Source organism: Mycobacterium paraffinicum (assembly GCF_001907675.1).
Classification (GTDB): domain Bacteria; phylum Actinomycetota; class Actinomycetes; order Mycobacteriales; family Mycobacteriaceae; genus Mycobacterium; species Mycobacterium paraffinicum_A.
Map to the genome: position 1 here is coordinate 1 of NZ_MPNT01000039.1, position 49870 is coordinate 49870.

Here is a 49870-nt window from a genome sequence, read left to right on the forward strand (position 1 = left end):
ACCCAGCTCTACACCCACGTCGCCGTCTCCCGGTTGCGGGCGGTGCACGATCAAGCGCACCCGCGGGCGTGAGCGTGCGCACCCGGCGCTCAGGGTGCGGCCCGGGCGGCGACACGCCGTGGCGGCCCGCCCTGGACGCACGCGGCGCGCACTCAGCCCCGCAACGGTTTGAGCCGGATCGGCGTCGATTTCACCAGGCCCAGCGGATCGACGTAGTGGGCGCCGGACGCCGGGCCCCACATCGCGCCCCAGTGCAGGCAGGCCGCCGCCCGGCAGCCGGCGTGCCCGGCCTCCAGCGAGCCGATCACGGTCCGCGCCGTCACCGGCTGACCCACCCGCACGGCCGCCCGGACCGGCTCGTAGCTGGTGCGCAGCCCGCCGGGATGGGCCAGTGACACCACCGGTCGCCCCGCCAACTGACCGGCGAACACCACGGTGGCGGTGCCCGCCGCGTACACCGGTTGACCAGGGGCGCCGGGCAGGTCCACCCCCCGATGCCCCGGCTTCCAGTCCGGTGACGGGGCATCGAACCCCCGGGCCACCAAGGGGGGCGGGCGCAGCGGCCATTCCAGCCGACCGTCGTCCGCGACCGCCGGCGTCGCGCTGAGTACCGCCAGCCACGACAAGAGCCACCAAACCCGCCGCACCGGCTCAGTTCAGTGCGCCGCCGGTGTCGTCGCCACTCAGCTGCGCACGGTGCTGTGCAAAACCACCAGCTGAGTCCGTGTAAACTGCTGGTCGCAGCTCGTTCGCGGGCTGACTTCGCGCGTCCGCCCCGCGTCTCTGAGCACCACTAGGAGTTCGCACCGCGTGCCGGGCGGTCCTTGCCAGGGTTTCCTGGCAAGGTCCGGCATCGCAGCAGGCGCCAGGGCCCGGCTTCACCCGATGCCGGGCGACAACCGACACACGTAAGGCACAACCATGGCCGTCGTAACCATGAAGCAGCTGCTGGACAGCGGCACTCACTTCGGGCATCAGACCCGGCGCTGGAACCCCAAGATGAAGCGGTTCATCTTCACCGACCGCAACGGCATCTACATCATCGACCTGCAGCAGACGCTGACCTTCATCGACAAGGCGTACGAGTTCGTCAAGGAGACGGTCGCCCACGGCGGCACCGTGCTGTTCGTCGGCACCAAGAAGCAGGCGCAGGAATCGGTCGCGGCCGAGGCGACCCGCGTCGGCATGCCCTATGTGAACCAGCGCTGGCTGGGCGGCATGCTCACCAACTTCTCCACCGTGCACAAGCGGCTGCAGCGCCTCAAGGAGCTCGAGGCGATGGAGCAGACCGGCGGCTTTGAGGGTCGCACCAAGAAGGAAATCCTGATGCTGACCCGGGAGAAGAACAAGCTGGAGCGCAGCCTCGGCGGTATCCGCGACATGGCCAAGGTGCCGTCGGCGATCTGGGTCGTCGACACCAACAAGGAGCACATCGCCGTCGGCGAGGCCCGCAAGCTCGGCATCCCCGTCATCGCGATCCTGGACACCAACTGCGACCCCGACGAGGTCGACTACCCCATCCCGGGCAACGACGACGCGATCCGCTCGGCCGCCCTGTTGACCAAGGTGATCGCCTCCGCGGTCGCCGAGGGCCTGCAGGCCCGGGCCGGGGTCGGCCGCGGCGACGGCAAGCCCGAGGTGGAGGCGGCCGAGCCGCTGCCCGAATGGGAGCAGGAACTGCTGGCCTCCGCCGCTGCCAGCGCCCCCACCGACGCCGCTGCGGGCGCACCCGAATCAACACCCACGGAAGGCTGACATGGCCAACTTCACCGCCGCCGACGTCAAGAAGCTTCGCGAGCTCACCGGCGCCGGCATGCTCGACTGCAAGAACGCGCTGGCCGAGAGCGACGGCGACTTCGACAAGGCCGTCGAGGCGTTGCGCATCAAGGGCGCCAAGGACGTCGGCAAGCGCGCCGAGCGCGCCACGGCCGAGGGCCTGGTCGCCGCGCAGGGCGGCGCGCTGATCGAGCTGAACTCGGAGACCGACTTCGTCGCCAAGAACGCCGAGTTCCAGAAGCTCGCCGACGACATCGTCGCGGCGGCGGCCCAGTCCAAGGCCTCCGACGTCGATGCGCTCAAAGCCGCCAAGGCCGGCGACACGACGGTCGAGCAGGCCATCGCCGACCTGTCGGCCAAGATCGGCGAGAAGCTCGAGCTGCGTCGCGTCGCGTATTTCGACGGCACCGTCGAGGCCTACCTGCACAAGCGCGCGGCCGACCTGCCGCCGGCCGTGGGTGTGCTGGTCGAGTACCAGGGCTCGGATTCCGGGGCCGCGCACTCGGTCGCGCTGCAGATCGCCGCTCTCAAGGCGCGCTTCCTGTCCCGCGAGGATGTTCCCGAGGACGTCGTGGCCAGCGAGCGCCGCATCGCCGAGGAAACGGCCAAGGCGGAGGGCAAGCCTGAGCAGGCCCTGCCCAAGATCGTCGAAGGCCGGCTGAACGGCTTCTTCAAGGACGCCGTGCTGCTTGAGCAGCCGTCGGTGTCCGACAGCAAGAAGACCGTCAAGGCCCTGCTCGACGAGGCCGGCGTCACGGTAACCCGGTTCGTGCGCTTCGAAGTGGGCCAGGCCTAAGCCCCGGCGCGGCGGCGGGCTAGCGTCGACCCATGCGACACGTGCACGCGTTCGGCGACGATGCCCTCGGTGATCTCGACGCGGTCGGCCTCGCCCACGCGATACGGGCGGGCTGGGTCGGCAGGGCGGAGGTCGTCGAGGCGGCCATCGCCCGCACCGAGGCCGTCGACCCGATCCTCAACGGGCTGGCCTACGCCGCCTTTCAGCAGGCACGAACCGCCGCCCCGGTGGCGAACGGTTTCTTTGACGGCGTTCCGACGTTCCTCAAGGACAACGTCGACATCGCGGGGCAGCCGACGATGCACGGCACCGACGCGTGGACGCCGTGGAATGCCACCTCCGACGGGGAGTTCACCCGGCTGTTCTTGGCGACCGGGCTGGCACCCGTGGGCAAGACGCAGCTGTCGGAGTTCGGTTTCAGCGCGTCGGCCGAGCACCCCCGGTTGGGGCCGGTCCGCAACCCGTGGAACACCGACTACAGCGCCGGCGCATCGTCGTCGGGTTCGGGGGCGTTCGTCGCCGCCGGCGTGGTGCCGATCGCCCACGCCAACGACGGCGGCGGATCCATCCGCATCCCTGCCGCCTGCAACGGCCTCGTCGGGCTGAAGCCCTCGCGTGGGCGGCTGCCGCTGGACCCGCACCTGCGCCGGATGCCGGTGGGCATCGTCGCCAACGGTGTGGTGACCCGTTCGGTGCGCGATACCGCGGCGTTCTACCGGGAGGCCGAACGCATATGGCGTAACCCGAAACTGGCGCCGATCGGGGACGTCACCGGACCCGGCAGGCAGCGGCTGCGAATCGCCGTGCTGACCCGGTCAGTGCAACGCGACGCCAGCCCGCAGGTGCGCGAGCTCACGCTGAAGTCGGCCGGTCTTCTCGAGGAGCTGGGGCACCGAGTCGAATACCTTGACGAACCTCCGGTGCCGGCCAGTTTCGTCGACGACTTCGTGCTGTATTGGGGCTTCCTGGCGCTGGCCCAGGTCCGCACGGGGCGCCGAATGTTCGGCGCGACGTTCGACCGCACCCGGCTGGACAGCCTGACGCTCGGTCTGGAGCGACACACCGCCCGCAACATGCACCGACTGCCTCTGGCGATCATGCGCCTGCGCCGAATCCGCAGGCGCACAGCCGAATTCTTTGGCACCTACGACGCGGTGCTGACCCCGACGCTCGCCGACGAGACGCCCCGGATCGGCTATCTGGCGCCCACCGACTACCACCAGGTCATCGAGCGACTGATCGACTGGGTCTCGTTCACCCCGCTGCAGAACGTCACCGGTGAGCCGGCGATCTCGTTGCCGTTGGCGCAGTCCGACGAAGGCATGCCGGTCGGCATGATGGTCTCGGCCGATGTCGGGCAGGAGGCGCTACTGCTCGAGCTGGCCCACGAACTCGAAGAGGCCCGGCCTTGGGCGCGGATCCAGACCGCTTAGGTGCCGGTCAGTCGGAGCCGAGTTTGTCGAGCATCCTTTTGAACTCGCGCTGCTGAGTTTCGGTCAGCTTGGCCAGGATGCGGGCATCGGCGGTCCGCACCGCGCCTTCCGCGCGTTTGAGTAGGGCGCGGCCCTGGCCGGTCAGCGTGGCGGGCAGCGCCCGGCCGCTGGACACCGACGTCGGGCGCGCCACGGCCCCAATCTCTTCCAGCTTGCGCAGCACGGTGTTCATCGCCTGCGGTGTGACGCCGGCCTGCCGGGACAGTTCGGCGCTCGACATCCCCGGCAGTATGGAAAGCATGCGCATGCAGACGAATTCGGGCAGCGTCAGACCCAGCGGGCCCAACACCGCGGAAACCTCCGGTCGCAGCAGGCTCGCCACCCGGTACAGCAGGTAACCAAGCGGGGCGTCTTCGGCCTGAACCATGTCAACCATCTTGACATATTTGGTCGGCCAGCAGGCGAGGTTCGCGACGAAAAAGGGGATTGCCGGCCGGTCAACGGGGTAACCGGCCAGCGGTGACACGTCACGCGCACCCGGAGGAGGTTTCGATGCCGAAGACCACGAAAGGCGGCAAGCCCAAGAAGGACGAATTGCCGAGCACGTTGCAACGTTCCGACGCCAAAGCGCAACGCACGTTCGCCAAGACGCATGACGCGGCCGCCGACGAATACGGAAGCGAAGAGCGCGCCCACCGGGTGGCCTATTCCGCCCTCAAGCACAGTTTCGAAAAGGTCGGCGACCATTGGGAGCCCAAAGAGGAGAAGGGCCCATCGGACGAGCGCGCCAAGAGTGGGGGACCGCGTGCCTCCGGTGAGTCCGCCGAGGGTGTGGACGCGAACGCGAGCAAAAAGCACTTGCTGGAGCTGGCCCGGCGACTCGACGTCCGGGGAAGGTCCACGATGAGCAAGGCGGAGCTGGTGGACGCGATCAAGAAGCACAATCGCCGGGTTCGCGGCCGCTGAGAACCGCGGCCGCGCCGATGTGACCGAGACCGCACCCGGGGGTGCCGTTTAGGTCCGCGGCTCGCGGGCATCCCGACAGCCATGGTTGCGTCCACTACCCCCAGTCAGTTGCGTCAATGCCTGAGCGATGTGGATTTTCCGGCGAACAAGCAGGATCTGCTTGACGCCGCCGATCGCAATGGCTGCGACCACGAGACGGTCCGCGCCCTGCGGTCCATTCCGCCCGAGACGTACAACAACGCCACCCAGGTCGCCGCCTCGGTCACCATCGCCGACGACCGCGACGTCCAGGACGGCGGTGCGGCCGCGGCGCGTCGCATCCACACCAAGCCCGGCCTCGCCCAGAGCGCCAAGGACAACCCGGTCCAGAGTCCGATCGTCGACGAGCTCGGCGAGAACCGGGGCTCCTGACGGGCAGCGCGCTTTGTAGCGCTAGAGAATTTGTCGCGCTAGAGAATTGGCCGGCCCCCGGTCACGGCCACCCGCGCGCCGGAGATGTAACTCGCGTCGTCGGAAGCCAACAGCACATAAACGGGGGCGAGCTCCGCGGGCTGCCCGGCGCGGCCCAGCGGCGTGTTCTCGCCGAATGATTCGACGCTGTCCGGCGGCATGGTGGAGGGAATCAGCGGGGTCCAGATCGGGCCCGGTGCCACGCTGTTGACCCGAATGCCGTTCTCGCCCAACAGTTGAGCAAGACTGGCCGAGAAGTTGGCGATGGCGGCCTTGGTCGCCGCGTAGGGCGCCAGGGTGGGGTTGGGCGTATCGGAGTTGACCGACGAACTGCCGATGATCGATGCGCCGGGCTTCATGTGCACAACGGCCGCCTTGGCCAGATGGAAGTATGCGCCGACGTTGAGCCGGAACGTGTAATCCCATTCCTCGTCGGTGATTTCGTCGAGGCTTTTGTGCATCATCTGGTAGGCGGCATTGTTGACCAGGATGTCGATTCCGCCGAATTCTTCGACGGCCCGATCCACGACGGCGCGGCAGTGGGCCGCGTCGGACAGGTCGCCGGGCACCAGTACGCATTTCCGGCCGGCGTCCTCCACGTAGCGGGCGACGTCGCGGGCGTCGTCGTCCTCGTTGAGGTAGGAGATCAGCACGTCGGCGCCCTCCCGGGCGAAAGCGATTGCGACCGCGCGGCCGATGCCGCTATCGCCGCCGGTGATGATCGCCTTTTTACCCGTGAGCTTTCCCGAACCCCGGTAACTGTGTTCGCCGCAGTCGGGAACCGGGTTCATCTCGGCCTGCACTCCGGGGGGTGATTGTTGTTGCGGCGCAAAGCTCATTTGTTTCCTCTATTCCTGAGAAATTGGTGCGAGCAAACGGCTCGCCGGTTTTAGGGGTCGCGCGTCACCGGGCCCGCCGTGCGGACGTCGGGGTCGTCGTCGGCCGGGGGTTCGGGATCGCGCCACTCCTCGGCGCGACTGGGCCGGTTGCCGCGCAGCGTGCCGTCCAATTCGTGCTTGAGTTCGTCGTCTTCGCGCGGGTTGTGCTTGGAGCTTCCGCGTTCCATGGACGGCCCCTTTCGTCCTCGTCGGTTTTATCCCGCTCCGACTACCCGCCCAAGCGCGGGCTAATCGCTGGCCGTTGCGTCAGTGAGCGGTCGTGAAAACCGATACGGATGTTAAAAACTGATGCGAAAGGTGCTGTCCAACAAACGAACCGCGTTTCGCCAGCTAACCTGCGCTAATTCCGCTTGAGCGGCTATACATGTTTAGAGCTGAAGGCGAATGGCTATTTGCGGTTCGTGTGCGTATTGCCCTTCCGGGGGGCGATTGTTCAACACGAAAGGAATGAGCAATGAAGGTCACCAAGAGGGCCATTAAGACAGCTGCCGCTGCCGGGGGTATAGCGGTGGCAAGCGTTTTCGCCGCGTCGACGGCTGCTGCCGCGCCGCCCAACATTCAGGGCTTCGGCACCAGCGAGAAGCTCGTCGACGGGCCGTTGATTACCGACTACACGGTGAGCAACCTGCAGCCGAGCAACGTCACGATCCCGGGCTACACGCCCAAGGGAACGCTCTACCAGGCGGACATCACCGCCCGGTCCGACGGTGGGCTCGTGACCCCGATGGTCAACGACTTCATCGCCCGCGGGCCCAACGGCCAGAACTACCGGGTGATCGACAAGGTTGGCGTCCCCAACGGCCTCAACCCCGCGCCGATCCCGCAGGGTAGCGAGTCGACCGGAACGCTGTACTTCGACGTGACCGGCGCGCCGCCCAACGGCGTCGTCTACAACGACGGGATGCAGGACATCTTGATGTGGACGTCGAACGTGCCGAGCAGCGCGGCGCCGGGCGCCCCGAGCGCCAGCCCGGCACCGGGTGCTCCGCCGGCTCCGGCCCACACCTAATCCGGCTTACAGATATCTCCCCGCGTCGCGTGCGACGCGGGGAGTTCCGCATTCGGGGGCGCGAGTTGAATCGTGTGCGCGTTAATCGGGTACACCGCACCCATGAGTAATCCGGATCACAGGCCAGCCGAAGTACGCCAACAGGCGAAACTGAACGCCGAAGAGGCGCGGGCGACCATGGAGAAGCGGCGCAACGGCCAGGACGGCGGAGTCAGCGGCTGGGTAGCCGAGCGCGCCGGCAGGTGGGATCTCAGCGGCCAGGACGAGACCACTTTGCAGCGGCAGAAATACCTGTGGAATGTGCTGGTGGACTACTGGTTTCGAATGGAAATCGACGGCTGGGAGAACATCCCGGCGCCACCCGCGCTGCTGGTGGGGATTCACTCCGGCGCTCCCTTCGTCTGGGACGCCTGGACCGTGGGTCTGCAGTGGTGGCGGCGCTTCGGGCAGGATCGCCCCCTGCACGGCACGGCGCATGACGCGTTGATGGCGATTCCGGTGATCGGCCGGTACTTCCGTTCGATGGGTGTGCTGCCGGCCGCTCCCGACGCGATCGCCACCGCGCTGGCCGAAGGTCGCGACGTCGCGCTGTGGCCGGGCGGGGAAGTGGACTCGCTGCGCCCCTGGACCGAGCGCGACCAGGCCAACCTTGCGGGCCGAAAAGGCTTCGTCAAGATGGCGATTCGGGCCGGGGTGCCCATCGTGCCGATCGCCACCGTCGGCGGCGCCGACGCGATGCCGGTGCTGATCCGCGGCGACAAGCTGTCGAAGGCCCTACAGCTGGACCGCCTGCTGCGCCTCAAGGTGTTCCCGTTGGCCGTCTCACTGCCATGGGGGATCGCGCCGGCGGCGCTGCCGCAGCTGCCGCTGCCGGCCAAGATCAGGACGCGGTTCATGCCGGCCGTGGAGCTCGACCACGACCCGGAGCGCGCCGACGACGACGCCTACGTCGACCGCAAGTATCGCGAGGTCCAGGACGCCATCCAGGAAGGGATGGACGCGCTCGCGCGCAAGCGCGCATTTCCACTCTTCGGCTGACCGGGAAAGGCTTCGCGCGCACGGGTATTCACTGCGCCGGCGTGGCCCCCATCATTCGCGTCGACTCGTCGCTGATGATCCATTCCGGATGCGGTGGGGTCGCCGCCATGTACCCCACGCCGCGGACCGTGTCGACCATCGACTGATACCGGGAACCGAGCTTGGCCCGCAGCCGCCGGACGTGAACATCGACCGAACGGACTCGGCCGTTGCAGTCGTAGCCCCACGCCTCGTGCATCAGCCGGGTGCGGGTAAACGGCCGACCGGCATGCTGCACAAGGAAACTCAGCAATCTGAACTCGGTCAGCGTTAGACCCAGGTCCTTGCCTTCCAGCGACCCGGTGAGGCTGGTCGGGTGCAGCAGCAGGGGGCCGAATTTCAGACTGCCGTTGATCGCGCTGCGCCGGTGCGCGATCGCCCGTCCAAGCCGTTCCTGTAGCTCGTCGGCGTCGGTGCCGGGCGGCATGACGTCGTCGACGTTCCACTCACCGTCGACCGTCACGCCGTCGGCTCGCGACACCAATGCCACCACCGCGGTGGCCGGAGTATCCGTCGTCAGGCGGCGGCAGGCGGTCTGGGCCGCCGCGAGGTCCCGACGAGCGTCGACGATGGCCACGTCGCCGGATGGGGCGGGACCGTGGCCGTCACCGGTGAGGGGCGCTCGCCGCATGATACGAGCGAACGAATTCAGCGGTGGCAGAGCGCGATCGAAGTCGTCCGCGTCGGTCAGCAGTAGTACGTCCAAGGACATCTCCGGAAAAGCTTCGTGTGGGTACCTCGGCCCGTAGGCACCTCTGGGAGATGTCTGCAAGCGCAGCGCTGATTACCCGTTCCGCGCGAAACTATGCAAACTGTGTTGAATTAGCGGCGGCCGCATCGGCCCAGCTAATGGGATCGGATCGTCCTGTCCTGGAGAAGTCGATGGGCCCGGTCCGTTTTCACAGACCGGACCCATCCTCCCAGCAAGTTACTGATTGGCCTTCTGCCGCTGCTCAGCCGCGTCGGCGCCGCCGCGGGCCGCCTCGGCCTGGGCTTCCTTCTTCGCCGCGTCGCGCTGGGCTTCGGCCTTGTCCTGCTGCGCCTGGCCCTCGCGGGTGAGGTCGTCCCGACCCGTCACCGCGCCAACGGCCTCCTTGGCCTTGCCCTTGACGTCCTCGACGACGCCCTTGACGGCTTCAGCAGGTCCCGAGTTGTTGTCCGCCATGGAAAGTTCCTCCTCGTAGGCGTACCTGAGCGATCCCCGCTCACTGCCGATCGCCCGAGGCGACCGGTCCGGTCATACGGCAAGGCCGGCCCTTGTTTCTCAAGACCGTGTAATTCCCCACCGCGATGGTGCGGATTCCCCGTGTCGGGCACCGCTCAAACATCCGCGATCCGGAGGGGGTGAACCCGCCGGCGCCGGCGGGCTCACCTGGGCCGATAGCCGCGAAAAGCCGTCGCAATCGCCAACTCTGCGGATAACGCACCCCGCCGAGGCCGCGTTGTGCTGCGATGAGGCAGGATGTGAAATGCCGTTCCGGAGAGGTCACCCCGGGATGGCACTCTCATGCGAGGAGCCTTATGACGGAGTCCTGGGAGCCCCAAGCCGCGGCCTCGAAGCCGGAGGCATCGGCAGCGGAGAACGGATCAGCTGCCGGGCAGCCGCGACCGCGGCCCAAATACGCCAGGGTGCTGCTCAAGCTCGGCGGTGAGATGTTCGGCGGCGGCCAGGTCGGACTCGATCCCGACGTCGTGGCGCGGGTGGCCCGCCAGATAGCCGAGGTGGTTCGCGACGGTGTCCAGGTAGCCGTCGTCATCGGCGGCGGCAACTTCTTTCGGGGCGCGCAACTGCAGCAGCGCGGCATGGAACGCACCCGCTCGGACTACATGGGCATGCTCGGCACGGTCATGAACAGCCTCGCGCTGCAGGACTTCCTGGAAAAGGAAGGCATCGTCACCCGCGTCCAGACCGCGATCACCATGGGACAAGTCGCCGAGCCCTACCTGCCGCTGCGCGCCGTCCGTCACCTGGAGAAGGGGCGCGTGGTGATCTTCGGGGCCGGCATGGGGCTGCCCTACTTCTCCACCGACACCACGGCCGCGCAGCGCGCGCTGGAGATCCGCGCGGACGTCGTCCTGATGGCCAAGGCGGTCGACGGTGTGTTCACCGAGGACCCCAGGGTGAACCCCGAAGCCGAACTGATCGCCGCGATCAGTCACCGCGAGGTCATCGACCGGGGGCTGAGGGTGGCCGATGCCACCGCGTTCAGCCTGTGCATGGACAATGGCATGCCGATCCTGGTGTTCAACCTGCTGACCAATGGGAATATCGCCCGCGCGGTCGCCGGTGAGAAAATCGGGACACTGGTCACCACCTGAGGGGAAGAGCGAACGATGATTGACGAGGCTCTCTTCGACGCGGAAGAGAAAATGGAGAAGGCCGTAGCGGTCGCCCGTGACGACTTGTCAACCATTCGAACCGGCCGGGCCAATCCGGGCATGTTCTCCCGGATCGCCATCGATTACTACGGCGCCACCACCCCCATCACGCAGCTGGCCAGCATCAACGTTCCCGAGGCACGGCTGGTGGTGATCAAGCCGTACGAAGCCAGTCAGCTGGGCGCGATCGAAACCGCGATCCGCAACTCGGATCTGGGCGTCAACCCCACCAACGACGGGACCCTGATCCGGGTGGCGGTGCCGCAACTCACCGAGGAGCGTCGCCGCGAGCTGGTCAAGCAGGCCAAGGGCAAGGGCGAGGACGCCAAGGTGTCGGTGCGCAACATTCGCCGCAAGGCGATGGAGGAGTTGCACCGCATCCGCAAGGACGGCGAGGCCGGCGAGGACGAGGTCGGCCGCGCCGAGAAGGACCTGGACAAGGCCACGCACCAGTACGTCACCCAGATCGAAGACCTGGTCAAGCACAAAGAAAGCGAGCTGCTGGAGGTCTAGCGGCCGCTCAGCAGCTAAGTTCACCCAGGTCCGTGGCAACCACCGGCGCAGCCAGCACGCCCGACGAGCCGGCGCGTGAGGGCAAGACGACCGCGCAGCAGCCGGCCAAGAAGACCTCCCGCGCGGGACGCGACCTGCGTGCGGCCATCGCGGTGGGGGCGGGGATCGGCGGCGTGCTCATCGTCACGCTGGTGTTCGCCCCGCGCTTCTGGGTTGCCATCGTCGCGGTCGCCATCCCCGTCGCCACCCACGAGGTGGTACGACGGCTGCGCGAGGCCGGATACGTCATCCCGCTGATCCCGTTGCTGATCGGCGGTCAGGCCACCATCTGGCTGACGTGGCCGTTCCACGCCGCCGGCGCCCTGGCCGGCTTCGGCGCCACGGTGGTGGTGTGCAACGTCTGGCGCCTGTTCATGCAGGACAACAGCAGGCGACCCGAGCCGTTCGCCGGGTCCCCGTCGGCCAACTACCTGCGCGACGCCTCCGCGACGGTGTTCCTGGCCGCGTGGGTGCCGCTGTTCGCCTCCTTCGGCGCCTTGCTCGTCTACCCGAAGGACGGCGCGGGCCGGGTGTTCTGCCTGATGGTCACCGTCGTCGCCTCCGACGTGGGCGGCTACGCCGTCGGCGTGCTGTTCGGCAAGCACCCGATGGTGCCCGCGATCAGCCCGAAGAAGTCGTGGGAGGGTTTCGCCGGTTCGCTCTTATTCGGGATCACCGCGGCGATTTTGACCGCGACGTTCCTGGCCGGCAAGCCGCCGTGGATCGGTGCGGTGCTGGGCGTGATCTTGGTGCTCACCTGCACACTTGGCGATCTCGTCGAGTCGCAGATCAAGCGCGATCTCGGCATCAAGGACATGGGCCGCCTGCTGCCCGGCCACGGCGGCCTGATGGACCGCCTGGACGGCGTGCTGCCGTCGGCGGTCGCCGCGTGGACGGTGCTGACACTCGTGCCCTGAGAAGGGCCGATACTGGACTGGACATGGTCCAACAACTCGTCTTCACCGAACCCCGTCCCAGCAAGCCGCCCCGGCACCTGGCCGACCTGGACGCGGACGGCCGCGCCTCGGCCGTCGCCGAGCTCGGCCTGCCGGCGTTTCGCGCCAAGCAGCTCGCGCAGCAGTACTACGGCCGCCTGATCGCCGAGCCACGCGAGATGACCGACCTGCCCGGGGCCGTGCGGGACCGGATCGCTGACGCGTTGTTCCCGCGCCTGCTCACCTCGGCCGCCGAGGTCACCTGCGATGCGGGGCAGACCCGAAAGACGTTGTGGCGCGGCACCGACGGGACGACCTTCGAGTCGGTGCTGATGCGCTACCCGCAGCGCAACACCGTGTGCATCTCCTCGCAGGCCGGCTGCGGCATGGCCTGCCCGTTCTGTGCGACCGGGCAGGGGGGACTGACTCGCAACCTGTCCACCGCGGAGATCCTGGAGCAGGTCCGCTCCGCCGCGGTGGCCCTGCGGGACGATTTCGGCGATCGGCTCTCCAACGTCGTGTTCATGGGCATGGGCGAGCCGCTGGCCAACTACGCGCGGGTGGTAGCAGCGGTGCGGCGTATCACCGAAGCGCCACCGCTTGGCTTCGGCATCTCGGCCCGCTCGGTCACGGTGTCGACCGTCGGCCTGGCCCCGGCCATCCGCAAACTGGCCGACGAGCGGCTCGGGGTGACGCTGGCGCTGTCGTTGCACGCGCCCGACGACGAATTGCGCGACACGCTGGTGCCGGTCAACAACCGGTGGAAGATCACCGAGGCGCTCGACGCGGCCCGGTATTACGCCGACGTCACCGGCCGCCGGGTCTCGGTGGAGTATGCGCTGATCCGCGACGTCAACGACCAGCCGTGGCGGGCCGACCTGTTGGGCAAACGCCTGCACCGGGCGCTCGGCCCGCTGGTGCATGTGAACCTGATCCCGCTCAACCCGACCCCGGGCAGCGAGTGGGACGCCAGCCCCAAGGCGGCGGAGCGGGAGTTCGTCCGGCGGGTGCGGGCGCACGGGGTGTCGTGCACCGTGCGGGATACGCGCGGCCGCGAGATCAGCGCTGCCTGCGGACAGTTGGCCGCCGAAGGCGGGTAGCTGGAGCGCAGGCGATTTGGCGGGGGCCTGCGGACAGTTGGCCGCCGAAGGCGGGTAGCTGGAGCGCAGGCGATTTGGCGGGGGCCTGCGGACAGTTGGCCGCCGAAGGCGGGTAGGCGCCCTACCTGATCCAGCCCCGGCGGCGGCCCCACAGGTCGCGGACCAGGACGATGAGCACCAACGCGGCGAACCCGATCAGGAACCAGTTCTCGACGTGGCCGACGTGGTTTCCGCGCAGCATCGCCAGCAGGAACCCGAAGATGACCAGGCCGGTGATGTGCCAGGTGCGGTGGTTGATCCTGCTCCAACCCCACGCCGCCGACGGCACCTCGACGGTGTCGACGCCGGTGAACTGTTCCACCTCGGTACTGGCCACGGTGAGTCCCTTTCGTGATCGGCTGGTAGGGAGATTCTGGCACACCCGTTGCGCCGACCGAGCGGGCACAATGAACGAGTGACAACCGCGACACCGGAGGGCCGCCTGCGCGTGCTGGTGCTGGGCAGCACCGGCTCGATCGGCACGCAGGCGCTGGAGGTGATAGCGGCCAATCCCGACCGCTTCGAGGTGGTCGGCCTGGCAGCGGGCGGCGCCAACCTGGACACCCTGTTGCGGCAGCGCGCCGAGACCGGCGTCACCAACGTCGCCGTCGCCGACGAACGCGCGGCCCAGATCGCCGACGTCCCCTACCGCGGCCCCGAGGCGGTGACCCGCCTGGTGCACGACACCGAGGCCGACGTCGTCCTCAACGCGCTGGTGGGCGCGCTGGGCCTGCGGCCGACGCTGGCCGCGCTGGATTCGGGCGCCCGGCTGGCCCTGGCCAACAAGGAGTCCCTGGTCGCCGGGGGGCCGCTGGTCCTCAAGGCCGCGCGGCCAGGTCAGATCGTGCCCGTCGACTCCGAACACTCCGCGCTGGCGCAGTGCCTGCGCGGCGGTTCCCCCGAGGAGGTCGCCAAGCTGGTGCTGACCGCCTCCGGCGGCCCGTTCCGAGGCTGGACCGCCGCCCAACTCGAGGGCGTCACCCCGCAACAGGCCGGCGCCCACCCGACCTGGTCGATGGGCCCGATGAACACCCTGAACTCGGCGTCGCTGGTCAACAAGGGTCTCGAGCTCATCGAAACGCACCTGCTGTTCGGCATCGACTACGACCGCATCGAGGTCGTCGTGCACCCCCAGTCGATTGTTCATTCGATGGTCACCTTCGTCGACGGCTCGACCATCGCCCAGGCCAGCCCCCCGGACATGAAGCTGCCCATCTCGTTGGCCCTGGGCTGGCCGGCCCGGGTTCCCGGGGCGGCGGGCTCCTGCGACTTCAGCACCGCCTCTAGCTGGGAATTCGAGCCGCTGGACAGCGAAGTTTTCCCCGCCGTCGAGCTGGCCCGGTATGCCGGCCAGACGGGCGGCTGCATGACCGCCGTGTACAACGCGGCCAACGAAGAGGCCGCCGAGGCGTTCCTGCAAGGCCGCGTCGGGTTCCCGGCCATCGTCAACACCATCGCGGACGTGCTGCACGCCGCCGACCAATGGGCGGTTTCACCCGCTAACGTGGATGAGGTACTAGACGCGCAGCGCTGGGCTAGGGAGACGGCTAGGCGCCGAATCGATCGAGTCGCACACGCACGGCCCACCGAGGCCTCCGTCAACGCCTCCGGAGTGGTGTGAGAAAGGTCCTGCAGTCCAGATGATGTTCGTTATCGGCATTGTGCTGTTCGCCCTCGCCATCCTGATCTCGGTGGCCCTGCACGAGTGCGGCCACATGTGGGTCGCCCGCGCCACCGGCATGAAGGTCCGCCGCTATTTCGTCGGGTTCGGACCGACGCTGTGGTCGACCCGGCGCGGTGAGACCGAGTACGGGCTCAAGGCCGTGCCGCTGGGCGGCTTCTGCGACATCGCCGGGATGACCTCGGTCGAGGAGTTGGCGCCCGACGAAACCGACCGGGCGATGTACAAGCAGGACGTCTGGAAGCGCGTCGCGGTGCTGTTCGCCGGTCCGGCGATGAACTTCCTGATCTGCCTGGTGCTGATCTATGGCATCGCGCTCGTCTGGGGGCTGCCGAACCTGCACCCGCCGACCAAGGCGGTGATCGGTGAAACCGCTTGTGTCGCACCTGAAGTCGCCCCCGGAAAGATCGCGGACTGCACCGGTCCCGGTCCGGCCGCGGTGGCCGGCATCCGTGCCGGCGACGTCGTGGTCAAGGTCGGGGACACCCCGGTGTCCACCTTCGAGGACATGGCCGCGGCGGTCCGCAAGATGCACGGCACCGTTCCGGTCGTCGTCGAGCGTGGCGGCAACACCATCACCACCTACGTCGACGTCACGCCCACCCAGCGTTTCCTGGCCAACGGGGCCGCCGGGCAGGGCGGTCAGGCGGCCCCCGCCACGGTCGGCGCCATCGGCGTGGCCGCCGTCAAGCTCGCGCCCGCACACTACGGGGTGCTCTCCGCGGTGCCGGCCACCCTCGCGTTCACGTGGGACCTGACCGGCGAAGTGGGCAAGGCGCTGGTCACCATCCCGACCAAGGTGGGTGCGCTGGTGCACGCGATCGGCGGCGGGCAGCGCGACCCGCAGACCCCGATGAGCGTGGTCGGCGCCAGCATCATCGGCGGCGACACCGTCGACCACGGCCTCTGGGTGGCGTTCTGGTTCTTCCTGGCCCAGCTGAACCTTATCCTGGGCGCCATCAACCTGGTGCCGCTGCTGCCGTTCGACGGCGGCCACATCGCCATCGCGGTGTTCGAGAAGATCCGCAACCTCGTCCGGTCGGCGCGCGGCATGGTCGCGGCCGCGCCGGTGAACTACCTCAAGCTGATGCCCGCCACCTATGTGGTGCTGGTGTTCGTCGTCGGGTACATGTTGCTGACCGTGACCGCTGATCTGGTCAACCCGATCAGGCTCTTCCAATAGCTAAGGAACTACAAAAGTGACCCGCGCCGGCGACGATGCAGAACGAAGCGATGAGGAGGAGTGGCGCAAATGACGATTGGCCTGGGCATGCCGGACGCTCCGGCGCCCACGCTCGCCCCCCGCCGCAAGACGCGCCAGCTCATGGTCCGCGACGTCGGCGTGGGCAGCGACTATCCGATTTCGGTGCAGTCGATGTGCACCACCAAAACCCACGACGTCAACACCACGCTGCAGCAGATCGCCGAGCTGACCGCCGCCGGCTGCGACATCGTCCGGGTGGCCTGCCCCCGTCAGGAGGACGCCGACGCGCTGGCCGAGATCGCGCGGCACAGCCAGATCCCGGTGATCGCCGACATCCACTTCCAGCCCAAGTACATCTTCGCCGCCATTGACGCGGGATGCGCCGCGGTGCGGGTAAACCCCGGCAACATCAAGGAATTCGACGGCCGGGTTGGCGAGGTCGCCAAGGCCGCGGCCGCGGCCGGCATCCCCATCCGCATCGGTGTCAACGCCGGCTCGCTGGACAAGCGGTTCATGGAGAAGTACGGCAAGGCCACCCCCGAGGCGCTGGTCGAGTCCGCGCTGTGGGAGGCCTCGCTGTTCGAGGAGCACGGCTTCGGCGACATCAAGATCAGCGTCAAGCACAACGATCCCGTGGTGATGGTCGCCGCCTACGAGCAGCTGGCCGCCCAGTGCGACTACCCGCTGCACCTCGGCGTCACCGAGGCCGGCCCGGCGTTCCAGGGCACCATCAAGTCCGCGGTCGCCTTCGGCGCGCTGTTGTCGCGGGGGATCGGCGACACCATCCGGGTGTCGCTGTCCGCGCCGCCGGTGGAAGAGGTCAAGGTCGGCATCCAGATCCTCGAGTCGCTGAACCTGCGGCCGCGCGGGCTGGAGATCGTGTCCTGCCCGTCCTGCGGCCGCGCCCAGGTCGACGTCTACACCCTGGCCAATGCGGTCACCGCCGGGCTGGACGGCCTCGACGTCCCGCTGCGGGTCGCCGTGATGGGCTGCGTGGTGAACGGTCCCGGCGAGGCCCGCGAGGCCGACCTGGGCGTCGCATCGGGAAATGGCAAGGGGCAGATCTTCGTTCGCGGCGAGGTGATTAAGACCGTGCCCGAAGCGCAGATCGTCGAAACGCTCATCGAGGAGGCCATGCGGTTGGCCTCGGAGATGGGTGCCGATCACGGTCCTGACACAACATCCAGCGGTTCGCCGATCGTGACCGTAAGCTGATGGGGGCCGGTTCCCGGTTGCCGGTCCTTTAGTTCGCAGCACAGAGAGTTCGCCAGATGTCGGCTCCGCCCCTGTTCCGCCTTGTCGGCGAGCGACGGGTGTCGGTGGTGCGCGACGCCGCCGCCGTGTGGCGGGTGTTCGACGAGGATCCCGTCGGGTCGTGCATGGTCGCGGCGCGGGTGGCCGACCACGGCATCGACCCCAACTCCATCGGCGGCGAACTGTGGACCGTGCGCGGCGCGGAAGAGTCGCTGTGCTTCGCCGGCGCCAACCTGATCCCGTTGCGCGGCGCCGCGGCCGACATGGACGCCTTCGCCGACGAGGCGATGAGCGGAACCCGCCGCTGTTCGTCCCTGGTCGGCCGGGCCGACCTGGTGATGCGGATGTGGGAGCGGCTCGAGTCGGCGTGGGGCCCGGCCCGTGACGTGCGCGATCACCAGCCGCTGCTGGCGCTGTCGCGCCATCCCAACTGCGACATCGACGCCGGGGTGCGGCAGGTCCGGCCGGACGAGCTGGACGCCTATCTGGTGGCCGCCGTGGACATGTTCATCGGCGAGGTGGGCGTCGACCCCCGGATCGGTGACGGCGGTCGCGGATACCGGCGCCGGGTGGCCAGCCTCATCGCGGCCGGCCGCGCGTGGGCCCGCTTCGAGCACGGCCAGGTCGTCTTCAAGGCCGAGGTGGGTTCGCAGTCGCCGGGCGTGGGCCAGATCCAGGGGGTGTGGGTGCACCCCGAGTGGCGGGGCCTGGGCCTCGGCACCGCAGGCACCGCGACGGTGGCCGCGGTGATCGTCGGCAGCGGGCGCACCGCCAGCCTCTATGTGAACAGCTTCAACACCGTCGCCCGCGCCGCGTACGCCCGGGTCGGCTTCACCGAGGTGGGCACCTTCGCGACGGTCCTGCTGGACTAGCTTCCTGGGCGAGCGTGCGGCTGGCCGCACACTCGGCATCGAACGTGCGGCTAGCCGCACAGCCGGCACGGAGCGGCCGGCCCAATGCGTGCATAACGGTCGGGTCTCGGTGTGTCGACGCCGGTGCGCCCGCCGCGCTTCATAACATCTGTACCAATGGTCACAAAAACCCCACTGGTAATCGTGGCGGCCGGATTGCTGCTTGCGGCCGTCGCGATGTCCGGGTGCACCCCGCGGCCCGACGGCCCCGGCCCGGCGGCCGAGAAGTTCTTCGCCGCCCTGGCGATCGGCGACACCGCCACGGCCGCCCAACTCAGCGACAACCCCAACGAGGCCCGCGAAGCGCTCAACGCGGCGTGGGCGGGGCTGCAGGCGAGTCACCTCGACACGCAGATCCTCAACGCCAAGTACGCCGAGGACACCGGCACGGTCGGCTACCGCTTCACCTGGCACCTGCCCAAGAACCGGACCTGGACCTACGACGGCCAGCTGAAGATGGCGCGCGACGAGGGCCGCTGGGAGGTTCGGTGGACCACCACCGGCCTGCACCCCAAACTGGGCGAGCACCAGACGTTCGCGTTGCGCGCCGACGCGCCGCGCCGCGCCTCGGTCAACGAGCTCGGCGGCACCGACGTGCTGGCGCCGGGCTACCGCTACCACTACACGCTGGACGCCACCCAGGCAGGAACGCCGCAGTCGCTCAGCTTCACCACCCACACGATCGTCGACGTGCTGCGGCCGTTCAACGACACGTTGACCGATCCGCAGCTGCTCGCCGAGCGGGCCAGCTCGTCACCCAACCCGGTGGACCTGGGCGTCACGCTGCTTCCCGCCGACAACGACAAGATCTTTCCCGCGATCGGCCGGCTGCCCGGCATCGTCGTCACGCCACAGCCCGAAATGCTGCCCACCGACCCGCATTTCGCGCCGGCCGTCATCGGCGAGGTGAAGAAGGCCGTGATGGACCAGCTCGACGGCCAGGCGGGCTGGCGGGTGGTCAGCGTCAACCAGAACAACGTCGACGTGGCCGTGCTGCACGAGGTCGAGGGGTCGCCGGCGCCGTCGGTGTCGATCACGCTGGACCGGGTCGTGCAGAACGCCGCTCAGCGCGCGGTGGACAACAAGGGCGGCAAGGCGATGATCGTCGTGATCAAGCCGTCGACGGGGGAGATCCTCGCGATCGCGCAGAACAAGGGCGCCGACGCCGACGGCCTGCCGGCCACCAACGGCCTGTTCCCGCCGGGGTCGACGTTCAAGATGATCACGGCGGGCGCGGCCATCGACCGCGACATGGCCACGCCCAACTCGATGTTGGGCTGTCCGGGCCACATCGACATCGGGCACCGCACGATTCCCAACTACGGCGGCTTCGACCTCGGCGTGGTGCCCATGTCCCGCGCGTTCGCCAGTTCGTGCAACACCACGTTCGCCGAGCTGAGCAGCAGGATGCCGCCCCGTGGCCTGACTCAAACGGCCACCCGCTACGGCATCGGGCTCGACTACACCGTTGACGGCCTGACCACCGTGACCGGGTCGGTGCCGCCGACGGTGGACCTAGCCGAGCGCACCGAGGACGGCTTCGGCCAGGGCAAGGTGCTGGCGAGCCCGTTCGGCATGGCGCTGGTGGCGGCCACGGTCGCGGCCGGCAAGACCCCGGTGCCGCAGCTGATCGCCGGCCGCCCGACGACCGTCGAGGGCCCGGACGTCCCAGACACCCCGATCAGCCCGAAGATGGTCGACGCGCTGCGGCCGATGATGCGCCTGGTGGTGACCAACGGGACCGCCAAGGAGATCAACGGCCTTGGCGAGATCTACGGGAAGACCGGTGAGGCCGAGTTCCCTGGCGGATCGCACTCCTGGTTCGCCGGGTACCGGGGCGACCTGGCCTTCGCCGCGCTGATCGTCGGGGGTGGCAGCTCGGAGTGGGCGGTGCGGATGACAAAATTCATGTTCGAGTCCATGCCGCCGGGCTACCTGGCCTGAACTGCCCGGTCCCGGGGGGCCCAACAGCGGTAAATTTGCGAGCATGACCGATACCGGCGGGGACATGCTTTCGCTACGGGTCTCCGACGCCGACCGGAACGGCACGATGCGCCGGCTGCACAACGCCGTCGCGCTCGGCCTGCTCGACATCGACGAGTTCGAGCAGCGCTCGACCCAGGTGTCCTACGCCCGCACCCGAAGCGAGCTGGACGGGCTGGTCGGTGACCTGCCCGGGCCGGGCGCGTTCGTCTCGTCCGCCGCCGACCGGGTGGAGTTGCGTGGCTGGGCCGGCTCGCTCAAGCGCCACGGCGAGTGGACGGTGCCGACCCGGCTGGCGCTGGTGCGCCGGCTCGGCTCGGTGCACCTCGACCTCACCCGGGCCCGGTTCGCGGGGCCGGTGGTGATCATCGAGCTCGACATGCGGTTCGGCTCGGTGGAGGTCCGGTTGCCCGACGGCGCCAGCGCGTCGATCGACGACGTCGAGGTCTACGTCGGCAGCGCCAGCGACCGCCGCAAGGGCGCGCCCGGCGAGGGCACGCCGCACGTCGTGTTGACGGGCCGGGTGGTGTGCGGGTCGCTGATCATCCGCGGGCCGCGGCGCTCGCTCCTACGCCGCCGCTCGGGCTGATCGCGCTTTGCGTGTGAGCCAGCGGCGTTGCGCGTGAACTGGCGGCGGCGATTGTGAAGCTGTGGCGTCCCACGCTCACACTCCAAGCAGTAGATTCAGACGCCGCGATGTGCGCACGTTCATCAGCCCGGCGACGAACTGCGCATGGATCATTCGCCCACCCGAAGCGTTTTGCCGGTAATGCCAATTCCGGACCGGGGCTCGGCAGAGCAACCTTGTTGATCCTGGTATCGCGGGGAACAGTCTTAGTGCTCGAACACCAGCAGCGGCTTGCCCCCATGAGCGGGAGCCTCGGCCAAATCGACTGCCTCGCTGAAGTTTTCCACGGGGATGGGCTGGCCCTCCGGCACGCGCAGCGCGCCGCTGTCGGCGAGCTGAACTGTCCGGTTGATCGTTTCGGCTGTCCGATCCTTCGGGGATTCGGTCAACCAGCGGAACAGCCAGAACCCCCGAACTGTCTTGGTTTCGTAGATCAGTGAGCGCGCGAAGATCGGCACGGTGAGCTTGTCGGGATCGGTCTGGCGATGCGTGGACAGCGCGCCGTAGACGACCAGCTCACCGCCCGGCGCCAGCGCGCGCGACACGTCCGCGCCCACCTGACCGCTGACACAGTCGATCGCCTTGGACACGCCGTCGTGGCCCGCTATTTCGGCCACCCGCTCGCGCAGGTCCTCGTCCTCGGTGCAGATCACCGCGGTGCCCCCGGCCGCGAGGATCTCCCCGACCGCGGATCGACGGCGAACCACGTTGAGCGTCTTGAAGCCGACGTGCACTCCGAGTTGGATGACCGACCGGCCCACGATTGAACCGGCCGCGGTCTGAAGTAGCCATTCACCCGGTTGAACATCAAGCTCATCGCCGGTCAAGATCACCGCGGTGAGCGGATTACTGAGAATTTGGGCGGCCGTGGAATTGCTCATGCCCGCAGGAACAGGCAGGACCCGCGAGGCATCGGCGACAACGTATTCCTGCCACGTGCCCGTCACTCCGACCGTCATGACGCGCTGTCCGACGATCAGACCGTCCGCACCGGCACCAAGTTCGTCGATCACACCGACGGATTCGATTCCGGGCACCGCGGGGAACTCCGGGGTGAACCCGTACCGGCCGCGGATGGTGTGCAGATCGCTGGCCTCGACAGGTACCGCTGACACCCGGACGCGGACCTGGCCGGGACCGGGCTCCGGAATCGGGCGGGTCTGCAGTTTCAGGACCTCGGTCGGTTCGCCAACCCTGTCGGCGACGAGGGACCGCATCGCTCGCATCGTCCTGACGCTCCTTCGGTCGATCAGGGGCCGAATACTGGCGCTAGCGGTAATGCTGCCACGGCGGCGCGGTTTCTCGGGGTCTGGTTTCGAGACTTCGGCGAAGGTCTGGTGAACCCGCCGAGGCCATTCATCGCGTGAGCTGATGGCATTGCGTGTGCACTGGCGGCGGCGATCGTGGAGCTGTGGCGCCCGCTCACGCTCAAAGCCGCTGACACACCCGAGCTGCGCCAAGCGAACGCGGTTAAGCTGGTCGGCATGCCTGCTCGCACCGCGCTTTCCCCCGGAGAGTTGTCCCCAACTCTGCCGGTGCCCGGCCGCATCCCCCGCCCGGAATACGCCTGGAAGTCCAGCGTGCGCGAGGGCAGCGAGCCGTGGGTGCAGACGCCGGAGGTGATCGAGAAGATGCGGGTCGCCGGCCGGATCGCGGCGGGCGCCCTGCAGGAGGCGGGCAAAGCCGTGGCGCCGGGGGTGACGACCGATGAACTGGACCGGATCGCCCACGAGTACATGATCGACCACGGCGCCTACCCGTCGACCTTGGGCTACAAGGGCTTCCCGAAGTCGTGCTGCACGTCGCTCAACGAGGTCATCTGCCACGGCATCCCCGACTCGACGGTGATCGCCGACGGCGACATCGTCAACATCGACGTCACGGCCTACATCGACGGGGTGCACGGCGACACCAACGCGACGTTCCTCGCCGGCGACGTCTCCGAGGAGCACCGGCTGCTGGTGGAGCGCACCCGGGAGGCGACGATGCGCGCGATCAACGCCGTCAAGCCGGGACGGGCGCTTTCGGTCGTCGGCCGCGTCATCGAGGCCTACGCGAATCGGTTCGGCTACAACGTGGTTCGCGACTTCACCGGGCACGGCATCGGCACCACGTTCCACAACGGCTTGGTGGTGCTGCACTACGACCAGCCGTCGGTGACCACCATCATGCAGCCGGGCATGACATTCACCATCGAACCGATGATCAACCTCGGAAGCCTGGACTACGAGATCTGGGACGACGGGTGGACCGTGGTCACCAAGGACCGCAAGTGGACCGCGCAGTTCGAGCACACCCTGCTGGTGACCGACACCGGCGTCGAAATCCTCACCTCCGTTTAAGAGAGCCATGAACCCTTGAGCGGGGCGCTGCTGGTCGCCGGCACCAGCTCCGACGCCGGGAAATCGGTGGTGGTCGCGGGCCTGTGCCGGTTGCTGGCGCGCGGCGGCGTTCGGGTGGCGCCGTTCAAGGCGCAGAACATGTCCAACAACTCCGTGGTCACCGTCGAGGGCGGCGAGATCGGCCGGGCACAGGCATTGCAGGCGCGGGCGGCGGGGCTGGAGCCCAGCGTGCGGTTCAATCCGATCCTGCTCAAGCCGGGCAGCGATCGGTCGTCGCAGCTGGTGATCCGGGGCCAGGTCGCCGATTCGGTCACGGCGGCAAGCTATGTGGAGCATCGCGACCGCCTCGCGGGGATCGTCGCGGACGAATTATCCGGCCTGCGTGACGAATTCGATGCCGTCATCTGCGAAGGCGCTGGCTCGCCAGCCGAAATTAATTTGCGTGCCACGGATTTGGCCAACATGGGCCTGGCCAGGGCCGCGGACCTGCCGGTGATCCTGGTTGGTGACATCGACCGCGGCGGGCTGCTCGCCCACCTGTTCGGGACGGTCGCCGTGCTCGATCCCGACGACCAAGAGCTGATCGCCGGCTTCGTGGTCAACAAATTCCGCGGCGATCCCGCTCTGCTGGAACCCGGGCTGCGGCAACTGCAGGCGATGACCGGGCGCCCGACCTACGGGGTGCTGCCGTACTCCGACGAGTTGTGGCTGGACGCCGAGGACTCGTTGTCGGTGGTCGCGCACCGCATCGTCGGCACCCCGGCGCCGCCGCGCGGGCGCCAGTGGCTGCGGGTGGCCGCGATCCGGCTGCCCCGGATCTCCAACTCCACCGACGTCGAGGCGCTGGCGTGCGAACCGGGCGTCGTCGTGCGCTGGACCACCGACTCCGCCGACCTGGCCGACACCGACCTGGTCGTGATTCCCGGGAGCAAATCCACCGTCGCCGACCTGGCCTGGCTACGCGACGGCGGCCTGGCCGACGCGATCACCGCGCACGCCGCGGCCGGCAAGCCGGTGCTGGGAATCTGCGGGGGCTTCCAGATGCTGTGCCGGCGCATCGACGACACCGTGGAGTCCGGGGCGGGCAGCGTCGCGGGGCTGGGGCTGTTGAACGCGGATATCGCCTTCGGCGAGGCCAAGGTTCTGCGTCGCTGGCCACGGCCGCTCGCCGGCTACGAAATCCATCACGGCCGGGTGTCGCGCTGCGCCGAGGCGAGCTGGTTCGGCGCGGAGGCCGGGCGCGACTGCGAACCGCACGGCCTCGCGCGGGGCGCGGTCTTCGGTACCCACTGGCATGGCCTGCTCGACAACGACGACTTCCGCCGCGCCTGGCTCACCGGCGTCGCGGCCGCAGCGGGCCGCGGCGGGTTCGTCGTCGCCCACACCGACGTCTCCGCGCGACGCGACGCCCAGCTGGACACGGTCGCCGATCTGCTGGCCGACCATCTCGACATCGACGCGGTTCTCGGCCTGCTCGACGGTCCGCGGCCACGCCGACCACACATCGCAACCCAGTTGCGGCCGTAGGGGGTTCACGGTATGAGCACGCACCACCATCGAATTTACGGCGACGCAAAACCCGTTGGGCGCGCACGGAATTCGACAAATCCTCGCGCGCGCACGCCGAACCGCTGTAGCGTGCGTTAATGCCCTCAATGATGACCACGCTCGACGGGTTCCCCGTCCCGGTGGCGGTGGCTGGTCCCGAGCAGGGCGTCGTGGTGGTCATCCTGGGGGACGAGGAACGCGTTCCCGCCGCGTACGACGCGGTCTGCGAACGTCTGCACACGGCATCGCTGCGGACCGTTGTCATCGGACTCGACGCGCGCCTGACCCCCAAGTCGGTGATCGGCATCCTCGACGCGCTGGGAATCGGCTGGGCCGTGGTGGTGGGCGACCGCGCCGGCGGCGACCTGGCCTGGGAATTGGCGGCGACGAAGCTGGGCCGGTTCGTCGGCCTGGTCGTGATCGACCGCGGGCACCCGCGGGCGGCCGACCGCGACGGTGTGGTTCGCGACGGCCACTGCCCGCCGGTGGAGATCGGCACCACCGTGCTGGTCAGTTCTCCGGCGGCGCGCGCGGTGGCCCGCGCCAGCCAGCAGTACGTCTACGCGGAATACCGCGTGGTGCACCTGGGGAGGCGCACGGTGCAGGAGTCGACGGCACAGTTGGCCGCCGAGATCGTGCTGCGCACCAGTACCTGGTAAGCCGACCAGGCGCGCCGAAGGCTCACTCGCACAAGCGCTTTGCCGGCCGCTCCGCGCACCGTCGAGCGCGGGCGGCACCGATCAGCCCGGGGCGGTACCGTGTCGAACGGAGCCCGGAGCGCCTGCGCTGAGCGGTCGCTCGACATGAAATCGGGAAAGGACGCGCGGTTGTGAACGCCCCAGGGCGCCCGGTGGTGGGCCTGACCTCATACCTGGAGCGGGTCCGGACCGGGATCTGGGACATGCCCGCGGGCTACCTGCCCGCCGATTACTTCCAGGGCGTCGTCATGGCCGGCGGGGCCGCGGTATTGCTGCCACCCCAACCGGCGGAACCGCAGACCGTCGGTTCGATCCTGGACGGCCTGCACGCCCTGGTGATCACCGGCGGCTACGACCTGGACCCCGCCGGGTATGGCCAGCGCCCGCATCCGAGCACCGACCGGCCGCGCGCCGACCGCGACGCCTGGGAGTTCGCATTGTTGCGCGGCGCGCTGGACCGGGGCTTGCCGGTGCTGGGCATCTGCCGCGGCGCGCAGGTCCTCAACGTGGCGCTCGGCGGCACGCTGCACCAGCACCTGCCCGACGTCCTCGGCCACGACGGCCATCGCGCGGGCAACGGCGTGTTCACGAAATTGCCGGTGCGCACGGTTGCGGGCAGCCGGCTGGCCGCTCTGGTGGGGGAGTCCACCGCCGCGCTGTGTTACCACCATCAGGCGATCGACAAGGTCGGCGAGGGCCTCGTGGTCAGCGCCCGGGACTCCGACGGCGTGGTCGAGGCGCTGGAGCTGCCCGGTGACAGCTTTGTCCTTGCGGTGCAATGGCATCCGGAACAGTCCCTGGACGACATGCGCCTTTTCGCCGCGATCGTGGACGCCGCGCGGTCCTACGCGACCGCGCGAGCTGAGCGCGGCTAGGCGACCGTTCCCGGGCAGACCGCCAGCGGCGCCGCGGCCGCCACCCAGGCCCGGGGTACCGATAACGCCCCGACCGACGTCGCGCGCCCGCGGGCCAGGGTGATCGCCGCGTCGAGCGCCGCGCGCCGATTGGGCAGCAGGCATTGCAGGGCGGCCGCCTTGTTGAGCGAATTCAGGTGGGCGATCGCGACACCCGACGGCGCCGTCAGAGAGCTCAGTTTCGACAGTTGGCAGGTCGCCGACGCGAGGGAGACGTCGAATGTGGCCAGCGGAGACGAGGACAGCGCCCGCAGCGCGCCGGGGACCGCGGAGATCAACTGCCGACCGGCGGCCACGACCTCCGGAGCCGAGTCCAGCGCCCACGTGCCGTGCGCCGCGCGGCCGGGCGGCAAGCTGAACGCGGTGAGGTCCGCGGCGTCCGCCGAGGCTTCGGCGTAGTCGTACATGGCCGCGGCGCCCCGGGCCCACATCCGCTCGTACTCGGCCTCGGTGTCCGCGATCGCCGGACCGGCCAGGCCCAGGGGATTCGCCAGGATCAGCGACCTGAGCAGCACGCGATTGGCGGCGATCGTCGGCGGCGGCACCGTCGCCGCCAACGCCGTCTCGTGCGCACGCGCCGCCGCGGCGGCCTGGGCGGCCGCCTGCTCGGCCCGCATCGCCGTGGCGCTGAGCCATTCGACATAGGACGCCGTGCCTTGCGGCGCGGGTGCGGGGCCCTGCCAGTCGGCGACCAGCTTCGAGGTCACCGCCCGGTAATCCGCGACCGCGGTGTGCAGCCGAGTGGCCAGCCGGGCCCAGGCGTCCGCGGCTTCGGTCATCGACCGCGAACCGGGGCCGTCATGGAGTTGGCCGGAGATGACCTCGGGTGGGAGCGTGGTGAAATTCATAGCTATCTCTGCCTAACGACGGCGCGCTAAGCCCGGAACGTGGACTCTTCTGTTGGGACGTAGGCGCGGGGGTTACAGGCCGACTTGCAATTGCGGCAGTGCGGCGACGGCGGTTGCCGCGGGTTGCCTAGCCGTCAGCAACGAGCGACGCAGAGCTGCGTCAACAGATGCCGGTGCAGTGGCACCGCCCCGGGCGCACGCGACGGGGGACGGGGAAGCCGAAACGCGGCGGCCGCGAACGAAGTCGGTAACGGCGAGTCCAGCGACGGTGGTGACGAGCGCGCCCACGTAGGCGGCCGGTCCCGCGTCATCCACGCGTTCTTGGTGGTGCTGTGATGCGTCGGCGCGGAGCCGGAGGAAAAGTGTTGCGCGCCAAGGCCCATGTCGCTGGTATGCACCCGCGCCGGATCGACCCCGGGATGCGCGGCTCCCTGGGCCACGGCAAGGTGCGGCGGCCCGACGCCGGCCACGGCGGTCCCGCGCGACGCCCAGCCCGCGGTCACCGCGCAGAACACGCACAGCGCCGCGACGATCGCGATGGCTGACCGCCATCGCCGATCTCCAAGGGCGCCTTCGACTGTCACAGTGGCCCGAACTTACAACACCAGGCTTGGGCGCCAACGCCTGCGAGCTGTGAAAACGATCAAAGTCCGGTGTGGGTTTCACGATCACCCGACCGATGTCGCTCCCGGGGTGATGCCGGCCACGCCCCCGGCGCCGATGCCGGCAGCGATCAACGGTCGGTGGCGGGGGATTTGACAGCGATCAGCGGGATGGCCATCTCGGCGGGTGTCGCCGCGCCGTGAAAACCTATGAGGCGGGCCGATTCCGGCGGTTCGTGCCCCGTGGCCAGCACGGCGGCGTCGCCGGTGCAGACGGCGACGACGTCACCGATACGCGGCAGGTGCGCCGGGCTGACCCGCCCGAACATCCCGGTCGCCACGGCCTGGTCGCGGCTGTAGATGTGCGCCCGGCCGTCGAGTACTTCGCTCCAGGCGGCCTGGACATCCGCCGCCGCACCCCGTTCGGTGTGCAGGTAACGGACCCGCGGTTCGCCGGCGACGACGCGGACCCCCGCACCCAGCCGCGGATCGGTGTCGAGATCCACCCGCGCGCCGGGTGGAACGTTGAAACCGCCGTGGTCGGCGGTCACCAGCAGCGCCGCGGTCGGGGGCAGCGCCTCGACCAGCCGGGTCAGCAGCGTGTCGACCTGGGCAGCGGCGTCGTGCCATTGGGGCGATCCGACGCCGAAGGCGTGGGCCGCGGTGTCCAGGGCCGCGGTGTAGCCGTAGACCAGTCCCGGCCCCGTCCGCAACTCGTCGGCGACCCGCTGGGCGTTGTCGTCCGTCGGCTGGATCGGGCGGAATTCGGCGCCCCGGTACGCCGCGTCGGTCAGCCCGCTACCCATGAACGCGGCTGGCAACACGGCCCGCGCGCTGACGCCGGCCTGGTTGAGCCGCCCGAACCAGGTCGGTAACGGCTGCCACTCGGTGTGCGGTGGGTCGTCGCGCCAGAGGATGTGGTTGATCACCCGGTCCGAGCCGGGAACGTTGAGCGTGAACCCAAGGATCCCGTGCTCGCCCGGCTGCGCCCCCGTGCCCATCGACACCAGGCTGGTCGGGGTGGTCGACGGAAAGGTGCAGGTGAGCTCCGTGAGGCGGCCTACCTGGCCCGCCGCCACGGCGGCCAGCAGCGGCGCGCTGCCGGCCAGCTCGCCGAGCAGGTGCCACCCCAGGCCGTCGACCAGCACGACCGCGACGCGATCGACCTGGTCGGCGCCGAGCCAATCGGTCAGGCCCAGCTTGTCGACGGCGCCCGGCGCGCCGAGCAGCGCCCCGGCGGCGGGCAACACATCGCAGAGGGAACCAGGCACGGGGGCCAGTCTGGCACGGGCCGACCCCCAATGGCGGCGACCCGCCTCGCCCGGCAGGGCCGCGCTCGCGATCACCGCTAAACATGCGCCAGTCGCTCGCTCGTCACGCGCAGCTGGCGATCGGTGGCGTCGGCGAGGGCGCTTACCTGTTGCGCGCCGAGCCGGCCGCACAGCCGCCCCCAGTGCAACGCGACCTCGTCGCCGGCGGCCACGTCGGGCACGGCGCTGTAGCCGTCGGTCCAGACGTCGAACGACCGGGTCGATGGTTCGGACAGCGCCAGCGCCTGACCGTCGAGCACCAGGTGCCGGCACCGCACCTCGATCCGGTCGTGGTCGCGGGTGAGCACGGTCCCCCAGGTGATGCGGCAGTTGTCGAGCACCTTGAGGGGATGCTCGTCCATACCCCGGCCCAAAAACCGCGTCCACGGGTACACGCCGAACACATGGAAACTGTGATTGGCGGCGGCCTCCCGGGCGAGGTCCGGCGTCAGGTGTGACCAGTAGCGGCCCGCCTGCGGGCCGATGATCGCGAGCAACGCGTCGAAGAACCTTTGCGGGTCAAGGTCGGCCCCGACGCCGCCGCCCAGCCAGTACGACTCGACCAGTCGATAGTCCAGCGGGTCGGCGATCCCGGTCAGCGCCGACAGCACCCGCAGGTACGGCCAGGCCCCGGAGAACTTGGTCGCCGCCCGGCGCACCTCGTCCTGCGAACCGTCGCGCAGGGTGGCGCCCAGCGGGGGCCCGCAATAGCCCAGCGCGTTGGGCGCGTGGGCGTAGCGGGCGAACATCTCCACGCCGCGGCTGTCGGGTGTCACGCTCGGCCGACGAGCTTGACGGCGTCACGGTGCAACCGGCCGAAGTTGTAGTAGGCCGCGCACGCCCCCTCGGGGGACACCATGCAGGTGCCGATCGGGGTCTCCGGGGTGCACGCGGTCCCGAAAACCTTGCATTCCCAAGGCTTCAGCACGCCCTTGAGCACCTCGCCGCACTGGCACGCCTTGGGGTCTGCGACCCGCACGCCGGGCATCGAGAATCGCAACTCGGCGTCGAATCCCGCGAAGTCGTCGTGCAGCCGCAGCGCGCTCTGGGAGATGAAGCCCAGCCCGCGCCATTCGAAGTGGGGACGTAATGCAAAAACCTTGCCCATCAACGCCAGAGCGGCCGGGTTGCCGTGTTCGGGCACCACGCGCGTGTACTGGTTCTCCACCTCGCAGCGGCCCTCGCGGATTTGAGTCAACAGCATCGCGACCGCCGCCAGGATGTCCAGCGGCTCAAAGCCGGCCACCACCAACGGCTTTCGGTACACCTCGGGCACGAACCGGTAGGGGCGGTTGCCCACCACCGTCGAGACGTGTCCCGGGCCGATGAACCCCGACAGCCGCAGGTCCGGCGACTCCAGGATGGCCTTGATCGGCGGAACGATCATCACGTGGTTGCAGAACACGCTGAAATTGGTCAGCGCCAGGTCTCGCGCCCGCACCAGGGTCACGGCCGTCGACGGCGCGGTGGTCTCGAACCCGATGGCGAAGAACACCACATGCTTGTCGGGATTGTCGAGCGCGATCTTCAGCGCGTCCAGCGGCGAGTAGACGAATCGTACGTCGGCGCCGCGCGCCTTGGCGTCCAACAGGCTGCCGTTCGAGCCGGGCACGCGCATCATGTCGCCGAAGCAAGTGAAGATCACGTCGGGCTGGCCGGCCAGCCACATCGCGTCGTCGATGCGGCCCATCGGGATCACGCATACCGGGCACCCGGGGCCGTGCACCAGTTCGACGTTCTCGGGCAGCAGGTGTTCGATGCCATGCCGGTAGATGGTGTGCGTGTGCCCGCCGCACACCTCCATGAACTTGAACTGCTCACCGTCGGTGCCGGCCAAACGCCCGATGGCGCCCAGCAGCTTTCGCGCCGCGGCCGGATCACGGAACTCGTCAACGAATTTCATGGCCCCTCCTGGTCAGACGATCGACGACGAGTCGAAGGCCTGGATCTCGGTGTCGTAGGCGTCCCCGAGTTTCTGAACGGCGGCCAGGGTGAGCAGCGCCTCCGTCTCGTCGATCTTGGCCATCGCGAACCCGACGTGGACAAGGACCCAGTCGTCGGGCTCGGGCATGTCGTCCTGAAGCAGCCGCACGCTGATGGTGCGCTGCACGCCGCTGACGTCGACCTTCGCCAAATAGTTTGCGGGATCAGTGATCTCGACGATCCGGCCCGGAATTCCAAGACACATGCGCGCCTCCCTTCCTTTCTTGTCGCCACCCGCCACGCCTAACAGATTCGCGGCAGCGGATCCCCGACGAGCATGTCGACGATCCGCGTCCCGCCGAACCCGGTGCGCAGCACCACGCTTTCGGCCGGCTCGGCGACGATTTCCCCGACCTCGGCCGCGTCGGCGCCCAGGGGGTGCGCCCGCAGCGCGGCCAGCCCGGCGTCGGCCTCCTCCGGCGCGACGACCGCGACGAACTTGCCCTCGTTGGCGACGTAGAGCGGGTCGATGCCGAGCAGCTCGCACGCGCCGTTGACCATGGGCCGCACGGGAAGTCGCTCCTCTTCGAGCAGCACCCCCAGACCGCAGGCCTGGGCCAGTTCGTTGCAGACGGTGCCCACCCCGCCTCGCGTCGCGTCGCGCATCCACCGGGTCGACGGCGCGGCAGCCAGCAACAGCTCCACCAGCGGGCTGACCGAAGCGGTGTCGGACGCGATGTCGGCCTCGATGGCCAGATCGCCGCGCGCCAGCATGACCGCCATGCCGTGGTCGCCCATCGACCCCGACAGCAGCAGCTTGTCGCCGGGCCGCACCGCCGCCGAAGACAGCGCGCGTCCCGCCGGAATGACACCGGCTCCGGCGGTGGTGACGAACACGCCGTCCGCGGCGCCCCTGGGCACCACCTTCGTGTCGCCGGTGACGATACGCACGCCCGCAGTGGCGGCCGCCGCCGCCATGTCGGCGACGATCTCCTTCAATTCGCCGATGGGGAAGCCCTCTTCGAGCACGAACGCCGCCGAGATCCACGACGGCACGGCGCCGGCCATCGCGAGGTCGTTGCAGGTGCCGTGCACGGCGAGCGCGCCGAGCGAGCCGCCGGGAAAGCGTCTGGGCTTCACCACGAACGAGTCCGTGGACATGGCCAGGCGCTCGCCGCCAGGCAGCGTCAGGATCGCGCTGTCTCCGAGCGACTCCAGCAGGGGGTTGCGGAACGCCTCCATGAACACGGCGTCCACCAGCGCCGCGGAGGCCTTGCCGCCGGCGCCGTGCGCCAGCGTCACGTGGTCGTCGAGCAAGCGCGGGCGGCGCCTGCGGAACGACCCGATCCGCTCGATCACCTCGCCCTCGGCGAACCGCGGCCCCGACGAAAGGTATTCGCCCGCCGGTTTGTTCATGCCGCCCCCAAACCTTGCTCGCCGCGCAGATGTCGATGCACGCTCAGCCACAGCTGGTAGCCGAGCAGCGCCTGTGATTCCTGGATCCGGTGCACGCTTTGCGAACGAACGACGAAGCAGGCGTCCACGTTCGGGTTGTTCGCGAACGCGCCGCCGTCGTAGCCGGCGAACCCGACGGTGTAGAGGCCGCGTTGACGCGCCTCGGCCAGCGCGGCGAGCAGGTTGGGCGAGCCGCCGCTGGTGGACATCGCGATCGCGATGTCACCGGCGGCCGCACGGGCGATCAACTGACGGGCGAACACCAACTCGAATCCGACGTCGTTGCCCAGTGCGGTCAGGATCGCCTGGTCGGTGGTCAGCGGCCACGCGGGTAACGGCTTGCCGGCCGGTGGCCGGGCGAACAGCCTTGCCAGCGTGGCGGAATCGGTGCAGCTGCCGCCGTTTCCGAAGGTGAACATGCGCCCGCCCGCCGCGAAGCGGCGCGCCAGTTCGGCGGCGGCCTGACCGAGCAGAGCGGCATTGGCTTCCAGCGTCGAGCGCCGCAGCGCCAGGCTCTCGGCCGCCTTGGCCTGCGCCGACGCGGCCAGGTCGGCCAGCAGCGCGGCGGGATCGTCTTCCTGGGCGTCGATGAAGGGGTACAGGAAGTTGGTGGGCTCGTCGGCGTCGCGGCTCATCGGTCCTCCTCGTCCAGTCTGCCGATCGCCATGCCGGCGTGCACCAGCATCAGGTCCCCGGCGGCGACCGGTTCGATCAGCGTGGTCACCACGGTCTCGACGCCCCGCGCGGTGCGCACGACGGCGTGCCCGTCGGCCGACGCCGTCACCGCCTCGCCGGGGCGTCCCTCGTCGCCGCAGGTCACGCAAACCGACTCGGGGCCTTCGGGTTTGAGCAGACCGGGATGCTCGAAACACACGTGGGTCAGTTCCCACAGCAGGTGGTAGAACAGCACGAAACCACCGGTCGCGGGCACGCGTGGATCGGGGTCGTCGAGCCACAGCACGTGGTCGGCCATGCCCGCCGTGGGTCGTTCGCCGCTGCCGATCCAGATCGTGGTGGCGCCCCATGCGGGGGCGCGCCGCATCACCGAGCGGACCGGTGCCTCCTCGGCACCGGAAACGGCGACGACGATGTCGCCGGGGCGCACGGAGACCCGCACCAGGTCCACCAGGTCGGGTCCGGTCAGCGCCACCGCGGGCAGCGCCCGTTTGCCCATGATGACCGGGTGGACGAATTCGACCGCGATGTGCAGCGCGTGCGGTTCCCACGACGGTGCGATGGACCACATGGTGGCGCCCGCGGCGAAGCGCTTGGCGAGTGTGAAGGCGGTGGCGGCGAGGTCTTCGGCCAGTTCGGCGCCCAGCCCGCGGTCGATGGCCGTGGTGGTCATGGCTCAGCCCTCCTCCCGTGCGGTCAGCATGGCGATCGCGGCCTGACCCAGGGCGAGCCCGCCGTCGTTCGGCGGAACGGTGTGGTGGGTCAGCACCTCGAACCCGGCCAGCTGCAGCCGCTCTCGACATGCCTTGAGCAACAGCACGTTCTGGAACACCCCGCCGGTGAGACCGACCAGCCGGGTGGCGCCGGCCACCTGATCGACCACCGTGGCGACGGCGTCCGCGACGGCCCGGTGGAACGCCGCGGCCAGCGGCGCGGGCCGCGCGCCGGCGTGCAGCGCCGACACCAGCGTCCGCACCATGGGGGCGGGGTCGATCACGCCGTCGGCGCGCACCGGCAGCGGCAGCGACGGCCCGGCCTGCCCGCCCGCGGCTTCCGCCAGCGCCTCCAGCTCGATCGCCGCCTGGCCTTCGTAGTCGATGCGGTGCCGCACACCGAGCAGGGAGGCGACGGCGTCGAACAGGCGGCCCACGCTCGAGCAGGGCACGCAACCGGTCCCGGTCTCCAATTGCGAACGCGTGAGCCGCAATTCGTCCGGCGGCGCGGCGGCGACCGGCGCCAGGGCCGGGGTCCAGCCGATGCCGGCGGACCACAACTGGGACAGCGCCATCCGCCACGGGTTGCGCACCGCGGCGTCGCCGCCGGGCAGCGGCACCGCCAACAGGTGGCCCGCCCGGACGAATCGGTGGCTGTCGGTGCCCAGTTGGAGAATTTCGCCGCCCCAGATGGTCTGGTCGCATCCGTAACCGGTGCCGTCGAAGGAGACGCCGATGACGGGTTCGCCGAGGCGGCCGTGCTCGGCCAGCAGCGACACCACGTGCGCGTGGTGGTGCTGAACGAGGTGCAGCGGCCGGGCGTCGGCGCGGCGCTCCGCCCAGCTCCGGGTGTGGTATCCGGGATGCAGATCCGCGGCCAACCGCGCGGGCTCGCCACGGATTTCGCTGAGCTGGCTCACCGCCCGCTCGAACGCCCGTAGCGTCTCCCAGGTGCCCATGTCGCCGATGTGGCCGGACAGGTACGCCCGCGGGCCGTCGGTGAGGCAGAACGTGTTCTTCAGTTCCCCGCCCACGGCCAGCACCGGTGGCCCCGAGATGTTCAGGTCGACCGGCAGCGGCGCATAGCCACGGGAGCGGCGGATCGGCAGTTCGCGACCGTCTACCACGCGGACCACCGAGTCGTCGCAGGGGACGTGAATCGGGCGGTCGTGGTCCAGCGTCGCATCGCAGAGCGCCGGAAGGCGCCGGGCGGCATCGTCATCGGTGAAGCAGATGGGTTCGTCGGAGCGGTTGGCGCTGGTGAGCACGAGGGCGTCGGGTACCGGCGCGGCGGCGCCCGGCACGGGCGCCAGGAGCAGGTGATGGAGGGGGGAGTAGGGCAGCATGAGGCCGAGCAGTGGACTGCCGGGCGCGACGGCGTCGGCGACCGGGGCGTCCGCCCGGCGCTTGAGCAGCGCGATCGGGCGGGCGGGCCCGAGCAGCGCCGCCGCCTCGGCCTCGTCGACGTAGGCGTATCTGCGCGCGATGTCGAGGTCGCGGACCAGCATGGCAAAAGGTTTGCCGCCGCGGGCCTTTCGCGCACGCAGCGCGGCGACCGCCGCCCCGTCGCCGACGCTGCAGGCGAGGTGGTAGCCGCCGACGCCCTTGATGGCCACCAGGGCGCCCGCGGCCAGCGCGCGCTGGGTGGCCGCCAGCGCGGCGTCCGCCCCGTCGGTGCGGCCGGCCGCCGACGAAAACCACAGCGACGGGCCGCAATCGGGGCAGGCGATGGGCTGCGCGTGGAACCGGCGATCGGCCGGGTCGTGATATTCGGCGGCGCAGCGCTCACACATGGTGAATCCCGCCATGGTGGTGGCCGGGCGGTCGTAGGGCAACTCGCGGATGATGGTGAATCGCGGCCCACAGTTGGTGCAGGTGACGAACGGGTGGCGGTAGCGCCGGTCGCGCGGGTCGAACAGCTCGGCGACGCAGTCGTCGCAAATCGCGATGTCGGGCGGAATCGGCGTCGTCCCGCCGGGCGCGGCGCGGCTGGCCACGATCCGGAATTCGCGTCCGCGGCCGGCATCGGCGGCGAGTTCGCTGACCGTCACGTCGGTGATTCGGGCCAGCGGCGGCGCGTCGGCGCGCAGGCGCCGGCCGAATTCGGCCAGGCGTGCCCGCTCGCCCTGCACCTCGAGAAAGACGGCGCCGGAATCGTTGCCGACGAAACCGGACAGGCCGAGGTCGGTCGCGATGCGGTGGACGAAAGGCCGGAAGCCAACCCCCTGCACGACACCGGTCACGGTGAAGCGCTGCCGAATGTCGTCGTGCCGCAGCAGCAGGGGGGACGGGGTCATCTCAGCCGCCCTCCCGGAGGTCGAACGGATCCGTGCGGCCCCTGCCCATCAACTCGAGGCCGGCCATCGCCTGCTCGGCGCCCTCGCGGTCCGTCTTTTCGACGGCGAAGCCCATGTGGATGATGATCCAGTCGCCGGGGGCGAACGTCTCTTCCGGCAGCATGCCGACGTTGACCCTGCGCTGTTCGCCGGTCACGTCGACCAGCGCCAGCTGGCCCTCGTAGCCGTCCAGCATCCGGATCACTTGGCCGGGGATCCCTAAACACATGGCTCAGAGATCCTCTCGGCTGGCTGCCACCGGGCGTGACTGCAGTGCCGCGACGATCTCCTCGACGGCGCGCGCGGCGCGGGGAACCGCCCTGGCCACGGGTTCGGTGAGCCCGATGCCCTCCTCGACGCTGCCCGCCTCGCACCCGACGACGACCGTGTAGGGCGGATTGCCGCCCAGCGCCCGCAGGCTCGCGAAGACCGCGGCCGGATCCATGCTGTGGCCGTCGAAACCGATTGTGGCCGAGCTGGCTTCATGGTCGGCCTGGAAGACGTGCAACGTGCCGGGGCTGCCGCGGCTGGGCACGGCGTCGACCAGGACCAGCGTGTCCCAGTCGTCGAGCAGGTCGTAGGCCAGGTGCATGCCGCTGATGCCGTAGTCGGTGACACGGACACTCGGATCGTCCCGGGAGATCTCGGCGGTGCGGATCACTTCGGATCCGAATCCGTCGTCGCCCAGGAAGATGTTGCCGATGCCGGCTACCAGGATGCGCGCTGTCATTCCCCGGGGCCGGTCACATCCGCCTGAGCTTGAGGTAGCGGCGGGCATCGGGCAGGGATACCACCCCCAGCACCAATCCGACCGCGAGCACCAATGCGATGATCGCGACGAATATCCAACCCAGGATCTCCATCTCGAACTCCTTTCACGAGTTTGCCGGGCTGCGTTGAGCCTCCAGAGGCTCGATTTCGTCGGGGGAGAAGTACAGGTATCGGCCGTACCAGTCGTGCAGGTCGGCCGCCGGGTCATCCTCGACGACGACGCCGACGTGCTTGTTGCCCTCGACGTCTTCGTGCACGGAGGTGACGCGTGCCGTCTTGCCGGCGACGAAGATGTCCTGCGCGTCGGCGTTTCGCCTCGGCCGCAACCGGACCTGGCTGCCGCGCGCCACCCGGACGCCGTTCACCAGCACCGCGTCGATTTCCGGACGAACCGCGTTGTCGGCCAGCGGGTCCCACCAATCGATCCCCTCCGGGATCTCCGGGACCAGCCCCGGGCTCGCGTGGGGATCGCGCAGCACGCCGTGCAGGCGCGCCATGGCCTCGGGGGACATGGCGTCGCACTGGTCGATGATCCGCGCCGCGCGCGGATCGGTGGCGCGGGCCTGCGCCTTCTCCTCGTCCGTCATGGTCATCACGCGCAGGGTGAGGATTTCGTCGATCTCCGTGCAGTCGTACAGCGCCGTGTCGCTCTGTTCGGCGACCTCGGGGTGGTCGTAGAGGATGATCGGCGAGATCAGCAGCGAGTCGTGCGTGCCGGGCGGGCCGGCCAGCACCGGGAAGCAGCGGTGCTGGGCGCACCGGGACACCGCGTCGGCCGCGGCCGGCGGCGGCTCGAGCAGCGAAACGAACTGCCCGCGCCCGACTTCGGCGATCAGGTGCGTGCCGATCATCGACCGTGCGATCGCGTCGTTCTTGTCCACCGCGCCGGCACCGACGTTGCGGACCCGCACGGACACCCGGCACAGGTCGCCGTCCGCCTCGCCGGCGACCGTCAACACGCCACGCACCTCAAGTCGTTCGCGCACCAGGCGCCCACCGTCGATCGCCTCGACGTCCGTGCCCGCGTCCGCCGTCACCGACAGCGTCCAGGTTGGCCCGTCCAAGGAGACAGGGCCGAAGGACATTTCGCACTCGACCGCCTCGTCCCAGGTGAGCCACGAACCACCCGGGGTGGTCAGCTCGTCGACGGGCTCGTATTCGTTCTGGGCGACTTCCCGCTCGGCCCTTCGGTGTTGAAGCTGCAGGAACCGCACCGCCAGGTTCAGCTCCCTGGCCCCGTCGACCAGGAACTGCGCCGCCAGGCTGTCGTCCTCGCCCAGGCCCGCGTCGGCCGCACCGGGTGGTCCCAGAACGCCGAATTGCCAGCGGGATTGATTTTTGGTCGACGTCCCCCGGTAGGGGTAGAGCAGGTAACCCTCGTAGAGGACCGCGTCGGCGACAGCGCGGGCCCGGTCCCGATCCTCGGTCACCGCGCCGTCTCCCGGTCCGCCTCCAACAGTGCGGCGATCGCGTGGTCGAGATCGAGCAGCCCGTGCGCCGACTTGTAGGCGGCCAGCGCGCTGATGGTTTCGTGACTCAGCCGCAGCCAACCGGCGTTCGGATAGTGCTGGGCCATCAGTTGCCGCCACACGGTGACCGGCATGTCGTAGCGGTATTCGCAGTCCCACGGCACCTGCTGGACGGAGAAGCCGCGCTCGGATTTGACGAAAACGGTTCCGCTGAACAGGAACTGGAGCGGCAGCGCGCCTTCGCGCAACGCGTGCAGATACTTGGCGGCGGCGACCTCGAAGTCGTAGGTGCAGTCGAGGGGCAGCGCCGCCGTCGTGGTGCCGGTGAAGCCCGGCACCATCGCGGTGCAGTGCTGCCACAGGAAGGTGCGCTGGGTGCTCGCCCAGCGTTCGCGCGGGCCGAACAAATCGGTCAGCCCCGCGGCCTCGTCGTCGGAGTAGGACCGCCGCAGCGGTTCGATGCGGACCTGGCAGCGCAGGGCGATCGCGTGCACAGGGTCGTCGGCGGCTCCGGTGGTCACCGCGACGCATGCAGTCAGGACCGGGCTGACGGTGTACGGTTCGGGCGCCACGTCGAGGACCGTGAAGTCGATGTCCATCATGGCGGCGTTCCACAGGGCGATTCCACCGCGCGGGCCTGGAGGTGGGAGAAGAAGCCGTCGATGAACGCGCGGGCCTCCTGTCCCCCGTCGAAGCCACGCCACAGCATGCGCAGGCGCCCGACGAATTCGTAGCAGGCGTCGATGGGGACCAGATAGGTCTGCGGCGGGCCGGTTTCGGGGACCCGGACCAACAGCGCCTCCACGTCGTCGGCCAGCAGACCCACCCGCGCGTCGGCGCCGCTGAGCGTGTCCCAAACATCCAGCGCGAGTTCGGATTCGCACGCCCCGGCCGGGCCCGGGTAGAAGGCGACGGTGCGCCCGAGTGCGGAGTTGGTGAAGAAGAAGGCCACCCCCACGGGAATCTGCAGCGCCTCCCACGCGCGGCGGTCCAGCGCGAACTCGGGGAAGGACAGATACCGGTCGGGCACGGCGCGGTAGCGCAGTTCGGCCTGGGCGTCGGTGAACAGCAGATAGCAGGCCCGGCACACGCACATGAGCTGCCGGTCGGCCACGTTCACCACATGCTGGTGAGAATCGGCGATCGATTCCGAGCACATCTCGCACCGCTCGCCGGCCGGTTCGGGGGCCGCCCGGTTGCTGCGGATGCGGGTCAGGACGTCGTACGGGGTGGTCATGCCGGGGCGCCCATCACGTGCACCGGTTCACGGGGCGGCAGCGCCACCGACAGCACGCCGTCACGCGTCAACAGCGGAAGCGGGTCCAGGTGCGCGCCGTTGACGCCGGCACCCGCGTGCACGGCGTCGAAGTCCGTCTGGCAGCGGGGGCAACGTAGTTGCGCCCCATGCAATTTCGCGCCGGCGAGGCTGGCGTCGCAGGCCGGGCAGTGGTCCCGATATGCGAACGTCTGGTCGCCGACCCGGCACGCCAGCACGGTGGTCGCGCCGACCCGGTAACCCGCCACCTCGCCGGGCGCCAGCTCGGCCAGCTCGGGCGCGGGATGCCAGCTGCCGGACCCGTTGGAATGCACGCGCGCCAGCAGCGATTCGGCCGGGATGACGCCTGGGGTACCGGGCTCGGCCGTCACCACCTCGATCGACGAGACCTCGGGCGCCGCGGCGCGCACCGCGTCCTCGACGGCCAACTCCAGCGTCACCGCCGACGACGGACAGCTCTTGCAGCTGCCCGTGAACGCCAACCGCACGGTGTCGCCGTCGACTTCGATGAGGTCGACGTCCCCGCCGTGCGAGCCGAGGTACGGCCGCACCCGGTCCAGCGCGTCGGACACCCGGCGGTGAACGTCGTGCGGGTGCAGGCCGTGCACAAGGAGCAGGCTGGCCACCAGGTCGTCGGTGGCCAGCCGCTCGGCTGTGGCCGGGCCGCCCGCCTGCAGCAGGCACTGCATGATCCGTTGCAGCCCAGCCCCGTAGAGCCCGACCACTTCGCGGACCAGCTCAGTCGCACGCTCCTGTGCGGCCGGCCCACTGGCCGCGCAGGCATCCAGGAGGGTCTGGATCCGATCGCCCGCTGTGCGCCACCGCGCCTCGCTTTCGTCAAGGGTGTCCGGGCGATCCACCTTCACTCACTCCCCGGCGGGCGACTGTGTCGGTGTGTGCAGTCTGTCGAGGGTCTTGCCCTTACCCAGATACATGTGCACACCGCAGGGCAGACACGGATCGAAGCTGCGCACCGTGCGCATCACGTCGATGCCCTTGAAATTCTCCCGGCCGTTCTCCTCGAAGATCGGCTGGCCTTGCACCGCGTCCTCGTACGGGCCCGGCGTGCCGTAGCTGTCGCGCGGGTTGGCGTTCCACGGGGTGGGCGGGTACGGGTGGTAGTTGGCGATCTTGCCATCCCGGATCACCAAGTGGTGGCTGAGCACACCGCGGACCGCCTCGGTGAACCCGCACCCGATGGCCTCGTCGGGCACCTCGAAGCGCTCCCACGTCTTGGTGCGCCCGGCGCGGATCTCCTCCAACGCCTTCTCGGTGAAATGCAGCGCGCACGCCGCCGCGTAGGCCTGGAAGTAGGTGCGGGCCCGGTCACGCTCGATCGTGTTGCTGCCGTACTGCGGTATCTTCCACTCGAACTCCACCGGACCCTTCAGCGCGGTCTTGGGCAGGTTGATCTTGACGCTGTTCCCGGTCGCCTTGACATAGCCGATGTCGACCAGGCCGGCCAGCGCGGTAGCCCACAACCGGGCCAGCGGGCCGCCGCCGGTGTCCAGCGCCAGGTGGTCCTTGCCGTCGAACCAGCGCGGCGACATGACCCAGCTGTATTTGCCGCCGTCTAAGTCCCGCTTCTGGGGGTGCGGGTTGGTGTGCTGGTTCCAGGGGTGCCGCCGGTCGACCGCGTTCCCCAGCGGATCGGTCTTGACGAACATCTCCTGGTCGGTCCAGTCGTCGTAATACGAACTGCCCAAAAGGATCCGGATGCCGAGGTTGATGTCGACCAGCGAGTGGGTGACCAGCTTGCCGTCGACCACCACGCCCGGGGTCACGAACATCGCGTTCCCCCAGCGCTCCATGTCCTGGTACGCGAAGTTGCACACCTCGGGGTCCTGGAAGGAGCCCCAGCAGCCGAGCAGGGTGCGGCGCAGCCCGACGTTCTCGTAACCGGGCAGCGCTTCGTAGAAGAAGTCGAACAGGTCGTCGTGCATGGGCACGACCTTCTTCATGAACTCCACATAGCGCATCAGCCGCGTCATGTAGTCGGTCATCAGCTGGATGGTCGCGACGGTGCCGACCCCGCCGGGGTACAGCGTGGACGGGTGGACGTGACGACCCTCCATGAGGCAGAACATCTCTCGCGTCCAGCGGCTGACCGCCAGGGCCTCGCGGTAGAACTCGCCGGTGAACGGGTTGAGCGACCGCATGATGTCGGCGATCGTCCGGTATCCGTGCGCGCCGGCCTGCGGCGCCTGGGTCTTCTCCGCCAGGGCGAGCACGCTCGGGTTGGTCTCGGAGACCATCTTCTCGCAGAAGTCGACCCCGACCAGGTTCTCCTGGAAGATGTTGTGGTCGAACATGTATTCCGCGGCCTCGCCGAGGTTGACGATCCACTCGCCGAGGTGCGGCGGCTTGACCCCGTAGGCCATGTTCTGCGCGTAGCACGAGCAGGTGGCGTGGTTGTCGCCGCAGATGCCGCAGATCCGGCTGGTGATGAAGTGCGCGTCGCGCGGATCCTTGCCCTTCATGAAGATCGAGTAGCCGCGGAAGATCGACGAGGTGCTGTGGCACTCGACGACCTGTCGGTTCTCGAAGTCGATCTTGGTGTAGATACCCAAGCTGCCGACGATTCTGGTGATGGGATCCCAGGCCATGTCGACCAGTTGGCTGGGTTCCCGCTTGGCGTGCATGGGTTCAGGGGTGATGGTTGCCATTGCAGTACCGCTCTCCGCCCCGAGGGCTCCTGTGGTGAGAACGAAACGCGCCGACCCGGTAGCCGAGGTGGCCTACCAGGTGCGGCGCGCCCCGGTGGTTAGTTGATCGCCGTTGTGGCGCCAGCGCGGCTCCTTGTCGACGGTGCGACCCGTGATACCCCTCAAGTTGCGAATCACGGTGCCGTACAGTCCCGACGCGGTGCTCGACAACTTGCCGCCCGGCGGTTCGTCCATGAAGGGCATGAACTTGTCGGGGAAGCCCGGCATGGTGCATCCGATGCAGATGCCACCCACGTTGGGGCAGCCGCCGACACCGTTGATCCATCCGCGCTTGGGCACGTTGCACTTGACGACCGGACCCCAACAGCCCAGTTTCACAATGCATTTCGGCGATCCGTATTCGGTGGCGAAGTCGCCCTGCTCGTAGTATCCGGCTCGGTCACAACCCTCGTGGACGGTGTTGCCGAACAACCACTTGGGGCGCAGCGCGTCGTCGAGCGGGATCATCGGCGCTTGACCGGTCGCCATGTAGAGCAAGTAGGTCAGCGTCTCGGACAGGTTGTCGGGGTGGATCGGGCATCCGGGCACGCACACGATAGGAATGCCGGCCTTGCTCTTCCAGTCCCACCCGAGGTAGTCGGGCACCCCCATCGCGCCCGTCGGATTGCCGGCCATGGCGTGGATGCCACCGTAGGTCGCGCAGGTCCCGACCGCGACGATCGCGGTGGCCTTGGGCGCCAGTCGGTCGAGCCACTCGCTGGTGGTCATCGGCTGGTTGGTGGCCGGGTTGTTGCCGAATCCGCACCAGTAGCCCTCGTCCTTGAGCTTCTCGTTGGGAATGGATCCCTCCACGACGAGCACGAAGGGTTCCAGCTCACCGCGGTCGGCCTTGAAGAACCACGACAGGAAGTCGTCCGCCCCGCCATTGGGTCCGCACTCGAAATCGATTAGGGGCCAGTGCACGGCGACCTTCGGAAGCCCCGGTAGCGCGCCCAGGGCGATCTCCTCGACTGAGGGCTGGGTGGCGGCAGTCAACGCCACCGAATCGCCGTCACAACTGAGCCCCGCATTAATCCACAGAACATGGATCAACGTTTCTTCCGCTTTGACTGCTGCTTCTGTTGGCATGCTGCAGCTTTCCGGGGCCGGGCTGAGACCCCTGCGCCGCCGGAGTCGACCGTCGGCCCACTTGCGCAGCGCTAATTTTTGGGTCTACTCCTCCCCGCCGAGCGTGTCAACGGTTCTGAAGCACCAACTAGTTAGACAACCGTTGCATAGTTTTTCGCTCGGCCGCGAGCGCGATGGCGGCCCGGCCGGCGGTCTCCGGCATCATGCAAATCGCTTGCAGAACGGCCGGTCAGGCCGGCGGCTCCGCGGCGAATCGGCGCAGCCAGCCGAACCATGCGGCCATCCCGGCTACGGTGCGCGCACTCAGCGGCAGGATCCTTGCCGTCGCGTTGACCTTGCGCACGTGAGCGATGTATTCATCGACGTCCACGTCGAGGTGCGGAACCAAAGTCAATCTTGTTGCGCAGCACCACATTCACGGAACGGCACATCACCGGATACTTCAGCGGCTTGTCCTCGCCCTCGGTCACCGAGTACACCCTGGCCTTGGCGTGCTCGCCGGCGCGTCGAGGTGGCATTCGCCGCTAAATCCGTTCGCACGAGGCGTTTTTCATGAGACGTCCAGCGACGTCACCAAGAATTCGTTGCCGTGCAGCACCTCGACGTCGGAACTGTCGCACTGCGGGCACCAGATCGACCAGGCCGAGGTGATCTCCGATCGCCGGCCGCAGGCGCGGCAGCTCACCTCGGCGGTGACGCACTCGAGCTCCAGCTCGGCCTCCGGCATGTTCTCGGCGTCGCGCACCAGCGTCCAGCAGAACGAGAGCGATTCGGGCACGACCTGGCGCAGCGCCCCGATCCGCACGCGCACCACGTCGACGTGCCGGCCGTCGGCGTGGGTCTTGGCCACATCGGCGATCGCTTCGCACAGCGACAGCTCATGCACCGCCGGTCACCGGCGTCCGCCGCAGGTTCATGTGCACTGTTCTACACCCGAACGCCCAGCGCGCGCAGCGGTCTCAGGGCGAGGAGGTCCACTTCCGTTCCAGCCGGCCGTAGCGCCAGACCAGCACGGCCACCGCCCAGGTGATGACGAACGCGCCCACGACGAAATAGCCGACGGTGTTGAGGTCCAACCCGCCGATCCAGTTCCAGAACGGGCCTCGCCAGCCGAATTGCTCGGCAAAAAGCGTGAGGAGTTCGACGCTGCCGATCAGCAGCGCGACGACGACCGACAGGGCGGTGATGGTGATGTTGTAGTAGATCTTGCGGAACGGGTTGGAAAAGGCCCAGCCGTAGGCGAAGTTCATGAACGAGCCGTCGATGGTGTCGAGCAGGCACATGCCTGCGGTGAACAGCACGGGCAGGCACAGGATGGCGTACCACGGCAGTCCGGCGGCGGCGCTGGTGCCGGCCAGGACCAGGAGCGCGATTTCGGTCGCCGTGTCGAAGCCGAGTCCGAACAGCACCCCGACGGGGTAGGAGTGCCACGACTTGGCGATCGATTTGGTGAAGCGGCCGAGGAATCGGTTCATGAGGCCCCGGTTGTCGAGCTGCCGTTCCAGTTCGGCGCCGTCGGTTTCGTGGTCGTAGTCGCCGCGGCGCAGCCTGGCGAACAGCCGCAGAATGCCCACCAGCACGACGATATTGACCAGGGCGATCGCATAGAGGAACACGCCCGAGACGCCGGTGCCGATCAGCCCCGTGTAGTGGTGCAGCGCCGAGGAGTCGTCCCGGACCGGCCCGACGACCGTCTTGACCCCGGACGCCAACAGGACCGCCAGCGCGAAGACCACCGTGGAATGGCCGAGCGAGAAGAAGAATCCGACCGCGAGCGGGCGCTGCCCGTCATTCATCAGCTTGCGGGTGGTGTTGTCGATGGCGGCGATGTGGTCGGCGTCGAACGCGTGCCGCATGCCCAGGGTGTAGGCGGTCAGCCCGATGCCCACACCAAATGCCTTGCCGCCGAGGCTCAGTTGCGCGGGGGCGACCAGGGCCACCAGGGTGAGCCAGCCGATCAGATGGAGCGCGACGATGACCGCCAGCATCGAGGCGAGGCGCCACCACTCCGCCGCGGTCAACGCGCTGCGCAGCTTGGTCGTCCATGATGGCCGCCAATCGAGCTCGGTACCGGCCACTCTGGTCCTTCGGCATGAGGGAACAACCGGCACGACTGTATGTGCGGCCGCCGACTAGATGCAAGTCGGTCGCAGGAACCGCGCCACCCGATGCGGGCGGCGAATTCGGCCGAAGACTGGCGCGCCCCGCGGAGCGGCGCGACACTGGGCGGGTGACGTCCAAGCCGTCGTCTCTGGACCCCTCCGTCGCCGCCCGGATCGGTGATCTGTTGCGCGCCCGGGGCCTGCGGCGGATGTCCTCGCGGATCGAGGTGCTGGCGGTGCTCGAGCCCATCGACGGGCACCTGCCGGTCGCGGAAATCCACAAGCGGGTGCGGGCGGCGTTGCCGCACGGCGCCCACGCCCCCGACGTGGCGACCATCTATCGCACGGTGACCACTCTGGTCGGGCAGGGGATGCTGCACGCGCTCACCCTCGACGGCGGTGTCACCACCTACGGGATGGCCACCGCGCCGCACCACCACGCCGTGTGTACCGAGTGCGGCTCGATCATCGAGGTGCCCGCCCGGCAGCTCAGCTCGGCGCTAGAGCACGCGATGGCGGGCAGCTCCTTCGCGCTCTCGGAGGCCGCGGGCCTGACGCTGCACGGGTTGTGCCCCCAGTGCCAAGACGGCAAGCGGGCGCTCAAGCGTTCCGGGCGCTGATGGTCGCCTCCCCGTCTAGCACAGGTCCAGCAGCGCGTTCTCGACCACTTCCGGCAGCGCCGGGTGAATCCAGTACTGCCCCCGGGCCATCTCCGCGGCGGTGAGCCCGAAGCTCATCGCCTGGATCAGCGGCTGGATGATCGATGACGCCTGGGGCCCCATGATGTGCGCGCCCAGCAGCCGCCCGGTGCTCCGATCGGCGATCAGCTTGACTATCCCGGTGGTGTCCTCCATCGCCCAACCGTAGGCGACGCCGCTGTAGTTGTGTATCGCGACCGAGATGTCGAATCCCTTTGCCATGGCTTGGTTTTCGGTCAAACCGACGGCCGCCACCTGGGGGTCGGTGAACACCGCCGACGGCACGTAGCGGTGATCGGTGGTGACCATCGCATCGGTGTCGTCCCAGTTGCAGAGGATGTTGTGCCGCACGACGCGGGCCTCGTGGTTGGCGACGTGTTTGAGCTGGTACGGCGAGGAGACGTCGCCGAGGGCGAAAACCCGACGGGCGGAGGTGCGTTGGTATTGATCCACCACCACCCGGCCATCCTCCACGTCGACCCCGGCCTGTTCGGCGTCCAGCAGGTCGGCGTTGGAGATCCTGCCCGTCGCGACCAGCAGCAGGTCCGCTCGCAGGGTCGACCCGTCGTCGAGTCGCAGCGCGACGCCCGAGCCGTCGTTGCTGCCGCCCACGACGTTGCGGTGAGTGCGCAGTTCCCATTTGGCCGCGGCGATGCGGGTAAAGCGTTTGCAGATGGTGTCGTCGGAATACCGCAGCATGGTGGCGCCTCTGCAAACCAGCGTGACGCGCACGCCGAGGGCGGAGAAGATGTGGGCGAATTCGGCTCCCACGTAGCCACTTCCGATGATCGCGAGGTGCTCGGGCAACTCCGGGATCCGCATGATCGTGTCGCTGGTGTGATAGGCGACGCCGCAGTCGAGGATCGCGGGTGGGATCACCGGCCGCGAGCCCGCCGCGATCACCACCTGATCGGCGGTGAAATCGTCACCGGCGCCGGTGTGCAGCAGGTAACGCCCGTCGGGCTGAACCGGGCCGAATCGCACGTGCTGGCTGTACAAGTCGACGTTGGGCGATGCGCGGCGGTAATCTTCCCCGCTCATCGAGATCGGATCGATGCGCCCGAAGACGCGCGAGACGATGTCGTCCCAGCGCACTCGGTCGATGTGCGCGTCGACCCCGTAGCGGGCCGCGTCCCGGATCGTCGTGGCGACTTCGGCGGCATAGACGAACATCTTGGTCGGGATGCAGCCGACGTTGAGGCAGGTGCCGCCGAACGTGCCGTGCTCGCACAGCGCCACCCGCTTGCCGATGAAGCGATCGTCGAGAAGGCTGTTGCCCGAGCCGCTTCCGATGATCGCGATGTCGTACGTCTCCACCCCGTCACCCCTGCTTCGAAGACGTGCGGTCGGCGTTGAGGTAGTGGTCCAGCCAGCGGTCGAGCTGGCGATAGGCCGCCTGCCGCGGCTGCGGCAGCGACAGGAACACGTCGTGTTTGGCATCGTCGATCGGAACGATGGTGCTGTGGTTCCCGATGCAGCCGGCCCGCCGGGCGATCTGGGTGACGTCGAGAACCGCGTCGCCGCGCTGCATTGACGCCGCGTCGCTGGTTTCTCGCACGGTGTGATCCGAGCGCAGGATCAGGTTGGGCACCCCGACGTCGAGCCCGCGGTGTAGCCGGGCGTGGCCACGTCGGATGGCGTGCAGCCAGCCGAGCGTGATGGGGAAGCCGCCCACCGGTTTCCATTGCAGGTCGTAGTCGAACTCGCCGTGGTAGTCGCGGTGCAGCGTGGTGCCGTAGCCGCCGGCGGTGGGCGACCGGACCACGCCCTTGGACCGCACCCTGGACAGGCCCGCGATCAGCGCCGCGGTCACCGAATGGCGCAGGACGGCCGGGCCGTGCAGGTCCAGGAACGGGCTGTTGAGCACCAAACCCCCGATGCCGGCGTGCGCCGCGGCGTCGCGCCGGCGAAGCCGGTCCAGCCACAACGACACGATGAGCCCGCCGGAGGAATGGCCGTAGACCAGGACCTTGGCGGGCCGGTCCTGGTCGCGAATGGCCGCCAGCGCGAGCTCCAGCTCGGCGTCGTAGTCGGCGAGGTTGGTGATGAAGTGCGGCGTCTGACCGTCGCGGTGCGAACGACCGCATTTCTGGAGGTCCAGCGCGTAGAAGGCGAAGCCCCGGTCGGCGAAGTGATCGGCCAGCGCGGTGTTGAAGAAATAGTCGGTGTAGCCGTGCACGGCCAGCACCGCGTGGCCGGTCCCCGCGGGGTCGGTGGGCTCGCCGCGCCGGGTCAGCGTCGCGACGATCTCGCCCTCGCCGACCGGGTCGAGGCCGAGGGGGATGGTGCGCTGCCAATAACCGGGCAGGACATCGGGCACCCAGCCAGTCACCCCGCCACTCACGAAGCCAGCTTAGAGGTTTTGCTGGTCGCGGGGAGGCGCACGCCGCTCGCGCCCGGTTCCACTCGGGATAGCCTGGGGACCGGCGCAGTCGAGGGAAGGACCAGGAGCAGGTGTCGTCGCTAGCCCGAACCGCACGGACGGACGTCGTGCTGGTGGGCGCGGGCATCATGAGCGCGACGCTGGGTGCATTGCTCCGCCGGCTGCAGCCGGATTGGTCGATGACCATCGTCGAACGGCTGGACGCCGTCGCGGCGGAGAGCAGCAGCCCCTGGAACAACGCTGGCACCGGGCATTCGGCGCTGTGCGAGCTCAACTACACCCCGCAGACTCCCGACGGCTCGATCGACATCACCAAAGCGGTGCGGATCAACGAGCAGTTCCAGGTGACCCGGCAATTCTGGGCCTATGGCGTCCAGAACGGGATCCTGGCCGATACCGGCTTCTGCAACCCGATCCCGCACGTGAGCTTCGTGCGCGGGGCGCAGCGCGTCGAGTTCTTGCGCCGCCGGCAACGCGCGTTGGCCGCCAACCCACTGTTCGCCGGCACCGAATTCGTCGACGACGCGGACGAGTTCGCCCGACGGCTGCCGTTGATGGCCGCCAAGCGGGACTTCTCCGAGCCGACCGCGCTCAACTGGGCCCCCCACGGCACGGACGTCGACTTCGGCGCGCTGGCGCGCCAGCTCATCGGCTATTGCGTGCAGGGTGGGGCGAGCGCGTTGTTCGGCCACGAGGTCCGCGATCTGACCCGGCAATCGGACGGCAGCTGGACGCTGCTGCTCCGCAATCGCCGCACCGGCGAAAAGCACCGGCTGAACGCCAATTTCGTCTTCGTCGGCGCCGGCGGTGACGCGCTGCCGTTGCTGCAGAAGTCCGGCATCAAGGAGGTCAGGGGCTTCGCCGGATTCCCGATCGGCGGCCGGTTCCTGCGAACCGACAACCCGGCGCTCACCGCCGCCCACCGGGCCAAGGTGTACGGG

Annotated in this window: 54 protein-coding genes and 2 pseudogenes; 24 read left to right on the plus strand and 32 right to left on the minus strand. The window is 69.0% G+C overall.

Annotated elements, in window-relative coordinates; all coding sequences use genetic code 11:
* A partial coding sequence (locus BRW65_RS32505; protein WP_244168225.1) for a hypothetical protein occupies positions 1-72 on the plus strand: 72 nt, incomplete at its 5' end.
* 89 nt (positions 73-161) lie between these two features.
* On the opposite strand, the pseudogene BRW65_RS26770 reads toward BRW65_RS32505, so the two are convergent.
* Positions 162-647: pseudogene (locus tag BRW65_RS26770) on the minus strand (M23 family metallopeptidase); the annotation flags it as partial.
* A 274-nt stretch (positions 648-921) separates the two neighbouring features.
* Between BRW65_RS26770 and rpsB the strand changes: the two are divergent.
* From rpsB to BRW65_RS26790, 3 genes are read left to right on the plus strand one after another with little or no spacing between them, the layout of a single operon-like run.
* On the plus strand, positions 922-1755 hold the full coding sequence (gene rpsB, locus BRW65_RS26780; protein ID WP_068053021.1) for a 30S ribosomal protein S2: 834 nt from the start codon (positions 922-924) through the stop codon (positions 1753-1755).
* Between the two features lies 1 nt (position 1756).
* A complete protein-coding gene (tsf, locus tag BRW65_RS26785; protein WP_068088468.1) occupies positions 1757-2572 on the plus strand; it encodes a translation elongation factor Ts in 816 nt (271 codons plus the stop codon).
* A 32-nt stretch (positions 2573-2604) separates the two neighbouring features.
* Positions 2605-4005, plus strand: a complete 1401-nt coding sequence (locus BRW65_RS26790; protein WP_073879883.1) for an amidase — start codon at positions 2605-2607, stop codon at positions 4003-4005.
* A gap of 7 nt (positions 4006-4012) precedes the next feature.
* On the opposite strand, the gene BRW65_RS26795 is transcribed toward BRW65_RS26790, so the two are convergent.
* A complete protein-coding gene (locus BRW65_RS26795) occupies positions 4013-4432 on the minus strand; it encodes a MarR family winged helix-turn-helix transcriptional regulator (RefSeq protein ID WP_073879960.1) in 420 nt (139 codons plus the stop codon).
* A 125-nt stretch (positions 4433-4557) separates the two neighbouring features.
* Here BRW65_RS26795 and BRW65_RS26800 point away from each other — a divergent pair, with 125 nt between their 5' ends.
* Both BRW65_RS26800 and BRW65_RS26805 read left to right on the plus strand, forming a co-directional pair.
* On the plus strand, positions 4558-4971 hold the full coding sequence (locus BRW65_RS26800; RefSeq protein WP_073879962.1) for a ChaB family protein: 414 nt from the start codon (positions 4558-4560) through the stop codon (positions 4969-4971).
* Between the two features lie 129 nt (positions 4972-5100).
* Complete coding sequence (locus BRW65_RS26805; RefSeq protein ID WP_208611935.1) at positions 5101-5382, plus strand: DUF2795 domain-containing protein; 282 nt, start codon at positions 5101-5103, stop codon at positions 5380-5382.
* 38 nt (positions 5383-5420) lie between these two features.
* On the opposite strand, the gene BRW65_RS26810 is transcribed toward BRW65_RS26805, so the two are convergent.
* Complete coding sequence (locus tag BRW65_RS26810; protein ID WP_073879887.1) at positions 5421-6260, minus strand: SDR family oxidoreductase; 840 nt, start codon at positions 6258-6260, stop codon at positions 5421-5423.
* Between the two features lie 50 nt (positions 6261-6310).
* A complete protein-coding gene (locus BRW65_RS31905) occupies positions 6311-6487 on the minus strand; it encodes a hypothetical protein (RefSeq protein ID WP_167374099.1) in 177 nt (58 codons plus the stop codon).
* Positions 6488-6774: 287 nt separating this feature from the next.
* Here BRW65_RS31905 and BRW65_RS26815 point away from each other — a divergent pair, with 287 nt between their 5' ends.
* The gene (locus BRW65_RS26815) at positions 6775-7329 is read left to right on the plus strand and encodes an MPT63 family protein (protein ID WP_073879889.1); all 555 of its coding nucleotides are present in this window, start codon (positions 6775-6777) and stop codon (positions 7327-7329) included.
* Positions 7330-7431: 102 nt separating this feature from the next.
* Positions 7432-8367, plus strand: a complete 936-nt coding sequence (locus tag BRW65_RS26820) for a lysophospholipid acyltransferase family protein (protein ID WP_073879891.1) — start codon at positions 7432-7434, stop codon at positions 8365-8367.
* A gap of 28 nt (positions 8368-8395) precedes the next feature.
* Here BRW65_RS26820 and BRW65_RS26825 read toward each other — a convergent pair whose 3' ends face one another.
* Positions 8396-9118 (minus strand): winged helix-turn-helix domain-containing protein, encoded by a 723-nt coding sequence (locus BRW65_RS26825; protein WP_073879893.1) that lies wholly within the window; start codon positions 9116-9118, stop codon positions 8396-8398.
* Between the two features lie 216 nt (positions 9119-9334).
* The gene (gene mbp1 / locus BRW65_RS26830) at positions 9335-9571 is read right to left on the minus strand and encodes a microaggregate-binding protein 1 (RefSeq protein ID WP_073879895.1); all 237 of its coding nucleotides are present in this window, start codon (positions 9569-9571) and stop codon (positions 9335-9337) included.
* 356 nt (positions 9572-9927) lie between these two features.
* Between mbp1 and pyrH the strand changes: the two genes are divergently transcribed.
* The 4 genes from pyrH (at position 9928) to rlmN (ending at position 13372) form a co-directional block, all read left to right on the plus strand.
* A complete protein-coding gene (gene pyrH / locus BRW65_RS26835) occupies positions 9928-10725 on the plus strand; it encodes a UMP kinase (protein WP_073879897.1) in 798 nt (265 codons plus the stop codon).
* Between the two features lie 15 nt (positions 10726-10740).
* Complete coding sequence (gene frr / locus BRW65_RS26840; protein ID WP_073879899.1) at positions 10741-11298, plus strand: ribosome recycling factor; 558 nt, start codon at positions 10741-10743, stop codon at positions 11296-11298.
* A gap of 134 nt (positions 11299-11432) precedes the next feature.
* Positions 11433-12254, plus strand: coding sequence for a phosphatidate cytidylyltransferase (locus BRW65_RS26845; protein ID WP_432206458.1), 822 nt, complete (start codon positions 11433-11435; stop codon positions 12252-12254).
* Between the two features lie 23 nt (positions 12255-12277).
* Positions 12278-13372, plus strand: coding sequence for a 23S rRNA (adenine(2503)-C(2))-methyltransferase RlmN (rlmN, locus tag BRW65_RS26850; RefSeq protein WP_073879903.1), 1095 nt, complete (start codon positions 12278-12280; stop codon positions 13370-13372).
* 121 nt (positions 13373-13493) lie between these two features.
* Here rlmN and BRW65_RS26855 read toward each other — a convergent pair whose 3' ends face one another.
* Positions 13494-13748 carry a DUF2631 domain-containing protein gene (locus tag BRW65_RS26855; protein ID WP_073879905.1) on the minus strand — a complete coding sequence of 85 codons (255 nt, stop codon included), beginning with the start codon at positions 13746-13748 and terminating at the stop codon, positions 13494-13496.
* A 78-nt stretch (positions 13749-13826) separates the two neighbouring features.
* Here BRW65_RS26855 and dxr point away from each other — a divergent pair, with 78 nt between their 5' ends.
* The 6 genes from dxr to BRW65_RS26885 all read left to right on the plus strand — a co-directional run bounded on the left by dxr (position 13827) and on the right by BRW65_RS26885 (position 21033).
* The gene (gene dxr / locus BRW65_RS26860; RefSeq protein ID WP_073879907.1) at positions 13827-15032 is read left to right on the plus strand and encodes a 1-deoxy-D-xylulose-5-phosphate reductoisomerase; all 1206 of its coding nucleotides are present in this window, start codon (positions 13827-13829) and stop codon (positions 15030-15032) included.
* Positions 15033-15051: 19 nt separating this feature from the next.
* Positions 15052-16275, plus strand: a complete 1224-nt coding sequence (locus tag BRW65_RS26865; RefSeq protein ID WP_073879909.1) for a M50 family metallopeptidase — start codon at positions 15052-15054, stop codon at positions 16273-16275.
* A gap of 69 nt (positions 16276-16344) precedes the next feature.
* Positions 16345-17511 (plus strand): flavodoxin-dependent (E)-4-hydroxy-3-methylbut-2-enyl-diphosphate synthase, encoded by a 1167-nt coding sequence (ispG, locus tag BRW65_RS26870; RefSeq protein WP_073879911.1) that lies wholly within the window; start codon positions 16345-16347, stop codon positions 17509-17511.
* A 56-nt stretch (positions 17512-17567) separates the two neighbouring features.
* Positions 17568-18422: a GNAT family N-acetyltransferase gene (locus BRW65_RS26875; RefSeq protein WP_073879913.1), complete on the plus strand. Its 855-nt coding sequence runs from the start codon at positions 17568-17570 to the stop codon at positions 18420-18422.
* 156 nt (positions 18423-18578) lie between these two features.
* On the plus strand, positions 18579-20405 hold the full coding sequence (locus tag BRW65_RS26880; protein WP_073879915.1) for a penicillin-binding transpeptidase domain-containing protein: 1827 nt from the start codon (positions 18579-18581) through the stop codon (positions 20403-20405).
* A 43-nt stretch (positions 20406-20448) separates the two neighbouring features.
* Positions 20449-21033, plus strand: coding sequence for a DUF1707 SHOCT-like domain-containing protein (locus tag BRW65_RS26885; RefSeq protein ID WP_073879917.1), 585 nt, complete (start codon positions 20449-20451; stop codon positions 21031-21033).
* Between the two features lie 245 nt (positions 21034-21278).
* On the opposite strand, the gene BRW65_RS26890 is transcribed toward BRW65_RS26885, so the two are convergent.
* A complete protein-coding gene (locus BRW65_RS26890) occupies positions 21279-22289 on the minus strand; it encodes a zinc-dependent alcohol dehydrogenase family protein (protein WP_244168224.1) in 1011 nt (336 codons plus the stop codon).
* Between the two features lie 267 nt (positions 22290-22556).
* On the opposite strand from BRW65_RS26890, the gene map reads away from it, so the two are divergent.
* From map to BRW65_RS26910, 4 genes are all read left to right on the plus strand, one after another.
* Positions 22557-23414: a type I methionyl aminopeptidase gene (gene map, locus BRW65_RS26895; RefSeq protein WP_073879965.1), complete on the plus strand. Its 858-nt coding sequence runs from the start codon at positions 22557-22559 to the stop codon at positions 23412-23414.
* A gap of 15 nt (positions 23415-23429) precedes the next feature.
* Positions 23430-24941 (plus strand): cobyric acid synthase, encoded by a 1512-nt coding sequence (locus tag BRW65_RS26900; protein WP_073879921.1) that lies wholly within the window; start codon positions 23430-23432, stop codon positions 24939-24941.
* Between the two features lie 119 nt (positions 24942-25060).
* A complete protein-coding gene (locus BRW65_RS26905; RefSeq protein WP_073879923.1) occupies positions 25061-25621 on the plus strand; it encodes an alpha/beta hydrolase in 561 nt (186 codons plus the stop codon).
* Positions 25622-25770: 149 nt separating this feature from the next.
* Entirely contained in the window at positions 25771-26535 is a 765-nt protein-coding gene (locus BRW65_RS26910; protein ID WP_244168226.1) for a gamma-glutamyl-gamma-aminobutyrate hydrolase family protein, read from the plus strand.
* Here the strand turns inward: BRW65_RS26910 and BRW65_RS26915 are convergent.
* The 22 genes and pseudogenes from BRW65_RS26915 to BRW65_RS27015 all read right to left on the minus strand — a co-directional run bounded on the left by BRW65_RS26915 (position 26532) and on the right by BRW65_RS27015 (position 45824).
* Complete coding sequence (locus BRW65_RS26915) at positions 26532-27422, minus strand: PPE family protein (protein ID WP_073879925.1); 891 nt, start codon at positions 27420-27422, stop codon at positions 26532-26534. The two genes, BRW65_RS26910 and BRW65_RS26915, sit on opposite strands and share 4 nt — an antisense overlap.
* Positions 27423-27556: 134 nt before the next feature.
* Positions 27557-28006 carry a hypothetical protein gene (locus BRW65_RS26920; RefSeq protein WP_073879926.1) on the minus strand — a complete coding sequence of 150 codons (450 nt, stop codon included), beginning with the start codon at positions 28004-28006 and terminating at the stop codon, positions 27557-27559.
* 149 nt (positions 28007-28155) lie between these two features.
* Positions 28156-29295, minus strand: coding sequence for an alkaline phosphatase family protein (locus BRW65_RS26925; protein WP_073879969.1), 1140 nt, complete (start codon positions 29293-29295; stop codon positions 28156-28158).
* A 77-nt stretch (positions 29296-29372) separates the two neighbouring features.
* Complete coding sequence (locus BRW65_RS26930; protein WP_279627701.1) at positions 29373-30110, minus strand: DUF6390 family protein; 738 nt, start codon at positions 30108-30110, stop codon at positions 29373-29375.
* Positions 30107-31237 (minus strand): hydrogenase formation protein HypD, encoded by a 1131-nt coding sequence (gene hypD / locus BRW65_RS26935; RefSeq protein WP_073879928.1) that lies wholly within the window; start codon positions 31235-31237, stop codon positions 30107-30109. Before hypD ends, BRW65_RS26930 begins: the two co-directional genes overlap by 4 nt.
* Before the next feature lie 12 nt (positions 31238-31249).
* The gene (locus tag BRW65_RS26940) at positions 31250-31522 is read right to left on the minus strand and encodes a HypC/HybG/HupF family hydrogenase formation chaperone (protein WP_073879973.1); all 273 of its coding nucleotides are present in this window, start codon (positions 31520-31522) and stop codon (positions 31250-31252) included.
* A 38-nt stretch (positions 31523-31560) separates the two neighbouring features.
* Positions 31561-32673, minus strand: a complete 1113-nt coding sequence (gene hypE, locus BRW65_RS26945; protein WP_073879930.1) for a hydrogenase expression/formation protein HypE — start codon at positions 32671-32673, stop codon at positions 31561-31563.
* On the minus strand, positions 32670-33347 hold the full coding sequence (locus BRW65_RS26950; protein ID WP_073879932.1) for a D-sedoheptulose-7-phosphate isomerase: 678 nt from the start codon (positions 33345-33347) through the stop codon (positions 32670-32672). The genes hypE and BRW65_RS26950 overlap by 4 nt, the downstream gene beginning before the upstream one ends.
* On the minus strand, positions 33344-34060 hold the full coding sequence (locus BRW65_RS26955) for a HypC/HybG/HupF family hydrogenase formation chaperone (RefSeq protein WP_073879934.1): 717 nt from the start codon (positions 34058-34060) through the stop codon (positions 33344-33346). The genes BRW65_RS26950 and BRW65_RS26955 overlap by 4 nt, the downstream gene beginning before the upstream one ends.
* 3 nt (positions 34061-34063) lie before the next feature.
* Positions 34064-36397 (minus strand): carbamoyltransferase HypF, encoded by a 2334-nt coding sequence (gene hypF / locus BRW65_RS26960; RefSeq protein WP_073879936.1) that lies wholly within the window; start codon positions 36395-36397, stop codon positions 34064-34066.
* A 1-nt stretch (position 36398) separates the two neighbouring features.
* Positions 36399-36665, minus strand: a complete 267-nt coding sequence (locus BRW65_RS26965) for a HypC/HybG/HupF family hydrogenase formation chaperone (protein WP_073879938.1) — start codon at positions 36663-36665, stop codon at positions 36399-36401.
* Between the two features lie 3 nt (positions 36666-36668).
* Complete coding sequence (locus BRW65_RS26970) at positions 36669-37166, minus strand: hydrogenase maturation protease (RefSeq protein ID WP_073879940.1); 498 nt, start codon at positions 37164-37166, stop codon at positions 36669-36671.
* Positions 37167-37179: 13 nt separating this feature from the next.
* Positions 37180-37299, minus strand: coding sequence for a DUF6893 family small protein (locus tag BRW65_RS33000; protein ID WP_419866291.1), 120 nt, complete (start codon positions 37297-37299; stop codon positions 37180-37182).
* A 12-nt stretch (positions 37300-37311) separates the two neighbouring features.
* Complete coding sequence (locus tag BRW65_RS26975; protein ID WP_073879942.1) at positions 37312-38637, minus strand: hypothetical protein; 1326 nt, start codon at positions 38635-38637, stop codon at positions 37312-37314.
* The gene (locus BRW65_RS26980) at positions 38634-39278 is read right to left on the minus strand and encodes a DUF6084 family protein (RefSeq protein ID WP_073879943.1); all 645 of its coding nucleotides are present in this window, start codon (positions 39276-39278) and stop codon (positions 38634-38636) included. The genes BRW65_RS26975 and BRW65_RS26980 overlap by 4 nt, the downstream gene beginning before the upstream one ends.
* A complete protein-coding gene (locus tag BRW65_RS26985; protein WP_073879944.1) occupies positions 39275-39913 on the minus strand; it encodes a DUF5947 family protein in 639 nt (212 codons plus the stop codon). Before BRW65_RS26985 ends, BRW65_RS26980 begins: the two co-directional genes overlap by 4 nt.
* A complete protein-coding gene (locus BRW65_RS26990; RefSeq protein ID WP_073879945.1) occupies positions 39910-40818 on the minus strand; it encodes a NifU family protein in 909 nt (302 codons plus the stop codon). Before BRW65_RS26990 ends, BRW65_RS26985 begins: the two co-directional genes overlap by 4 nt.
* Complete coding sequence (locus BRW65_RS26995; RefSeq protein WP_073879946.1) at positions 40819-42618, minus strand: nickel-dependent hydrogenase large subunit; 1800 nt, start codon at positions 42616-42618, stop codon at positions 40819-40821.
* Positions 42619-42690: 72 nt separating this feature from the next.
* Positions 42691-43746, minus strand: a complete 1056-nt coding sequence (locus BRW65_RS27000; protein WP_073879948.1) for a hydrogenase expression protein HypE — start codon at positions 43744-43746, stop codon at positions 42691-42693.
* Between the two features lie 229 nt (positions 43747-43975).
* Positions 43976-44246 (minus strand): annotated as a pseudogene (locus BRW65_RS27005) (hydrogenase nickel incorporation protein HypB); the annotation flags it as partial.
* A 50-nt stretch (positions 44247-44296) separates the two neighbouring features.
* Entirely contained in the window at positions 44297-44632 is a 336-nt protein-coding gene (locus BRW65_RS27010; protein ID WP_073879951.1) for a hydrogenase maturation nickel metallochaperone HypA, read from the minus strand.
* 73 nt (positions 44633-44705) lie between these two features.
* Positions 44706-45824 carry a HoxN/HupN/NixA family nickel/cobalt transporter gene (locus tag BRW65_RS27015; protein ID WP_073879953.1) on the minus strand — a complete coding sequence of 373 codons (1119 nt, stop codon included), beginning with the start codon at positions 45822-45824 and terminating at the stop codon, positions 44706-44708.
* Between the two features lie 152 nt (positions 45825-45976).
* On the opposite strand from BRW65_RS27015, the gene BRW65_RS27020 reads away from it, so the two are divergent.
* Positions 45977-46468 carry a Fur family transcriptional regulator gene (locus BRW65_RS27020; protein WP_073879955.1) on the plus strand — a complete coding sequence of 164 codons (492 nt, stop codon included), beginning with the start codon at positions 45977-45979 and terminating at the stop codon, positions 46466-46468.
* 15 nt (positions 46469-46483) lie between these two features.
* Here BRW65_RS27020 and mtr read toward each other — a convergent pair whose 3' ends face one another.
* Positions 46484-47863: a mycothione reductase gene (gene mtr / locus BRW65_RS27025; protein ID WP_073879957.1), complete on the minus strand. Its 1380-nt coding sequence runs from the start codon at positions 47861-47863 to the stop codon at positions 46484-46486.
* Between the two features lie 4 nt (positions 47864-47867).
* Positions 47868-48878: an alpha/beta hydrolase gene (locus BRW65_RS27030; protein WP_073879959.1), complete on the minus strand. Its 1011-nt coding sequence runs from the start codon at positions 48876-48878 to the stop codon at positions 47868-47870.
* A 122-nt stretch (positions 48879-49000) separates the two neighbouring features.
* On the opposite strand from BRW65_RS27030, the gene BRW65_RS27035 reads away from it, so the two are divergent.
* Positions 49001-49870, plus strand: an 870-nt coding sequence (locus BRW65_RS27035; protein ID WP_139273247.1) for a malate:quinone oxidoreductase, incomplete at its 3' end; no start/stop codon positions are given.

Bases quoted from the DNA above. Each gene is read 5' to 3' on its own strand.
- rpsB (WP_068053021.1), top strand. From the start codon at position 922: ATGGCCGTCGTAACCATGAAGCAGCTGCTGGACAGCGGCACTCACTTC.
- tsf (WP_068088468.1), top strand. From the start codon at position 1,757: ATGGCCAACTTCACCGCCGCCGACGTCAAGAAGCTTCGCGAGCTCACC.
- BRW65_RS26790 (WP_073879883.1), top strand. From the start codon at position 2,605: ATGCGACACGTGCACGCGTTCGGCGACGATGCCCTCGGTGATCTCGAC.
- BRW65_RS26795 (WP_073879960.1), bottom strand. From the start codon at position 4,432: ATGGTTCAGGCCGAAGACGCCCCGCTTGGTTACCTGCTGTACCGGGTG.
- BRW65_RS26800 (WP_073879962.1), top strand. From the start codon at position 4,558: ATGCCGAAGACCACGAAAGGCGGCAAGCCCAAGAAGGACGAATTGCCG.
- BRW65_RS26810 (WP_073879887.1), bottom strand. From the start codon at position 6,260: ATGAGCTTTGCGCCGCAACAACAATCACCCCCCGGAGTGCAGGCCGAG.
- BRW65_RS31905 (WP_167374099.1), bottom strand. From the start codon at position 6,487: ATGGAACGCGGAAGCTCCAAGCACAACCCGCGCGAAGACGACGAACTC.
- BRW65_RS26815 (WP_073879889.1), top strand. From the start codon at position 6,775: ATGAAGGTCACCAAGAGGGCCATTAAGACAGCTGCCGCTGCCGGGGGT.
- BRW65_RS26820 (WP_073879891.1), top strand. From the start codon at position 7,432: ATGAGTAATCCGGATCACAGGCCAGCCGAAGTACGCCAACAGGCGAAA.
- BRW65_RS26825 (WP_073879893.1), bottom strand. From the start codon at position 9,118: ATGTCCTTGGACGTACTACTGCTGACCGACGCGGACGACTTCGATCGC.
- mbp1 (WP_073879895.1), bottom strand. From the start codon at position 9,571: ATGGCGGACAACAACTCGGGACCTGCTGAAGCCGTCAAGGGCGTCGTC.
- pyrH (WP_073879897.1), top strand. From the start codon at position 9,928: ATGACGGAGTCCTGGGAGCCCCAAGCCGCGGCCTCGAAGCCGGAGGCA.
- frr (WP_073879899.1), top strand. From the start codon at position 10,741: ATGATTGACGAGGCTCTCTTCGACGCGGAAGAGAAAATGGAGAAGGCC.
- rlmN (WP_073879903.1), top strand. From the start codon at position 12,278: ATGGTCCAACAACTCGTCTTCACCGAACCCCGTCCCAGCAAGCCGCCC.
- BRW65_RS26865 (WP_073879909.1), top strand. From the start codon at position 15,052: ATGATGTTCGTTATCGGCATTGTGCTGTTCGCCCTCGCCATCCTGATC.
- ispG (WP_073879911.1), top strand. From the start codon at position 16,345: ATGACGATTGGCCTGGGCATGCCGGACGCTCCGGCGCCCACGCTCGCC.
- BRW65_RS26875 (WP_073879913.1), top strand. From the start codon at position 17,568: ATGTCGGCTCCGCCCCTGTTCCGCCTTGTCGGCGAGCGACGGGTGTCG.
- BRW65_RS26880 (WP_073879915.1), top strand. From the start codon at position 18,579: ATGGTCACAAAAACCCCACTGGTAATCGTGGCGGCCGGATTGCTGCTT.
- BRW65_RS26885 (WP_073879917.1), top strand. From the start codon at position 20,449: ATGACCGATACCGGCGGGGACATGCTTTCGCTACGGGTCTCCGACGCC.
- BRW65_RS26890 (WP_244168224.1), bottom strand. From the start codon at position 22,289: ATGCGGTCCCTCGTCGCCGACAGGGTTGGCGAACCGACCGAGGTCCTG.
- map (WP_073879965.1), top strand. From the start codon at position 22,557: ATGCCTGCTCGCACCGCGCTTTCCCCCGGAGAGTTGTCCCCAACTCTG.
- BRW65_RS26905 (WP_073879923.1), top strand. From the start codon at position 25,061: ATGCCCTCAATGATGACCACGCTCGACGGGTTCCCCGTCCCGGTGGCG.
- BRW65_RS26915 (WP_073879925.1), bottom strand. From the start codon at position 27,422: ATGAATTTCACCACGCTCCCACCCGAGGTCATCTCCGGCCAACTCCAT.
- hypD (WP_073879928.1), bottom strand. From the start codon at position 31,237: ATGAAATTCGTTGACGAGTTCCGTGATCCGGCCGCGGCGCGAAAGCTG.
- BRW65_RS26940 (WP_073879973.1), bottom strand. From the start codon at position 31,522: ATGTGTCTTGGAATTCCGGGCCGGATCGTCGAGATCACTGATCCCGCA.
- hypE (WP_073879930.1), bottom strand. From the start codon at position 32,673: ATGAACAAACCGGCGGGCGAATACCTTTCGTCGGGGCCGCGGTTCGCC.
- BRW65_RS26950 (WP_073879932.1), bottom strand. From the start codon at position 33,347: ATGAGCCGCGACGCCGACGAGCCCACCAACTTCCTGTACCCCTTCATC.
- BRW65_RS26955 (WP_073879934.1), bottom strand. From the start codon at position 34,060: ATGACCACCACGGCCATCGACCGCGGGCTGGGCGCCGAACTGGCCGAA.
- hypF (WP_073879936.1), bottom strand. From the start codon at position 36,397: ATGACCCCGTCCCCCCTGCTGCTGCGGCACGACGACATTCGGCAGCGC.
- BRW65_RS26965 (WP_073879938.1), bottom strand. From the start codon at position 36,665: ATGTGTTTAGGGATCCCCGGCCAAGTGATCCGGATGCTGGACGGCTAC.
- BRW65_RS26970 (WP_073879940.1), bottom strand. From the start codon at position 37,166: ATGACAGCGCGCATCCTGGTAGCCGGCATCGGCAACATCTTCCTGGGC.
- BRW65_RS33000 (WP_419866291.1), bottom strand. From the start codon at position 37,299: ATGGAGATCCTGGGTTGGATATTCGTCGCGATCATCGCATTGGTGCTC.
- BRW65_RS26980 (WP_073879943.1), bottom strand. From the start codon at position 39,278: ATGATGGACATCGACTTCACGGTCCTCGACGTGGCGCCCGAACCGTAC.
- BRW65_RS26985 (WP_073879944.1), bottom strand. From the start codon at position 39,913: ATGACCACCCCGTACGACGTCCTGACCCGCATCCGCAGCAACCGGGCG.
- BRW65_RS26995 (WP_073879946.1), bottom strand. From the start codon at position 42,618: ATGGCAACCATCACCCCTGAACCCATGCACGCCAAGCGGGAACCCAGC.
- BRW65_RS27000 (WP_073879948.1), bottom strand. From the start codon at position 43,746: ATGCCAACAGAAGCAGCAGTCAAAGCGGAAGAAACGTTGATCCATGTT.